This window comes from Brevibacillus sp. NRRL NRS-603, assembly GCF_003013445.1.
Classification (GTDB): domain Bacteria; phylum Bacillota; class Bacilli; order Brevibacillales; family Brevibacillaceae; genus Brevibacillus; species Brevibacillus formosus.
In genome coordinates, this window is the sequence record NZ_PXZN01000027.1 from 1 (window position 1) to 45,486 (window position 45,486).

The 45,486-nt window shown below is 48.7% G+C and carries 40 protein-coding genes and 1 pseudogene; 7 read left to right on the forward strand and 34 right to left on the reverse strand.

Annotated elements, in window-relative coordinates:
* Positions 1 to 117: 117 nt before the first annotated feature.
* From C7R94_RS20825 to coxB, 4 genes are all read right to left on the reverse strand, one after another.
* Positions 118 to 435, reverse strand: a complete 318-nt coding sequence (locus C7R94_RS20825; RefSeq protein ID WP_047073332.1) for a cytochrome C oxidase subunit IV family protein — start codon at positions 433 to 435, stop codon at positions 118 to 120.
* Positions 436 to 438: 3 nt separating this feature from the next.
* Positions 439 to 1,065, reverse strand: a complete 627-nt coding sequence (locus tag C7R94_RS20830) for a cytochrome c oxidase subunit 3 (protein WP_047073333.1) — start codon at positions 1,063 to 1,065, stop codon at positions 439 to 441.
* Positions 1,065 to 2,909, reverse strand: coding sequence for a cytochrome c oxidase subunit I (gene ctaD, locus C7R94_RS20835; protein ID WP_047073335.1), 1,845 nt, complete (start codon positions 2,907 to 2,909; stop codon positions 1,065 to 1,067). The genes C7R94_RS20830 and ctaD overlap by 1 nt, the downstream gene beginning before the upstream one ends.
* A gap of 71 nt (positions 2,910 to 2,980) precedes the next feature.
* Entirely contained in the window at positions 2,981 to 4,009 is a 1,029-nt protein-coding gene (gene coxB / locus C7R94_RS20840; RefSeq protein WP_106784287.1) for a cytochrome c oxidase subunit II, read from the reverse strand.
* 336 nt (positions 4,010 to 4,345) lie between these two features.
* Between coxB and C7R94_RS20845 the strand changes: the two genes are divergently transcribed.
* Positions 4,346 to 5,182, forward strand: a complete 837-nt coding sequence (locus tag C7R94_RS20845) for an oxidoreductase (RefSeq protein WP_106784289.1) — start codon at positions 4,346 to 4,348, stop codon at positions 5,180 to 5,182.
* Between the two features lie 52 nt (positions 5,183 to 5,234).
* Here C7R94_RS20845 and C7R94_RS20850 read toward each other — a convergent pair whose 3' ends face one another.
* From C7R94_RS20850 to C7R94_RS20875, 6 genes are all read right to left on the reverse strand, one after another.
* Positions 5,235 to 5,585, reverse strand: a complete 351-nt coding sequence (locus C7R94_RS20850; protein WP_106784292.1) for a DUF2512 family protein — start codon at positions 5,583 to 5,585, stop codon at positions 5,235 to 5,237.
* Between the two features lie 47 nt (positions 5,586 to 5,632).
* Positions 5,633 to 5,860 (reverse strand): hypothetical protein, encoded by a 228-nt coding sequence (locus tag C7R94_RS20855; RefSeq protein WP_106784294.1) that lies wholly within the window; start codon positions 5,858 to 5,860, stop codon positions 5,633 to 5,635.
* 28 nt (positions 5,861 to 5,888) lie between these two features.
* On the reverse strand, positions 5,889 to 7,070 hold the full coding sequence (locus C7R94_RS20860) for a Ger(x)C family spore germination protein (protein WP_106784297.1): 1,182 nt from the start codon (positions 7,068 to 7,070) through the stop codon (positions 5,889 to 5,891).
* Positions 7,071 to 7,105: 35 nt separating this feature from the next.
* Positions 7,106 to 8,614 (reverse strand): spore germination protein, encoded by a 1,509-nt coding sequence (locus C7R94_RS20865; protein WP_106784300.1) that lies wholly within the window; start codon positions 8,612 to 8,614, stop codon positions 7,106 to 7,108.
* A gap of 141 nt (positions 8,615 to 8,755) precedes the next feature.
* Positions 8,756 to 9,400 carry a SurA N-terminal domain-containing protein gene (locus C7R94_RS20870; RefSeq protein WP_106784302.1) on the reverse strand — a complete coding sequence of 215 codons (645 nt, stop codon included), beginning with the start codon at positions 9,398 to 9,400 and terminating at the stop codon, positions 8,756 to 8,758.
* A 109-nt stretch (positions 9,401 to 9,509) separates the two neighbouring features.
* Entirely contained in the window at positions 9,510 to 9,929 is a 420-nt protein-coding gene (locus C7R94_RS20875; RefSeq protein ID WP_047073346.1) for a hypothetical protein, read from the reverse strand.
* Positions 9,930 to 10,147: 218 nt separating this feature from the next.
* On the opposite strand from C7R94_RS20875, the gene C7R94_RS20880 reads away from it, so the two are divergent.
* Both C7R94_RS20880 and C7R94_RS20885 read left to right on the forward strand, forming a co-directional pair.
* Positions 10,148 to 10,891, forward strand: a complete 744-nt coding sequence (locus C7R94_RS20880) for an ABC transporter ATP-binding protein (protein ID WP_106784304.1) — start codon at positions 10,148 to 10,150, stop codon at positions 10,889 to 10,891.
* Positions 10,888 to 12,027, forward strand: a complete 1,140-nt coding sequence (locus C7R94_RS20885; RefSeq protein ID WP_106784306.1) for an ABC transporter permease — start codon at positions 10,888 to 10,890, stop codon at positions 12,025 to 12,027. Before C7R94_RS20880 ends, C7R94_RS20885 begins: the two co-directional genes overlap by 4 nt.
* 320 nt (positions 12,028 to 12,347) lie before the next feature.
* Here C7R94_RS20885 and C7R94_RS20895 read toward each other — a convergent pair whose 3' ends face one another.
* Positions 12,348 to 14,072, reverse strand: a complete 1,725-nt coding sequence (locus C7R94_RS20895) for a methyl-accepting chemotaxis protein (RefSeq protein ID WP_106784309.1) — start codon at positions 14,070 to 14,072, stop codon at positions 12,348 to 12,350.
* 113 nt (positions 14,073 to 14,185) lie between these two features.
* The gene (locus tag C7R94_RS20900; RefSeq protein ID WP_106784311.1) at positions 14,186 to 14,950 is read right to left on the reverse strand and encodes a class I SAM-dependent methyltransferase; all 765 of its coding nucleotides are present in this window, start codon (positions 14,948 to 14,950) and stop codon (positions 14,186 to 14,188) included.
* 183 nt (positions 14,951 to 15,133) lie between these two features.
* Between C7R94_RS20900 and C7R94_RS20905 the strand changes: the two genes are divergently transcribed.
* A complete protein-coding gene (locus C7R94_RS20905) occupies positions 15,134 to 17,263 on the forward strand; it encodes a multicopper oxidase family protein (RefSeq protein ID WP_106784313.1) in 2,130 nt (709 codons plus the stop codon).
* Between the two features lie 59 nt (positions 17,264 to 17,322).
* Here the strand turns inward: C7R94_RS20905 and C7R94_RS20910 are convergent, their stop codons facing one another.
* The 9 genes from C7R94_RS20910 to C7R94_RS20950 all read right to left on the reverse strand — a co-directional run bounded on the left by C7R94_RS20910 (position 17,323) and on the right by C7R94_RS20950 (position 30,974).
* Entirely contained in the window at positions 17,323 to 20,166 is a 2,844-nt protein-coding gene (locus C7R94_RS20910) for a VWA domain-containing protein (RefSeq protein WP_106784316.1), read from the reverse strand.
* Positions 20,156 to 22,030: a vWA domain-containing protein gene (locus C7R94_RS20915; protein ID WP_106784318.1), complete on the reverse strand. Its 1,875-nt coding sequence runs from the start codon at positions 22,028 to 22,030 to the stop codon at positions 20,156 to 20,158. The genes C7R94_RS20910 and C7R94_RS20915 overlap by 11 nt, the downstream gene beginning before the upstream one ends.
* Positions 22,031 to 22,046: 16 nt before the next feature.
* Positions 22,047 to 22,928, reverse strand: coding sequence for a DUF58 domain-containing protein (locus tag C7R94_RS20920; RefSeq protein ID WP_106784321.1), 882 nt, complete (start codon positions 22,926 to 22,928; stop codon positions 22,047 to 22,049).
* Positions 22,925 to 23,908 carry an AAA family ATPase gene (locus tag C7R94_RS20925; protein ID WP_106784323.1) on the reverse strand — a complete coding sequence of 328 codons (984 nt, stop codon included), beginning with the start codon at positions 23,906 to 23,908 and terminating at the stop codon, positions 22,925 to 22,927. Before C7R94_RS20925 ends, C7R94_RS20920 begins: the two co-directional genes overlap by 4 nt.
* A gap of 30 nt (positions 23,909 to 23,938) precedes the next feature.
* On the reverse strand, positions 23,939 to 25,666 hold the full coding sequence (locus C7R94_RS20930) for a coiled-coil domain-containing protein (protein WP_106784325.1): 1,728 nt from the start codon (positions 25,664 to 25,666) through the stop codon (positions 23,939 to 23,941).
* Between the two features lie 3 nt (positions 25,667 to 25,669).
* Entirely contained in the window at positions 25,670 to 26,530 is an 861-nt protein-coding gene (locus C7R94_RS20935; protein WP_106784328.1) for an ABC transporter permease, read from the reverse strand.
* Positions 26,527 to 27,453 carry an ABC transporter ATP-binding protein gene (locus C7R94_RS20940; RefSeq protein WP_047073364.1) on the reverse strand — a complete coding sequence of 309 codons (927 nt, stop codon included), beginning with the start codon at positions 27,451 to 27,453 and terminating at the stop codon, positions 26,527 to 26,529. The genes C7R94_RS20935 and C7R94_RS20940 overlap by 4 nt, the downstream gene beginning before the upstream one ends.
* Positions 27,450 to 29,825, reverse strand: a complete 2,376-nt coding sequence (locus C7R94_RS20945; RefSeq protein ID WP_233220625.1) for a DUF7408 domain-containing protein — start codon at positions 29,823 to 29,825, stop codon at positions 27,450 to 27,452. The genes C7R94_RS20940 and C7R94_RS20945 overlap by 4 nt, the downstream gene beginning before the upstream one ends.
* Before the next feature lie 183 nt (positions 29,826 to 30,008).
* The gene (locus C7R94_RS20950; RefSeq protein ID WP_106784334.1) at positions 30,009 to 30,974 is read right to left on the reverse strand and encodes a proline dehydrogenase family protein; all 966 of its coding nucleotides are present in this window, start codon (positions 30,972 to 30,974) and stop codon (positions 30,009 to 30,011) included.
* A gap of 127 nt (positions 30,975 to 31,101) precedes the next feature.
* On the opposite strand from C7R94_RS20950, the gene pdxR (C7R94_RS20955) reads away from it, so the two are divergent.
* Positions 31,102 to 32,550 (forward strand): MocR-like pyridoxine biosynthesis transcription factor PdxR, encoded by a 1,449-nt coding sequence (pdxR, locus tag C7R94_RS20955; protein WP_106784336.1) that lies wholly within the window; start codon positions 31,102 to 31,104, stop codon positions 32,548 to 32,550.
* Between the two features lie 111 nt (positions 32,551 to 32,661).
* Here the strand turns inward: pdxR (C7R94_RS20955) and C7R94_RS30355 are convergent, their stop codons facing one another.
* From C7R94_RS30355 to pdxR (C7R94_RS21000), 9 genes are all read right to left on the reverse strand, one after another.
* Positions 32,662 to 32,856 carry a hypothetical protein gene (locus tag C7R94_RS30355; RefSeq protein WP_197244904.1) on the reverse strand — a complete coding sequence of 65 codons (195 nt, stop codon included), beginning with the start codon at positions 32,854 to 32,856 and terminating at the stop codon, positions 32,662 to 32,664.
* A gap of 247 nt (positions 32,857 to 33,103) precedes the next feature.
* A complete protein-coding gene (locus C7R94_RS20965) occupies positions 33,104 to 33,658 on the reverse strand; it encodes a glycerol-3-phosphate responsive antiterminator (RefSeq protein ID WP_047073371.1) in 555 nt (184 codons plus the stop codon).
* 13 nt (positions 33,659 to 33,671) lie between these two features.
* Positions 33,672 to 35,342, reverse strand: a complete 1,671-nt coding sequence (locus C7R94_RS20970) for a glycerol-3-phosphate dehydrogenase/oxidase (protein ID WP_047073372.1) — start codon at positions 35,340 to 35,342, stop codon at positions 33,672 to 33,674.
* A gap of 147 nt (positions 35,343 to 35,489) precedes the next feature.
* Positions 35,490 to 36,989 (reverse strand): glycerol kinase GlpK, encoded by a 1,500-nt coding sequence (gene glpK / locus C7R94_RS20975; protein WP_106784338.1) that lies wholly within the window; start codon positions 36,987 to 36,989, stop codon positions 35,490 to 35,492.
* Between the two features lie 53 nt (positions 36,990 to 37,042).
* Positions 37,043 to 37,873 carry an MIP/aquaporin family protein gene (locus tag C7R94_RS20980; protein WP_047073374.1) on the reverse strand — a complete coding sequence of 277 codons (831 nt, stop codon included), beginning with the start codon at positions 37,871 to 37,873 and terminating at the stop codon, positions 37,043 to 37,045.
* A gap of 216 nt (positions 37,874 to 38,089) precedes the next feature.
* Positions 38,090 to 38,512: a YvaD family protein gene (locus tag C7R94_RS20985; protein ID WP_047073375.1), complete on the reverse strand. Its 423-nt coding sequence runs from the start codon at positions 38,510 to 38,512 to the stop codon at positions 38,090 to 38,092.
* Positions 38,509 to 38,871: a DMT family transporter gene (locus C7R94_RS20990; protein ID WP_106784340.1), complete on the reverse strand. Its 363-nt coding sequence runs from the start codon at positions 38,869 to 38,871 to the stop codon at positions 38,509 to 38,511. The genes C7R94_RS20985 and C7R94_RS20990 overlap by 4 nt, the downstream gene beginning before the upstream one ends.
* Before the next feature lie 14 nt (positions 38,872 to 38,885).
* Positions 38,886 to 39,455, reverse strand: a complete 570-nt coding sequence (locus C7R94_RS20995) for a TetR/AcrR family transcriptional regulator (RefSeq protein WP_106784343.1) — start codon at positions 39,453 to 39,455, stop codon at positions 38,886 to 38,888.
* Between the two features lie 90 nt (positions 39,456 to 39,545).
* The gene (gene pdxR / locus C7R94_RS21000; protein ID WP_106784346.1) at positions 39,546 to 40,961 is read right to left on the reverse strand and encodes a MocR-like pyridoxine biosynthesis transcription factor PdxR; all 1,416 of its coding nucleotides are present in this window, start codon (positions 40,959 to 40,961) and stop codon (positions 39,546 to 39,548) included.
* A gap of 117 nt (positions 40,962 to 41,078) precedes the next feature.
* Between pdxR (C7R94_RS21000) and C7R94_RS21005 the strand changes: the two genes are divergently transcribed.
* Positions 41,079 to 41,657 carry a GNAT family N-acetyltransferase gene (locus tag C7R94_RS21005; protein ID WP_106784349.1) on the forward strand — a complete coding sequence of 193 codons (579 nt, stop codon included), beginning with the start codon at positions 41,079 to 41,081 and terminating at the stop codon, positions 41,655 to 41,657.
* 180 nt (positions 41,658 to 41,837) lie between these two features.
* Positions 41,838 to 43,115, forward strand: a complete 1,278-nt coding sequence (locus C7R94_RS21010) for an erythromycin esterase family protein (protein ID WP_106784352.1) — start codon at positions 41,838 to 41,840, stop codon at positions 43,113 to 43,115.
* 73 nt (positions 43,116 to 43,188) lie between these two features.
* Here the strand turns inward: C7R94_RS21010 and C7R94_RS21015 are convergent, their stop codons facing one another.
* The 4 genes and pseudogenes from C7R94_RS21015 to C7R94_RS21030 form a co-directional block, all read right to left on the reverse strand.
* The gene (locus C7R94_RS21015) at positions 43,189 to 43,611 is read right to left on the reverse strand and encodes an SRPBCC family protein (protein WP_106784355.1); all 423 of its coding nucleotides are present in this window, start codon (positions 43,609 to 43,611) and stop codon (positions 43,189 to 43,191) included.
* A complete protein-coding gene (locus C7R94_RS21020) occupies positions 43,608 to 43,937 on the reverse strand; it encodes an ArsR/SmtB family transcription factor (RefSeq protein ID WP_047073384.1) in 330 nt (109 codons plus the stop codon). The genes C7R94_RS21015 and C7R94_RS21020 overlap by 4 nt, the downstream gene beginning before the upstream one ends.
* Positions 43,938 to 44,003: 66 nt before the next feature.
* Positions 44,004 to 44,425: pseudogene (locus tag C7R94_RS21025) on the reverse strand (DoxX family protein).
* Between the two features lie 239 nt (positions 44,426 to 44,664).
* Positions 44,665 to 45,333, reverse strand: coding sequence for an MBL fold metallo-hydrolase (locus C7R94_RS21030; protein WP_106784357.1), 669 nt, complete (start codon positions 45,331 to 45,333; stop codon positions 44,665 to 44,667).
* Between the last annotated feature and the right edge of the window lie 153 nt (positions 45,334 to 45,486).

Here is a 45,486-nt window from a genome sequence, read left to right on the forward strand (position 1 = left end):
AGGCCGAAGCGTAGACTGGAAATTCGCTTCTTCCCCTCCCCAACAGCCACTCAATAAAACAAAATCACAAAAAAAGAGGACAGACCCAATGTCTGTCCTCTCGCATCGCTCCACTTCCTAGATCCACACCCAGAAAATAAAGACGATGATCGCCATCATAATCACAAACAATCCTGCAAAAATACTGATCCGTGCAAACTCATGACCTTTTTGATCCATATGCATCCAGACATACAGCTGGAAGAACGCTTGAACAAAGGCCAGTGCTACGATGAATGGTACGGTAAAACCTGATGGAATTGCTTCATACGCCACTGCAATGAATGCCAGTGCGGTCAATACGAGAGATCCGATGAAAGCAACAATGTGTCTTTTCGGACCATCGTGTTTGACTTTCGGTTTGCGTACCTCTTCATTATGAGCTTGTGCTCCCATAGATTATCCCACCTTTCCACCGATCATACCCATGAGATATACCACGGTAAAGATGAATACCCATACAACGTCGATAAAGTGCCAGTACAGACTTGCCAGGTAGAACTTCGGTGCAGTTACTACCGTCAGGCCCTTTTTCGTTGCAGACAGTTGCAAAAGGATGATCCAGCAAATCCCGAACGCTACGTGAGCTCCGTGGAATCCAACCAATGTATAGAAGGCAGATGAAAATGCACTTGTTGACATTTTCAAGCCTTCATTCACATAGTGTACAAACTCGTAAATCTCCAAAGCAAGGAAGCCGAGACCGAGTATTACTGTGATAGTCAGCCATAGCTGAATCTTCTTGAGGTCTTTTTTGTGCAGAGCCAGTGTAGCCATAACACTTGTCATCGAGCTGGTAAGCAAGAGAAGTGTCGCCACTGCAACGAGATTCATGTCAAACAACGCTTGGGACGTTGGTCCACCATTTGCTTGATCACGAAGAGCGATAAATGTTGCAAACAAGGAACCGAAGAGAACTGTCTCTCCACCGAGGAAGAGCCAGAAGCCAAGAACCTTATTCTTACCTTCAAGGGTGGCTTTTTCCGGTTCGTCAGGCAATACTGCATGTGCATGATGGTTAGCCATTAAGCCTTTACCCCTTTCTCTTCGAGTTCATCTTCATGAATGTGATAACCTGGATCGTCTTTCACTGAACGGGTGAACATGCAGGCCAGTGTAGCGAGTATTCCAATGACTACAACCACATAGTTGTGGTAGATAAAACCATAGCCTGCCACGAACAATCCGAGAGACATCAGGAATGGCAAGAACGATGGCGATGGCATGTGAATGTCGCCAATAGGCTCCGCAGGCGTCATGCCTTTGTTACCAGCCATTTTCTCAACCCACAACGCATCCAAACCGCGAACGAGAGGCGTTTGAACGAAGTTGTACTCCGGCGGCGGCGAAGGAATCGCCCATTCGAGTGAACGTCCATCCCATGGATCTGCAGGAGCGCGTTTGGAGCTTTTCGCTGCAACGAATACGTTGATTACGAATAGGATGGTACCGATCGTCATACCAAATGCACCAATCGTACTGATAAAGTTCCCCATATCCAGGTTCTGATCTTTGAGGTATGTAAAGACGCGACGCGGCATCCCCATCAGCCCCAGGAAGTGTTGCGGGAAGAAGGTAAGGTGGAAACCAATGAAGAACGTCCAGAAGTTCCATTTACCAATGGTTTCGTTCAGCATTTTACCGAACATTTTCGGCCACCAGTAGTAAAGACCGGAGAAGAGACCGAATACGAGACCCCCTACGATTACGTAGTGGAAGTGAGCAACTACAAAATAACTGTCATGGTATTGGTAGTCAGCCGGCGGAACCGCAAGCATAACCCCTGTCATACCACCGATTGTAAACGTTGGGATAAATCCTACTGCAAACAGGTTTGCGGTAGGGAAGCGGATTTGACCGCCCCACATGGTCAACAGCCAGTTAAAGATTTTGATACCTGTAGGAACAGCAATCAACATGGTTGCAAGTCCAAACAGCGTGTTGGCAATTGCGCCCAAACCTGTTGTGAACATGTGGTGAGCCCACACCATGAAGCCCAAGAAACCGATCAGCGCAGTTGCAAATACCATGGAGCTGTAACCGAACAGGCGCTTTCTTGAGAATGTAGAAACTACTTCAGAAATGATACCGAATGCCGGGAGAATCAAAATGTATACTTCGGGGTGACCGAAGATCCAGAACAAGTGCTCCCAGATAACAACGTTACCACCTGCGTCAGGGTTGAAAAAGTTTCCGCCGAACAAGCGGTCAAACATCAACAGAACCAAACCAACCGTAATCGCAGGGAATGCGAAGAGGATCAAACCGGATGTAATAAAGGACGCCCAGGTGAACATTGGCATACGCATGAATGTCATACCTGGAGCACGCATGTTGATGATGGTAACCAGGAAGTTAATACCACCAATCAGCGTTCCGAGACCGGCAATTTGCAAACCAAGTACGTAGAAGTCTACGCCTCTTCCACTGTATTGATTCAAAGCCAAAGTTGTATACGATGTCCAACCAGCATCAGGTGCGCCACCCAAGAACCAGCTAGTGTTCAGTAGCACTCCCCCGAAGAAAAATAGCCAGAATCCGAGTGCGTTAACAAACGGGAATGCTACGTCGCGTGCACCGATTTGAAGGGGAACAATCGCGTTCATCAAAGCAAAAATGATCGGCATAACCGCCAAGAAAATCATCGTGGTGCCGTGCATCGTAATTAATTCGTTAAAAGTCTTGGCACCAACGAATTCAATCTCTGGGTACATCAACTGCAAACGAATCAGCAGGGCTTCCAAACCACCGGCCAAGAAGAAAATTCCACCAGCAATCAGATAAAGGATCGCAATCTTCTTATGGTCCACTGTCGTAAGATAATCCCACAGCCCCGAACGATTTGGTGCATGAGAAGCATGTGCAGACACGGGTTTACCTCCTTTTTAAGCGTCACTGCCTATGACGATTGTCAATGCAATAAGTTTTATGAGGTTTTACTTTACTTTTTCTCGCTTACGCTCAATGTCTCCATGTACTCTACAAGCGCTTTCACTTGGTTGTCATCGAGGTTGAGGTTAGGCATTTTGTTGCCCGGCTTGATTTTTTGCGGATCTTTCAGCCAATCTGCAATGTTTTTAGGCGTATGAGCTTTGATACCTGCTACGCGTTCGCGATCTGCAAAGTTAGTCAGGTTTGGCCCCATCTTACCGCCTTTTCCTGCCACAGCGTGACATCCCAAACAGCTCTTATCGAAGATTTGTTGACCTTCTGCAGCCAGTGGAGAAGTTGCCGTTACAGGTTCTTTTGCCTGAACGCCCTTCATGCGAGCTACCCAAGTGTCAAAATCTGCTTGTTCCATTACTTCTACCTTGAAGTCCATCAAGGCATGGGACGCTCCACAGAGCTCCGCACATTTACCGTAGTAAATGCCTGCTTTGTCTGCTTGCAGCCACATTTTGTTTTCTTGCCCTGGGTTCGTATCGATTTTGCCGCCCAATGCAGGAATCCAGAATGCGTGCTTAACATCAGACGCTGATAATACGAATTGGACCTTTTTACCAACTGGCAATACCAAGTCTTGTGCAGTTGCTACTCCAAGATCAGGATACTCGAATTCCCACCAGAATTGGTGAGCGGTAACCTTTACTTGAACTGCTTCCTCTTTTGGGTACTCCTTGTGCAGTGCAAAACCGGTAGTAACAGTCGGAATCGCCATGATGATAAGGAGTAAGAAAGGAATTACCGTCCAAAGAATTTCAAGTGCATGATTTCCTTCGACCTGCTTAGGAATGCCTTGCTGTCCGGGACGCTTACGATAACGGATAAGGACGTACGTAAAGATCGCCATTACGACAATGAAGACGCCGATCATGATAGCGGAGGACAGCTTCATCAGGTCAAACTGCATAGCAGCTACCGGACCAGAGGGCTTGAGCGCTGAGAGCTCATCTTTGCCACACCCGGTTAACACTAGCGCCAGCAGAGCAAACAGGGAAAACTGACGCCAATACTGTTGCCAACCCTTCATACCAATGAACCCCTCTTTCTTCGTGTTGGTAACGTTCTAGCCACGCCTACAACTAGAAGTTTTCGTACTTTTCTATCTGCTTGAAGAAATCGCATACAATACCATTCACAACTATAATACCCAAACGTGAAAAGTATTAGCAGTCATTCCAGAAACAAACAGGAAAGTAAGGGGCAGTGTTGCACACTTCTACCCAAGCGTGGTAACCATTTAAGTATACATAAATTTTCCTTAATACAAAGGCTATTTGTTATGATTTTGTTAACAAATTTATGAACAATTTTGTGAACATTGTAGTTAAATACTGTCAAACCATCCATTTAAAAGGAGAATTTCATGCAAAAAAGACCAATTGCACTAGTCACTGGTACCTCAAGTGGCTTTGGTAAGCACGCATCAGTCGCTTTAGTCAAGGCTGGTTTTCAGGTAATTGCTGCTATGCGTGATCTAGCAAAAAGAGACCCTCTTGACAAATTGGCAAGCTTGCTTATAGATCCTGACCATCTGGAAATCATTTCCCTCGATGTTACGAATCCGGAACAAATTCAGGATGCGATCACCTCCATTATTGCAAAGCATGGGCGCATTGATCTGTTGGTGAACAATGCCGGCTACGCGTTGGGCGGCTTTGCCGAGGAAGTCACTTCGGAGGAATGGCGCAAGCAGTTTGATGTAAATGTGTTCGGACTGATCGACGTCACTCGGGCAGTCTTGCCTTATATGCGGCAGCAACAAGCTGGACGAATTATTAACGTAAGCAGCATCAGTGGGCGATTTGGTTTCCCTGGTCTATCACCGTATGCTGCATCCAAGCATGCAGTCGAGGGCTTCAGTGAGTCGCTTCGCCTCGAAATGCTACCCTTTCAGGTCCAAGTCGTCCTTGTTGAGCCCGGCTCCTTTCGTACAGCAATCTGGGAGAAAGGAATGCAAGACCAACAGCTTAATGAAAACTCTCCTTACGCCTCCCAAATGAAGAAACTGATGCGTCACGTAGAAGCGATCATAGAAAAGGCACCTGCCCCTGACGCAGTCATCTCGACAATTGTCCATGCAGCCACCACTCCCAAGCCGCGATTCCGCTACCCGGTTGGCCGAGGAGTGGGACTTACGATCGCCGCAAAAAATTGGCTTCCGTGGTCATGGATTGAGCGAATCGTGACAAAGCGATCGTAATGATTTATCCATAAACAAAACACACCCCGTGGAGTGTGTTTGCAGTTAACAACTATACACTTTCCGTTCGTCCTGTGCGTATCAGCCAAACATGCTGGATATATTCTGCTACGCCAAAAAATATCGCAACAAAACCGGCCCCGATTGCAGCAATTTGAGCCGTCGGCAAAAACACAATGCTTCCATAAACGATCAAAAAGCTGATAATCAAGTCAAACATGGTCGTAAGCCAAAGACTCCCTGATACAAGGATCGCCCTATCCAAAAAATATCCGGCGACTGCCAAGACAAATCCGACTCCGACAGACTGATATAGATTAGCGAAATTCACTTCTGGAAAGAGAGCATCTGCCAAAACGACCAATAACGGACTAACGAGCAGCTTCATCAAAAGACCGTCCACGTCTATTTACTCTCCTTTACTGGGGGTGTACTCAGTATGCCCCTCGTTTACTTCAGCCATGTCATGACGCCCTCGTATACCGGCTTGTAAACCATTTCCATCCAATAAATAGGATTAGGGACAACGCCTTTTTCGGCTCCTGCGTACAAGCCAACACTGATGAAAAGCAACCCGAGAAAGACAGCAATCTCTTTGCGCTGCCGCTTTCGAATCAATCTGGGCAGCTCGTACGCACAAACCATTATAGATACAGCGATGACGGCAAATGTCGACATACAAACTCCCCCTGCCCCTGTTACACAATCACTTTTCTTCAAAGGCATTATTGATGGTTCCTAAACGTCTGATTTTCACATCGGCGATCACATGTACTGGCAGCTTGGTAAACTCCTTTTCCCAATTGCTCCCTATCTTCTTCCATACTTTCGGGTATTTTCGGTGGATCGCTTCTCCGAATCCATATATGTCTACGCCATGTTTCTTGGCATTCGAAATTGCTTTTGTCGCCAATGCTTCCAGTGATGTTTCTGCCTCTTTTTCCAGCTCCTTGATCGTTCCCTTCTCTGTCAGATCGAGCTTGCATTGCACTTCGCCAATATCATTTTCCAAACCGATGTGAACGATGACTTCAGGCGCGCCATTTTTCATGGTAGCCTCGATTTTCGCGTTAGCGTGCATGACTTCCAACGTCAAGAGTCCTCCCCCCTTGCAAGGCATACTTCCGACCGTGCTTTTTACTTTGCCTGTAATGTAACTATAGGCTTTGCTGTCCGCTTCACTCAGCCAGTTGATCAACTTGTCTCCCCGGAAAGCAGCCAATGTTGTATATTGAAGCAGCACGGGCGAATCTATTTGCTCGACATTTTTTCGTTGGTCCCCCTCACTTGCAGGTCCTGTTAGTCGCACGCCTGTCAAAACCGCTTGTTTCCCTTTGCTGGTAAAGTCAGTAATCAATTGATCCATCGTAACTGCTGCGGTAGGCGCCCATACTTTGGAGGATGTCTCCAAAGAAGCAAACATTTCTGTAGAAGGAATTTGCTCAAGCGGTGTGATCACTCTCAGGATGTTGCGTGCCGTTGTTCCTCTAGCGATGGCAATATAAAAGTCAGTCCGAAACTCATGGTCACGCGAGACAAAATCGACGACAGGAGCGATCCCCTCTCTCGCAACCGCCTCACCAAATATGAGCATTCGCGTATGCGCCATATAAATTTTCCGAGGAGAAATCGTGGTCATTTTCCTCACAGCCTCCAAAATCGTCGGCGCGTTCATCGTAAAGAGAGTAACAGGCGAACGTCCTGGCTTCCCCTTGTTGGCCGCGACCTCTGCAGGGTCTACTACTTGAACCGATACTTGATAGCCTCCTTGCACTTTATCAATACCGATCCCGACCGCAATCGCCAAATCGTTCAGTTCTTTTCGATCCCAACAACCAGCTAGGATAACAACAAGTACGATGCAGAGAAGAACTTTTATCCCTTTCACTGGTGCCCACTCCTTTACATGCTGTGGAAAGCCTCTTACTTCTGCGGCGGCAATGGCTTTATCCCTTTAGATTGGCGGCGCAAATTGTTTTTGGTGATCGATTCAGGGCGTTTGTCCAAGGCCCAGCGAGGCAAGCGAAAGATCGTGTCTCTTTGCTCGTTCAAGGAAAACGGAGCAAACGATTCCATATACGGTACGCCAAACGAGCGTAAACTGCATAAATGCAGCACTAACGCAAGGATCCCTACAATAATTCCGTATATGCCAAAAGAAGCAGCCAGAACCATCAGTGGAAAGCGAAGAATCCTCACGGTAATCGACATGTTGCTCGCTGGGAAAATAAAGCTGGAGATTGCGGTAATCGAGACCACAATAACCATCGCTGCCGAAACAATCCCCGCCTCCACCGCTGCTTGTCCGATGACCAGTGTTCCCACGATAGAAATGGCTTGACCTACTGCACGTGGCATCCGAATTCCAGCCTCTCGCAATATCTCAAAAGCCACTTCCATCATGATCGCCTCAATAAAGGCTGGAAAGGGCACTCCTTCTCGCTGTGCTGCCAAGCTGATTAAAAGCTGTGTCGGGAGCATCTCTTGGTGGAAGGTCGTAATGGCGATATAGAGAGAGGGAGCGAGCAACGCTATAAAAAAACAAGCGAATCGCAGCATGCGAATCAACGTACTAAAATCAAAGCGCTGATAGTAGTCCTCCGCTGAATGGAAAAACTCAACAAAAAGTGAGGGCACGGTCAAAACAAAAGGAGTCCCATCTACAAGAATCGCTACGCGCCCCTCTAATAGATTTGCGGCGACCACATCCGGGCGCTCCGAGTTAGAGATGGTGGGGAAAGGTGTGTAGGCTTCGTCCTGGATCAGCTCCTCAATCATTCCGCTTTCCAAGATGCCATCGATGCTGATTCGATCCAGTCTGTTACGTACTTCTTCTACAACACCTTCTTCTACAATCCCTTTTATATAAACAATCGCGACTTCTGTCTTGGTTTCCTCGCCGATTCTGCTGATTTCCATCCTTAGCTTTTCACTGGAAATCCGTCTACGCAGCAGCGTAATATTCGTGCGAAGTGTCTCCGTGAAGCTTTCCCGTGGACCACGAATAACGGTTTGCGATGACGGCTCGGTGACTCCTCTATCCTTCCACTCCTGCAAACCGACATGAATTGCTTGCGAGCAGCCATCCACGAGAATGATCACACAGCCAGACAGCAATGCTGTAAACAATGTGGGAAAATCGTATAAATCCCCCATATCCCCTACGGTCAGGACGGATTCTTTTAAAAAGGGAACGAACTCGTCTTCGCGTATCCCTTCCCATTCCTTCAAGCGTATTTTATATAAGAGACTATCGATTAATACGGCTTGCACCATATACGAATCAACCATGCCATCCGCATACAAGACAGCTGCCCGAACAGGCTCTAGGGTATTTAGGACTACCTCTCGAATCACAATGTCATTGCTGTAACCGAGCGATTCTTTAATATAGTGAACGTTGTCGTCTAAGCTGCAACCAATCTGAGTCATTCGGATTGCTCCTCACATCGGCAATATGAACACAGTTTCTCCGATTGCCCCCATTGCTAAACAAAACGGTCATGATCGTTTTCACAAAAAAAGACCTCGCACTCTTCGTAAGAGGACAAGGTCTTTGGTATAAGTTCTACACTATGGAGCAGGTGTTTGTGCATCACCTGGCACTGCTGCATCGTCAAAGGAAGGGTCGTGCCATTCTACTTTGTGTTTATCCTGAAGCGTATTTAACCAGGTACCGTAATTCTGACTGCGATTTTGGTCGGTCAGCATCATCTTGATCTGATCTTTGACTTTATCAAACTCAGGTGTCGGTGACCCCAGCTGTGCTTTATTTGTATCGTAGTAGGTTTTGATTTGCTCCTCGGTAACCGGGAATGCTTTATCCAACAACTTATCCCGTGTCATGAGCACGTTCAACTTATCCCGTAGCTGGGCCTCGGTCATTCCCATACTCTTCAAGTAGTTTTGGAATGCCTCAGGTGAACCTACCTGTTGTTTCATCGAATCAATCTCTTTATTCATATCTTCTTGCGTCACCGCGACGTTTTGCGTCTTGGCTTCCTGCTTGATTAACGTTTCCGCAACGAGTTCATGTATCGTTTGTTTTCCGTACGTTTTCTTCATTTCACCGTAAAGCTGATTTTGCGTAATGGAGGTATCGCCAGCCGTTACCAATACAGGGTCATTGCCTTTTGCCCACGATTGATAAAAACCTAAAACAGCTAACCCCGTTAATAATATGGCAACCGAAAGCATGGAAAGATCAAACTTCTTCACTTGGATATCCTCTCTTTCTATAATCTGCCCTCCAAGTATAGAAAGAAGTTATGGTAGAAAAATGGAAAGCGTATTACACAACTTTTCCACATTCTAAACATATTATGCACTACATAAAAAATCGGGTAAAAAAAGAGGAGAGAACGGAGGCGATGACAGGACCTAAAACTGCCCAAACCTGTAAAAATCGTTCTTGCTTCCTGTCTTTTTCTACTTCCATAGACTGAGCGAGTGCTTCCTTGTCCCGATTTTCGTTAGACAGTAATTGCAAGATAATATCTTTGTCTTTTTCCGTCTTCTCTGCTTTCGTTTCTAACTCAGTCTGTAGCTTGTTCAAAACTTGCAGTACATCATAACGCACATCCTCCATGCGTCCCAATCGATGTTCAATTCGTTCCAACCACTTCGTGACGACTATCATTTGTCCCTCAAGCTGATCAATTCGTTCGTCGAATTTGTCTAATTTCATATAGATACGTTGTATATGCTGATCTATATCTTTCTGATTTTCATACGGTCCCGCTGTCATAGATTCCACCTCCCCCGTCCGTCCCTTATACTCCTTGTTTATGTAGCGGAGAGGAGCATTGCTTGTACGGTTATCCTACTTTGTTCAGTCTCGTGTAAAAAAAGGCGGCAAACAAATGTATTTCCAAATCCTGAATTCAGCTAAAATAGATGGAAGACTATCTAGCATTTCTCTCAAATAAACGGGGACATGACCGTTTATTCATAAAGGAGGATACCATGACAACCTTGTTGGAGGTAAAAGGGGTAACGGGTGGGTACTCTTACAACCACGCTGTAATCAAAGACGTCTCCTTTCACATACGCGAAAAAGAAATTGTGGCGCTAATCGGGCTGAATGGAGCAGGCAAAAGCACGACAATCAAGCATATTTTAGGACTCTTGGAACCAATCGCAGGCGAAATCAGCATTGCGGGGAAGACCTTTCAATCAGATCCCGAAAACTATCGTTTGTCTTACGGGTATATCCCTGAGTCTCCCATTTATTACGAAGAGCTTACGCTGTGGGAGCATATCGAGTTAATGGCCATGAGCCACGGGCTGGACCAGGAAGTTTTTCATGAACGGGCACATCCTCTCTTAAAAGAATTCCGCATGGAGGAAATGAAGGACCGATTTCCCCAGAAGTTTTCCAAAGGGATGCGCCAAAAGCTCATGATCATGATGGCGTTGCTCGTACAACCTCCTCTGTACATCGTGGATGAACCGATCCTGGGTCTGGACCCTCTGGGGATTCGCTCTCTTCTCACGTGGTTGAACCGTTGCAAGGAGCAAGGGGCTGGCATTTTGATGTCCACGCATATTTTGGCGACCGCCGAGAAGCATTGTGACCGATTCATCATTTTGCACAAAGGTGAGATTAGAGCCCAAGGAACGCTTGAGGAGCTTCGGCATAAGACAGGGCTCCCAGATAGCTCCTTGGACGACATATACTTGCATATCGTAGAGGATGACGGCCAGTGAAAATAGACGTAGATCAATTATTTCGCAAACGGTTCCATGCCTTTTCGGTAGAATTCATTCGGTATGCCCAGTACATGGCGAATGGCGGTTTGGCGTTCGTTGGAATTTTTTTGATGGGGTTGCTCGCCTTCTACTACCGCAGCATCATCGCGATGATTCCACCCTGGTTCCCTTTGCCGTATGCCATGGCCCTCGTGATTGCTTTTGTCGTGGTGAGAAGCCCCCTGCGCACGTTTTTGCTGGAAGCGGATTTGCTTTTTTTGACTCCGCATGAAGTAAGACTGGATCGCTATTTCCGCAAGGCGCTCGTTTACAATTTTGCCATTCAGAGCATGGTGGTGTTTATCGTCCTGCTCCTGCTCATGCCTATGTATACAGGGGTCGTAGGCGCTCAAGGCGTGCAGCTGTGGGTTTATTGGGGCATTCCCCTGCTCTTGAAGGGCTGGAATATTTACAGCAATTGGACGTTCTTGCGTTTGCCAGATCAGAAGAAGTTCGGATTCTATACACTCGCTCGATTTGTCTTTTCTTACATCCTCCTCGCTTGGGTATTAAGTGAAGGACAATTCTTACGCGTAGGCCCTATTCCATTTGGTGTTCTGATCTGTGCTGCGCTCTTGATCTGGCTCCATTCGCGAATGCTGACCTATAAGAAAAAACATTTCCTGCAATGGTATCGCCTGCTGGCCATCGAGAGTGGCTTGCGTCACCGGTTTTATCAGTTAGTGAACAACTTCAGGGATGTCCCTGCCATGCAGCACCAGGTGAAGTCACGCTCGTGGCTCATTGCCCTGACGAAGCTGCTGCCTTACCGTCAATCAACAGCAGGACAACATTTGTTTACCAAAAAATTCATTCGCTCTGGTGACTTTGCGGGCATTTATTTCAGAATCCTCCTGCTGTCAGGCTTCGTCGTTTTCATATTGCCCGGTCCCTATGCAAAAATCATTGCAGGCCTGCTCTTTCTCTTCATGACAGCCAGCCAGATCGGCAGCCTCTGGCGCCACCAGCAAAAGCGCAACGGGTATTCGATCTTTCCGATTCGGGATGGTCAGTTGAAACAGGCTTTTAGCTGGCTGCGTATGGTGCTATTGGGCGTGCACGGTGTAGTTCTAGTGCTTATTGGAATTTTGTAGTGTAAGCTTGCCGTTACATAAAAAGTCGCGTGGAAGAAGCGCATTTCCAGTCCAAGCGCCTCTGGAGCCCGACCCAGCTCTGGAATAAATAGCGGGGAATTTAAGCTTCACTTATGGAATACCTCATTGAAACTTCTACGTTTGAAGCGCTCCCGCTATTTATTCCGGAGCGGACAGTCTTCACCCCTTGCGGGGCGGAGGCCGAAGCGTAGACTGGAAATGCGCTTCTTCCCTCCACTACAGCTACAAAAAAACAGCTCTTCTTGGCAACATCCTGCCAGTAGAAGAGCTGTTTTTTAATTATTGATAAAGTAATTCATCTACAGTCGGAACATATCCACCTTGCTGCGCAGCTCCTGAATACTGTCTGTCACCTGCTCCGTTTCAGATACGAACTGATCAACGTTTCCACTGACCTCATGCATCGTAGCTGATACTTCTTCGGTGGCTGCTGCTGTTTGTTCCGAGATGGCAGTAACCGTCAACACGGATTCATTCACCTTGTTCTGACCTTGCTTCATCGTCTCTACACTTGCCATAACATTCGCAAGCGAAGTCTTCAAGGTATGCGTCATGTCAGACAGTGCCGTAATACCTTGCGTGACGGAATCCAAGCGCTCTGTACCCGCATTGTAGCGATCCAGCGTCGCATTTGTCTTTTCCGTAGCTTGTCTTACCTGATCTTGAATGTCTTTGATGCTCTCCTGAATGACGTGGGTTGCCGCACCCGTCTGTTCAGCCAGCTTGCGAACTTCTCCCGCTACCACTGCGAAGCCTCTGCCCGCTTCGCCAGCACGCGCACTCTCGATGGCTGCATTCAACGCCAACAGATTGGTTTGTCCGGCGATTTGCTGAATCGTTTCAATCACGTCGTTAATTCGGCTGGATTTTTCTTCGAGAATCGCCATTGTATTTTGCACTTCATGAAATTGTTTGTTCGTCTCTGTTCCATCTGCCAAAAACTCTTGCAATACTTTGTAGCTGCTCTCTCCGATATCAGACACGCGATTGGATACTGCATCCATCTCGTCAATCGCTGTATTCAATTCGGACAGCTCGCTCAAGAATTCTTGAACCGTCTGCACCGTCATCTCCATCGCAGTTGCAGTCTGCTCATTCCCTTGCGCAATCTCTTGGCTGGTGACCACAATATTTTTGTTTTGCTCGCGGACAGAATTGGCACCTTCCCGAATGGAATTCGCCATGCTGTCGATACGCTCCGTTGTCTCTTTTACTCCGCCAATGATTTGACGAAGCTGTGCCGTCATCTTACCAAAAGCAACGACAATTCGGCCAATCTCGTCTTTTTTGTTGGAAACAGAAATCTCTGTCGACGTGAGATCACCGGAAGCAATACGCATAGACGCCTCTTGTACAACTTGCAGTGGACGCAGCATCTTTTTGATCAAGAAGAACACAGCAACCAAAGCAATAATCGTTAAGACGATCATAGAGATAATGATGCGTGGCATGGTTTCATCCAAAACCTGATCATTAATCAGCTCCACTTTGTCTGCCGCGGTATCTACACCCAGCACAGCAATCACTTGACCAGATGAATCTTCAATCGGTGCGAATGCACTCAGGTAGTCCCCGTACACAGGGTCTTTCACAATTGGCGTACTGTTCGATCCGCCTGCCAGAACAGGAACAATATCAGCCATGCCGGTAGAAGTCGTCTCTTGACCGATTGCAGACGCCCCCTCTGCTCCTTTCTCCGTTCCATCCACCATAATCTTTACCTTTTCACCGTCTGTATGAAGAATATAAACATAAAGGGCACCTGTTTTTTGGGTGTACTCAAGCAACAAATTTCGGATCGACCAGTAGTCGTCAGATTCTTGTGGCTGAGATATAAATTTCGCTATCTTCTCTGAATCAAGCCCTTGGGAGATATGCAATGCTGTGTTTATGCTTGAGCGAGAGAGTGTCTTTTCAACAGTGGTTACGCTGTTTTCGTAAATCATGATAATATTGATTGCCATCATGACGGCAATGATCACCGCTACAAGAGCAACGACCCGTGTTGCCAAGCTCTTACTCATCCTGTTTCACTTCTCCTTCGCCGGTTACAATATGTGAATAAAAAAAGCACCCAAAAAGGGTGCTTTTCCTAAACACTCCCTACCAGTCTTATCGACAATCGGTAGTGATTTAATTAGGACTTTTGTTGGGCAATCATGAGGAATCGATGGGTAGGTATATCGATGTACCCGACCGCTTCGATTTTCTGATGCAGATCGAGCAAGGCATCGGCATACTTTTCTAAAGTAAAGTCGCGAATCTGCCATTCGATAGCCTTTAGGTAGTAAACAATAGCACCTATGTCGTAGAAACGGGAAAAGCTCATTTCCTCTCTTTGCTCCACAATCGTAAGACCGGCTTCCTCCAGTTCGTTCACTGCATAGGCCAAATTCCAGTGCAAGTAATCTGGCGGAATGGGAGCGCCCAGCAATCGGTTCAGGTCGAGATTGTCTTGGCCACCTACTTGCTGAGTAACAAATATGCCCCCTGGCTTCAACAGACGCTTCATTTCAGAAGGCAAATAAGCTTCATGGCGATTGATAATCAAGTCGAGTGATTGATCCTCAAATGGCAATATTTCTTCCCCATCTACCGGAAACACACGAACACCCAAGGGCTCCAGATTGGCTTTTGCCACCGCCACATTCGGCTCATAGCCTTCTGTCGCATACGTCTGCGGAGGGAACGGCGCAAGCTTAGAAAACAGTTCTCCACCACCTGTTCCCATTTCCAGCATAGAGTGAATCCCTTGCATGTTCTTTTTCACGATATTTACGTAGTTCCAGCCAAGTGGTGCATCCTGCATCCTGCCTGTCGCAGTCAATCTGGCAAAATCCCACCCAGCGAATGGTGCCTCCACTTCCTCCTGAAAGCTTTTGATCCAATCCTTATTTTCCATTTCTGTTCTCCTCTCGTTTATACCAGTCTGTTCACTTCCAAGGCAGACGAGGCAGGAGGAGCCCGTCCTACCCAATATACTTCTCCGACTTAAGGCGGAGGGAAAATACTGCCCCGGTACGTTTGGTCCTCAGCCGTTTCTCTATATCATTAGTATCGAACAGGTAAACAGGAGGAACTGAACATGGCTGATTTTGAAGTGCTTGCCGGGATTCACCAAGGATTGTTTCTGGTCCTTCTCATCGTCATGCTGGTCCCGACAATTATGGCAAACCAGCTCGTTTTCCGTCCGACGAAACGGGCTTTTATAAACAGTGCTCGCATCACTTTATGTTTTTCATGGTCGGCCCTTTTTGTATTTGCGGGGCATTTGGTGATGACGTGGGTTTTGTTTGAATCCTTTGGCTGGCTTTACATAAAGGATAAACTGCTAGGCTTTTTGCCTTTTATTTTTGTTCCATTGCTCTGCTGCCTGCTCTCTACTTTTCCACGACTGTGGGAGTTGGCCGGGAAAGGGGGCAGAGAGTCAAGGCAGTCAGAAGTAGATACGGATTACACCAGAATTTTGTTACAAGAGAAAAATCTTACACCTGTAAAAGTAAACTCCCCGGACCTAGACGACACGTTAGATCCAGAGTGGCGAGGAGACGCATCTTGCCCCGAATTGATCGTTCCGCTGCAAGCTACCGTCTTGGGCTGTCTGATTGCACTCTTCCTTCAAATCTTTTTTCCTGCTGTTACGTTGGAACCGTCCATCTTGTTTCTCGCTTGGGGTGTATTATTAGCCGGGGTCTCCCTGCTTTGGATTCAGCAATCGTGGCAGCATCAATACCACTCCACTGCGGAAAACTGGGCAAAGCCGCGCCGTCTGCTCCACTTTATCCGTTTTGCTGCGTTTGTCCTGATGACTGCTTTACTTGCGGCGATTTGGGGAAATCAAGCGATGATAGCGAGCCGCCTTCCCGATCATCCATCTTTGGGAGGTCAGAATCAGGACGATCACGCTCTCCCCGATTTCGTTTTCCCTGTAAAGGCAAGTGCCCATTCGATGCCTTCCACAGGGAAATCTAGAAGTATCGATGTATCAACAAAACCAAAACAAGGAAGCCCTGATCGAGTGTTCTCGCTGAACGCACAGAAAACAACCATCCGTCTAGCATCAGGCAAAACCGTAGAAGCATGGACCTTGAATGGAAAATATCCCGGACCTGAGCTCCGTATGAAGCAAGGTGAGCTCGTCGAAATCACTCTTCTGAACAAGGATATATCGGAAGGAATAGACATCCACTGGCATGGCATGCAGACTCCCGCTAGCGATGATCGCATTACCAAAGGAGAAACATCTGTTTTTCGTTTTCACGCAGAACAAACAGGAACGTATTGGTATCATTCTCATCAGCAAATTCCTGAGCAGGCAGTGAACGGGTTATTCGGTGCCCTTGTGATCGAGGCAGCCGATACTACGACTACAGACGTACCCATCCGCGACATCGCCATGATTCATCACAATGACGAAAAAGCAGGCGCGACGTTAAACGGCTCAGATACGCGAAAAATCGAAACAGTTGCTCCTGGCACAACGGTTCGCCTTCGCTTTATAAACGCCGAAAATGCTCCTGTTGCCTATTTGCTGCAAGGAACTCCTTTTCAGGTAGTAGCGATTGACGGAACCGAGGTAAACGAACCGAATTTGATTGCCAATCAAGCCTTGCAGCCGGGGGCAGGCGGTCGATACGACATTCAGTTTACAATGCCGAATCGTCCCGTGCTATTTGCTCCAGCTGCAAACCAGCATGACAAAGGGCTGCTTTTAAGTCCAGACGGGTCCACAGATTCTGTGCCCTCCTTAAACGCAGAGCTTTCCGTCTTTGACCCTGCACGTTACGGCAGTCCGACTGCCCTTCCTTTTGATCTCTCTTCCCAGTTTGATCGGGAATATCAACTGCTCATTGATGGTCAGTACGGGTTTTATAACGGTAAATTCGAGCGGTTGTCGACTGTAAATGGCGACTGGCTTCCTGATACACGGATGATGCTTGAAGAAGGCGATCTCATAAAGCTGACCTTCGTCAACCGCAGCTTTCAGGATCAATCGCTGTATTTGCACGGCCATCACATGCTCATCTTGAGCCGGGACGGCAAAAAAGTTACAGGAAGTCCATGGTGGACCGACACTCTCCAGGTAGCGCCAGGTGAAACCTATGAAGTTGCTTTCCGCGCGAATAATCCTGGTGTATCAATGGAAGAGACCCTTCCTAAGGATGAAACTGCTTTTGGTATAGCCATTCCACTCGTGTATGAAGAGCATCTCTAAAAAGAAAACAGCCGTCCATAGCGATTTTTTCGCCAGACTGCTGTTTTCTTTTTTATCTATTACTGAGACTTTTTCCGGTTCTTGGCCGCCAATAGTCTGTTTAGCGTTTCGTCAGGCTGTGCTTGCTTCTCTTTCTGCTCTTTTGCCTGCTCGTTCTTGATTGCTGCTGGCTTCACCTGGTTTCCAGCCGTCCCTATCGGATGAATGAGGGGAGCAGATACGACTTTCTGGTCATCTGTCCGCTCTTCGCGTGTCCGTCTTGTCACCGAGCGCTTCTCGCCGAGGCGAGACAATACTGCCTGTTGTTCAGAATCGGCGGACGTGGACTTGCGCAATCTCCACAGACTCGATAGCCTTACCCACCATTGATCCGGCAACTGGAGACGGCGAACGGCGATATCGATCGGCAGCAGCAAAGCAGCCAACATCAGTAACCACTCATTGATTGACTGTGTGTCCCATTTATCAGGAAGAGTGCCGCCAAAAGCTTCTTCCGGTTTGGTGATCTGATTCCCTCCACCGGCACTTAGCCACTCTTGAAGTTCTTTCTCACCATCGGCATGTATTCCGTATTCGGGTGAATAAGAAACGGTCAATCCTGTCGTTTGGCTCGCCGTGACTCGGCCTTGATTTTTTTGTGAGATCTGAATCATGTAAGTGCCCGGATCAGCCGTCTCGAATTCACCCTCCATGACGCCTGGCGCAACCGGCTTAAGCTTGATGACCTCTCTCTTCATCTCTTGATTGAGAACGACTGCCTCCATCTCTTGAGGCATGCTTCTACCAGCTGGCATCGTAACCTTGACATTGCCTTTTGCGCCGTTCACGCTCGTAGTCGTCTTCCAAGCGCCTTCTGTAATTTGTGGGAAAGTCCATGCCACGATTTCGTTCCACAGACGGCTGTTTCCTCCCCAAGCCACCCAGTCCGGTGACCACTTCCCTTCCAGATCACTCGTCCACGCGACAGAACGCCCCAGACCGTACTGCCAACGGGTTAGAATCGGATCATCGTCAGCACTCATCAAGGAGGATTCAGCTGTTTGCTTCGGAGTCGTTGCTATATACGCACGCACCGGAGGCAAAGTCTGCTTCAGCGCAGGCCAAGCTCCCGCCCCTGTATAGCCTGGTACTTGGGGCTTCTCCACAATAAACGTGCGACTGGCTAACGCTGTTTCTTTACTGAAGATTTTCGGGATAGATTCGGCATCGTTTGCAAAGTAATATCTGCCTTTTCCTAACTCGGCAATCATCTCCAGCAGCGACCTATCCGAATCATCCCCCAGCGCCACTGTTGAAACGGTAATATTTTCAGCCGTCATTTGCTGTAGCAAGCCCTCGTAATCGTCGTCGAGTGCAGACTGCCCATCTGTGAGCAAAATAACGTGCTTGCGCTGTGTGTTCATCGCCTTTACACGTTCGTAGCCCAGCTGTAAGGCAGGGAAAATATCGGTTCCGCCATCCGCTTGGATTCTGCTGATCTGCTGCTGGATTTCATCCAGCTTCGTAACAGATTGTGGAGCTACGACATCCCATGGCGTGTCGTCAAATGCGATCACCCCTATGGAGTCCTGTGCATTCATCATAGTTGTCGCTCGAATCGCGGCTTCCCTAGCCAGTGCCATCTTATCCGCACCTCTGGCATCGGAGCTCATACTGCCCGACTTGTCAATAACCAGCTGCAGTCCGAGCGAAGGGAGCTGTTCCTTCCCTTTTAAATCCATGTGAACAGGTAATGCCTCTTCGATTGGTGTCTGAAACCAGCCACCCATACCGAAGCTATCTTTACCGCCTGTCATGATCAAACCAATGCCCAAATCACGTACAGCAGTCCGCATGCGTTCCATATCCGCATCAGTCATGCTGGTTGCGGGCACATCTGCCAGTACAATGGAGGCAAATTGCTTGTAGCCCTCAAGCTCCTTTGGCAGCAGTGCGAGATCGCGCAGCTCTACCTTGATATTGCCTGCTTCCAGCGCTTGAATGAGGTTGCTGGCGGCACCTGGATGCCCTTCGGCTACGAGGACAACTGGCGCCCCGGCTACCTGCGTGTAGGCTGTAGCTTGATTGTTCGCCGCTACGGTATCTTGCCGCGGCTCGATTTCCACGCGATAACGATGGAAACCCTGCTGCATGGCTTTTTGGGAAAAAACGAAGCGGTTGTTTCCCTTGCCGATCTGTACCGTTTGCTGGCCAGCCTCGCGATTGCCTTCATACAGGCGAAGAGTAGCCTCGGTCGCGATCGTACTCTCCACATCAACGCTGATACCGTATTCCTCGCCCGCGTACAGCCTTTGCGGCACCTGTACAGATGTAAGAACGACCTCATCCCCGTTTGGCTGCTGCAAGGACACAGCCTCTACAGCGATTCCTCGCTCCCTCGCCAGTCTCGTCTGCCGTGCCGCATCTCCGTTTGTTTCCAGACCATCTGTCAGCAAAACGACTTTTCCTCTGGCATTGGTAGGGATCATGGCAGACGCCAATCGGATTCCTTCTGCCAAGTTGGTTGCATTCCGGTTGACTTCCACGCCCAAGGGCTGTACCTCTTGGCGTATCGTCAACGGTTGATCGACCGCCGCCTCCGCACCTACTGCAATGACAGCGTACTTATCCGCTGCCTGCTTTTGACCGATCGCCTCTCGCAAAAAGGAGAGAACTCGCGGATCGTCCTTCATGGAAGCGGATCTATCTGCAACAAACACAATCGTTTTCGCCTGTATAGGTGTCAGCAGCTGTGTCCCTGCCAACGCCAAAACCAGAAGGAGGAACAAGAGCGAGCGAATCGTAGCAATCGTCACCTTTCTGCCGATTGGCATTTGCTTTTGATGTCGCCACCAGCTGATGATGACGTACGCAACAGGAAGCAATAGCAACAGGAATAGTGGCTGTATAAAGTTAATACCCACGCTGATACACCCTCCATTCCACCAATAACACCAAGAGAGCAAACGCCGCCAACCAATAGGTCAACTCCTTGGTTCCCAGTGCTCCTGTTGTGTCAGTCGCTGTCGCTTCCTCACTCTCCTTTTGCTCTTCGGCATTCTTCCGGGCAACACTCAAAGACTTTGGTGTAATATTCGATTCTTCCTCGTTCATTTGGACAGTAAAATACGTACTTTTTGTGCCTGTATCTACCCCTTCGTCAAGGCGATACAATCCGGTCAGCTCTGGCAGCTGCATCGTTTTGGACGTGGCGTCCTCTGTAAGAGCCTGCTGGTGTCCATTCGGATACGTCAAGGTACGTGTTGTCGCTCCCGGTGAGAGTGGGATGGTCAAGACCTCTCCCGGATGTGCCGTGGGGATTGGGGCTGTTTGACCAGGTGATAGCCAGTTGACGACATTTTGCATGAAAATCGGAAAAGCAGGACGCAACGGAAAGTCCGATGCATGCAAATCAAATCCAATGATGACCATTCGTCGACCGTCTATAATCCCGGCTCTGACCAGATCGACATCGCCTGCGCGTACCAATGGCTTCATACCAGGCATCTCGTCCAATACGTATCCTTTGGCGACGTGCACATCCCGCCAATCTACGTGCTTGAGCAGCGGGTCATCAGGGGAAACTGGCCTTGGCTGTTGATCCAGTTCTTTTTCTCCAGCGAGCGGCAACCACTTTGTTTTCTTGTTCGGAGCAATCAATAAAATGTTCCCTTTTGGCAGCTCGTCTGGCACGACTCCGTCAAAAACCCACAGGTCACGCGCAGCCGCCGCTGCATCCGGTGCCTGCTGAATCGTTTCCACCTCGAGACTTCCTACTGTCTGCAATACTTGATGGAGGAAGCGATTGCCCTCTGGCGAATACAACGCTGCTTTTCCTTTCCCTGTAGCGAATGGAACACTCCACATGACATTATCCTGGGAAAGTCCGTCCTGCTCCGGTTCGATGACTGCGCGATAGACGCGAGACACCGCCAGCTTCTGAAACGAAAATGTCTGGGAGCTGCCTGCCCCCACCGCAAAAGAATCGGTATCCAGCAGATTGTCTTGCTCATCAAAAATCGTGACTTTTCCTTTCGAGGGCATACTGCCATGATTGTCCACCCGTAGCAGTCCCTCTACCCCTTTTTCCGTAGGCTGGGTCACAAAAACACCGATTGACGTATTCTCGCGGGTGCTCCCCATCTGCATGAACTGAAAGCTTCCAGAAAAGGCAGGGACTGAGCCACCATCCAGCTTGCGTTCCCCGCTTCCGTCCCCCATCCAAACCACTCCACTGCCTGGTTCATTCTCTGCAATGGCTCCTGCCAAAGACAAGGCTGCGATTTGATCGGATGTCCCGGAAAAAGGCGCAAGCTTTTCGATGGCTTGCAAGAGCGGCTCTTTGTCTGCACTTTTGGAAACCAAAACATTCGGCTCACGCCCTGCCTCAATGAGGGTCATCGTCTGTCCGCTTCCCAGCTTCTCTATAAGTGCTTTTGCCTGTGAAATTGCTCGTTCCAGCCGCGTTTCGTTCCCTTCCTTCGCCATCATGCTCCCTGATGTATCCACGACCAAAATCGTATGGTCGGATGTGATTCCCTCAGTGGGCACAGCCGGCCGTATCAAAGCCAGCACGAGCAAGCAAGCAACGAGCAATTGCAGCAGCAACAACAGGTTGCGCCGCAGCCTTTCCCACGGTTTCACCGCTTCCCAGTTTTGCATCGTGCGCTGCCACAGGAGCGTACTTGGTATGACACGATCCTCTACTTTTCGCTTGAGCAGGTAGAGGACGATGATGGCCGGGATAATCAGCGCAAACCACAAGTTTCCCAAACCCATCCACTGCATGTTGTCTCTCTCCTCTCTAGCGAATCAAGCCGGCCTGACGAAAGACATGGAAGACAATCGATTCCAGGGATTGTTCCGCCTCTACAGACACGAAGGCGATTCCTCTTCCATAAGCAAACGCGGACAGTTCTTGTTGATAATCTCGCAAGCTCTTGTGGTACTCTTCCATCAAAAGGCTGGTCAAGGATACTTCTTTTGCCTGCCCGGTCTCTGAATCGATCAACCGCAGCTCTCCCGCATACTCGGGCGCAAGCTCTTCTTTGGAAAGCACCTGGACCAGCGTGACCTCTTGTTTGGCCGCCTGCAAATACGCAATGCCCTCCGTATAGCCTGACTCGAACAAAAAGTCCGACAGCACGATAGATATGCCAGCTTTGCCGCTGACAGCCCCGGGCTGGCGCATTGCCGTTTGCATATTACCTGCTCCCCCTTCTTGCAGGGAAGACAGGAAGCTGAGCAAGCGATGCGCCTGGCTCTTTCCTTGCAGCCCGGTAAGTGCTGCCGTAATGCGGCTGTCAAATGCATAGACCGACACATGATCGAGGTGGCACAGGGACAAATAGCCAAGAGCCGCGGCAATCTCGACAGCACGAGCCATTTTGTTCGGTTGCCCGTAGCTCATCGAACGACTGCAATCGATATATAAGTTCACATGAAGCTCTGTTTCATCCAAGTATTTTTTCAAAAACAGCTTGCCTGAACGGGCATACGCATTCCAATCGAGCTGCCGCAAATCATCGCCGGGAACATACGCCCGAAAGTCTGCGAACTCCATGGAGCTGCCCAGCTGTCTCGCCCTTCGCTTTCCTGCCTGGCTGCCGCTGACCGCTTTGCGACTAGCCATCTGCATTCGCTCCAGTCTGGCGAGCCATGACGGATCAAGCAGGTGTTGATTCATACCTTCTGTGTCCCCAGTTCGTCCAAAATATCCGTAATGACGCGGTCTGGTCGGATACCGTTTGCCTCTCCTTCAAAATTGAGGAAAATGCGGTGACGCAGCGCTGGCAGAGCAACTGCTGTCACGTCCTCGTACGCCAGATTGTATCGCCCAGCCAATAATGCACGTACCTTTGCCAAGGAGACAATCGCCTGCACGCCACGCGGACCCGCACCGTTTCGCACATATTTGTTCACCGAAGCAATCGCCAAATCCCCCGGATGCGTCGCTAAAAGCAGCTTCACGGCGTAATCCAGTACCGCATCGGCAACCAGGACTTCACGTGCTGCCTGCTGAATCTCAGCAATTTGCTCGGCTGAAGCCACTTTTTCCACGGTGATCACTTGGCTCGTAGTCGTTTGCCGCACGATCATTTTCAGTTCTTCTTCTGTCGGGTATGGTACATCTATCTTCAATAAAAAGCGGTCCATTTGTGCTTCTGGCAACGGGTATGTCCCTTCCTGCTCCAGCGGGTTCTGTGTCGCGAGAACGAAGAACGGCTCTGGCAGTGGACGAGTCACTCCTCCAGCTGAAACGGTTCGCTCCTGCATGGCCTCCAACAGGGCGCTTTGCGTCTTTGGCGTTGCCCGGTTGATTTCGTCAGCCAGCACGACATGAGCGAAGATCGGCCCATGCTGGAATTGGAAGGACTGTTGTCCCTTCTCGTCCACCAATAGGATGTTCGTTCCAGTAATGTCTGTCGGCATCAGGTCCGGTGTGAACTGAATCCGCTGAAACGACAGCTCAAAGGCTTGGGAAAGTGTCCGAACAAGCAGCGTTTTGCCCAATCCGGGTACGCCTTCCAAAAGCGCATGTCCTCCTGCAAACACGGCCCACAGAAGTTGCTCGACCACATCTTTTTGCCCTACCAATACCTTTCCAATTTCTTGCCTGACAAGCTCTACTCGCTGCAAGCAATCCTCTAGCGTTTGCTGCGCCATCGCCGTGTCTCCTTCCTGTTGTTGAATGATCTAAGGCTCTATTTTGCTGAAATAATCCTTCACAATCTGTTGATAATCGCCGGGAATACTGCCTTTTTCCATACTCTCGCGGGCAAATTGCTCATACTGGCCGTACACTTCCTCGTACGGCAGCGTTCCACCGGAGGAAACTTGTGTGTTTCCGCTTTGCTGCGACTGGGATGGGCCTGAACCGAGTGAGCCTCCGACTGTATCAACAGATCCGTTTTCTCCACCTATGCGCTCTGCCGGGACGGTAACGAGCTCGTGTTTGCCTTTTCCTAACCCGGCCCCGCCGCCTTGACCGCTTCCTTGACCGCCAGAGCCATTACCATTGCCGCTTCCATTGCCATTTCCATTTCCGTTACCGTTACCGTTGCCATTTCCTTGCCCCGAACCATTGTTTCCATTCCCAGGCTGGCTTGCCGGGTTCGCCCCTTGATTCGGATTGGCACCTGCTCCCGGTGTAGCTGCAGTTGGCTGATTCCCGGGTGCCCCAGATGCTGGAGTCGCCTGGCCCGTTGCTGCCGTTCCTGTCCCAGCTCCACTCGCTCCAGCATTTCCTGCTTGTGTGCCGGCACTGGCAAGCGTCATTTGCGACTGATTGAGCGAAGCAGCCGCATGTATAGCTGCGAGCATGGCTTGCTGAGATTGCTGGATGCCCGTCATGGCTTGCATCAAGCTGTTCTCGAGCTCAGTCATCGCTTGAGGCACTTGTCCTTGGGCTGTTTGTTGAGCTGCCTCCGCCAGTTGTTTGGCGATATCCTCCAGCTCCTTTGAGTCAGCAGACTCTGCCTCTTTTTTCAATTGCTCTGCTGCACTTGCAAGTTCACGAGCGATCTCTTCCCGCTCTTTTTGCGGCATGCTTTCCATGGCTTTTGCCATTTGTGCCAGAGCCTCGGTCATCGCTTGTCGATCTTTCGCTTCCATCGCGCCAGCCAGGGCTTGTGTCCCTTCTTGATTACCCAAGCTGCGCTGGAGTGCTTGCAGCGCTTTTTCTTTGCGCTGCTCCGCATCTCTGACCTTCTCCAATTGTTTTTCCGCAGCGCGCAATGCATTTTGACGTTCTGCCGGGTCGTCTGCTTTTGCCAAAGCCTTTTTTGCCTGCTCCAGCATTTCCTCCAGCTGCTTTTTCTGCGCGTCCGTTAAGCCTGTATTCTTTTTCACGTCCTGCTTGATTGCCTCTACTTCTTCCTCGACCTGCGCGATGGCTTTCTTTTCCTCTGCAATCTGGGCCAGTCGCAAGTCTTGAGGATTCGGCCAAAGAAACAGTACCAGACAAACCAATAGCAAGCTGCTGGTGACATACACCTTTTTTTGGACCAGCGACCAGATGCGGAGGCTCTCTACGATTTGCGGCAAATTTTTACGCAGATGCTGTAGGGCGTCTTCCCTCTGCATACCTGCTACCATTGACTGATTCTCTTGATTCTCCCATGCTGTGACGACTCGCTGGGCCAAACCATTACCGTCTGCCACTTGCGCACATTGGAGCCAGGTAGGGCGCATCCAAAGCGCACGCACCAGACCTGTGATGACAACAAGCACTGGGAGCACAACCGCGATCCAATGGTAAAACGGAATCGGCCAGATGCGGGCAAGGAGGAGGAGCATCAAACTCGCCCCCATTCCCCACAATCCATAGACAGTTAACTGCTGTATCCATACACGCAATCCCAATTGCTTTCGAATGGGTGCAAGCAGTGACTTCAGCTCGTCGTTCGCTCTAGAGGTAAACATGGCTTATTGCTCCTCTTTTGCTTTGCGAAATCTCGGTTTCACTGGCTGAATGAGATAGATGGAGAGTAACAGGCAGAATAGTGTAATAATCCCGAAAAACAAGCAGTAAACCGCGTACGGGTCCACATTCCCAATCCTGATCTGCGGCCCTTCTTCAAAAATGTTCAACATCGCAAACAACGGGTTAAAATTATGCAGGAGATGTGGCCAGTCCGGCATAGGCATGGATGACATGCTACCAGACCGGCGCTGGTACCGAATGAACTCTTTGATAATTTCCGCCAGTATGCTCGACCCGATCGCAAATCCGAACACCACCGCATAAGTGACAACCGTAGCGATACCAGTCCGTTTGATCAGCGTAGACATGAGCACACCAATGCTGCCGATGCCGAACATCGTGATGACGTAAAAGCCAAACACCTTGATCACTTGTGCAGGTGAAATTCCTCCATACAAAAAGACGATGGCATAGAGCGGGATGGTCGCAATGACCAGGAAGGTCATGAAGCTGAGTGACGCCAGCCATTTGCCTAAAATCAACCGTGTTGCGCTGACATTCGTGGTCAACAGCACACTCAACGTCTGGCGTTCTCGTTCACCGGAAATCACACCTGCTGTCAGTCCCGGCACTACGAAGCTGATCATCCCGAGCTGAAACACAGACAGCATCATGAACAGCTCGCGTGTATCATTCGGGTTGTAGTAGCTGCCGCCGTTTGTCATAAAGAAGATAATCGTGAGCGTCATTGCACCCAAAACGAGTAAATATAACAGGATGATCCACGGTGACCGATTGGTCCGCATCCGCATTTTCCATTCATTGAACAAGACAGGGTTGCGAAATCGTCTCAAGTCGCTCATGAGCCCACCCCTTTCGTAATTTCCAGGAAGATTTCTTCCAAATCACCTACTGCCTCATTAAACGCGGCAACAGGATAGCCTGACACCGCGAGCTCCCGCAGCAGCTCAACCTGTTCTTCGTCATTGCCTGAAAAGCCAGCAACGACCCAGTTCCCTTCACGTGTCACCCTGGTAATAACGGGCATCTCACGAAGGCGCGTCATTGCTTCCTCAACCCGATCTAACAGGCGAATGCGCAATACTCGCTGTTCTTGCATTTTCGAGTAAATCTCATCGACTCGTCCGAAGGCAACCAGATTGCCTTCCTCCACAATCCCGATGACGTCGCACATCTCCGCCAGCTCAGGCAATATGTGCGAGCTAATGATAATCGTCTTGCCCATATCCCGCAGTTCCTTCAAAATCTCCCGCAGCTCAATGCGTGCACGCGGGTCCAAGCCAGAAGCCGGTTCGTCCAAAATGAGCACTTCCGGATTGTGAACCAGCGAGCGTGCCAGTCCGAGGCGTTGCTTCATCCCCCGCGACAACGAGTCGACGTAGGCATCTCGCTTGTGGGTAAGATTCACCAGCTCTAATAACTGCGGAATGATTTGTTTTCGTTCAGCTGCCGGAATATCGTAGTTCGCACCGTAAAAATCAAGGTACTCTTCTGCTGTCAAATTGTCGTAGACACCAAAAAAGTCTGGCATGTAGCCGATCAGCTTGCGCACTTCCTTTGGATGCTTGGTCACTTCGTAGCCGCCTACGTATGCTTTCCCACTGGTCGGCTCCAATAAAGTCGCCAAAATAGACATCGTCGTCGATTTTCCTGCCCCGTTCGGACCGACGAAACCAAAAACGGTACCCTTGTCAATTTCGAGCGAAAGTCCTTTTAACGCTTCCATTTTGCCGTAGCGCTTGCGCAAATTTTGGATCTGGATCACTTTTTGCTCACCTTCCCTTCCACACTGACACTTGGAACCCCAATGTGGCGATCATCCTCAAACTGGTGGGCAAATTTGATGCGGACAATGCCGTCGCCCGAAACATAAGTAGTGGTCTTATCGCTTGTCATGACGTTGTTCATGAATGCTTTTTCAAATGGTTCGAAAGCTTTTGTCTTCCAGTTGTAAACCTCTTTTCCAAATGTCGTATTGTCCTCTGACCAGGTGTACAGATACAAATTGCTGATGGCAAGCTCCTGTCCTTCCTGATTCAAATTGATGTCAAAGGTAATATCACCAGCAGGGAGTCTAAAGCCATCTCCGAAGTCATCTACTGGAACTGAGCTGCCCGACATCGTCACATCAAATGATCCCGTCGGATAATAAATGTGTCCATCCTTGGATGGATTCACTTGCAGCGTCGAAGTGACCATCGCAATGCTGTTGTTCTCCGTATTTTCGTTTGGTACGACAGCCTCAGCAACTTGCGCATCGGTCCAGCCCACGAGTTTTACCACTTCAGACGGACCGCTACGTCTGTCCAGCATGTCCAGCATTTCCACGATGAGTTGCTCACGCGTTTCTCTTTCATAGCCATTCGATTGCATGTACTGCGGCAGCGCATGCCCCATATTCATCCGATGTTGATTCCGCCTTGCTTGTTGTTGAGGGGCAAACGGCAAGTTCACTTCGATACTGCTGCCAGCCGCCAACTGTGGAAACTCTTGTACCTGCATTCCTGTCGAGATCGTCACGTCTCTTAGCGAGTACTTCGTATGGTTCGTCACGGTTCCTTTCAGTGCGCCGTTTTCATACGACAGGTTCGATTCTATTTTTCCTACGTCCGATAAGGATTGCTCCGTCGCAACCTTGCGCATCGACCAAAATTCTACATCACGGAAATCAATATGGGTCTGATCAGGCTGTATGGAAATCCACGTTCTCGGAATTTGATCGATATAGTCTCCTTCAGTGACGGGTTGGGTTATGCCCTCTCCCTTTATAGTCAATCGATAGTCGTCATTACTCGGTACGAATAATGCGGTTACGCTCACTGCATTCGCCTGTCCGTTGTTTTGCAGTTCAACATAACCTACCTGATGCAGCTTTACACCCACCCCCCGCTGGATGGCACCAATCGAGAAGATTCCGATTCCCGCCAGCACCGAAAGGGCAGGGACAATCACCCACATGTAGCTTTGCTTGCGGCCTCTCCGCAAAATATAGAAAAGAACTGGCCCGACAACCAGGGCATAAATTCCGAAAAATACTGCGAACCAGCCAACCTCCGGAATTTTCAAGGATGGGACGCGATCAGCAGCATCGTGAAGCGGCCATACGTTGTCGATCATGCTCCTATTTGAAGTGTTGATGAAAGAACCAAAAGCCTTTACTAATGTATCTGCCCAAAAGCGACTGTTTCCAGCCCAACTGGCTACTGGTTCGGCCGCCAAATCATAAGCGACATACAACACTTTTCCGGCTCCCACGTTATGTACGGCCATCAGCGGAATATTTCCTTCGCTGTACAGAACTTTTCCTGCCTTCACTGTCCCATTGCTTACAGTAAAGGGGGATGTCAGTGCAATCGGGTTGGTCTTATCCGCTTTTAGACTGGAAAGTGTCTGTACGCTCGACACTCCAGTCACTTCTACTGGCGACAAATCACTCAAAACGCCTCCGGCTTTCTTGTACTGCGCTCCTCCGGCTAAAATCATCATCCCGCCAGAATTCGTCCAATCCCGAATCGCTTTAATCTGCTGTTCATTCAATGAATCCAAAGCAAAATTGTTGATCACGAGCATATTAAGCATCTGTAGCTGTGTACCTGTCACTGGCATATTGTCTGCCTTCATCGTCAAGAGCTGGACTGGGTTATGAATGGAGCCTTTCGGCAGTACACCAAGGAAATTAGCTGTGTCGGGATTTTCTGCCAGCACGCCAATCATCAATGTATCTTCGCTGTATGAAACACCTGTTACCGGAGTTTGCGCAATGATCTTATTATTTTGCATCAAAGCTACAAAAGAACGGCTATCCAGCTCTGATCCAGGAACGAGAATGGTTACCTGCTTGGTCACTCCGCTTGCAATCGAAACCGGCTGATAATTGGCAACTTCGAAGCGACTGTCTCCCCGTTCCCCCGTGGCGACATAAAGATCTCCTTCGATATCCGCCCCTCCATTTCTCACCGTGACCACAACGGGAACCATCCCCATCTCCCTGTACTTTCCTTCAATTCCGACTGTTACTCCCAGCTGAATGCTTCCCTCTGCCAAGGCTGTCCCCGTTAATCCTAAAGGAACACCTGCTACCAACAGGAGGAACGCACAGAAGGCCAGGAGCCATCGCTTACACTGCGCCGTTTTCATTCGTTCAAAACCTCCACGGACCATTCTTTTATCTTCCTATCTTTTCTACTCATACAATTATTGACGTTATTTCCATACAAATAGCTACATTTTTTTCAAAATGAAGTCGACTGGTCACTAAGTACAGAGTGAAAAATAGAAAAAACGTCAGGATTATGCTCTGACGTTTTTTTCGTAATCCTGCTATGACATGCCATACCCTACATCCTGAAGTCTCGCCGGATCAAACATATCGGCTATTGCCTGATGCACATGAGGCGGGTGCTCTGCCAATCGATGACACAAATACAAGTACCACTCTGTCCCATACGTGAGGTACAAGCGCACCGGAACCCCCTTTTCTCGCAAAGCATGAGCCAGTTCAGGGCGAACCCCGTATAACAACTCAACCTCTACATTCGGTCGATGCAAATAGTCTCGACGGGCTAGCTCGTCTACAATCGCTTGGTCGTGCGTGGCGAGTGAGCATTCTCGCCCGGCTTGCACACACATGTTTGCCAGCTCCAGATATCGTTCGTTCAACTCCACTGAACGCGCCAATGCGATTTCCTGGGGTTCCTTGAATGCGCCTTTGACCAAACGAATTTTTCCTGGGAGTTCTAGCACCCTTTTCACATCATCCAACGAGCGGTGCAAATGCGCTTGAATCGTAATGCCCACATTTTCATGTCGCTGTGCCAAGCGCTCATACATGCTGATGATCGCCTCTGTTTTTGTCGATTCCTCCATACTGATCATCAAATACTGGCCACTATGACTCGCCCGCTCCGCCAACTCGTCTACGTGGGCAAACGCCATCTCTAGATCCAGTAACAAGCCGAGATGGGACAGATCAAATGAAATCCCGACTGATGTATGTAGTTGGGAGCAATCCGCAGTTAGCGCCAGAAATTCCCGCTGCGCTTCATGAACAACCTGCAAATCCAGCGTATTTTCACCAATGTGTTCAACGGATAGACGGTAGCCCATTTTTTCCAAGCGTTGGGCTATTTTCATTGCATCCGCACGCGTTTCGCCAGTCACATAACGTTTGGCAGCAGTCAAAAGCAATGGATATAACAAGGGCGATGTTCTGACCACTTCCTTGATCCGTTCATCACGGGCGATTGTACGTAAAATCTCTGCGGTTCTTCTCATTTCTGGCGTCATCTTTCTCTCTCCTTTGGCAATGGCATACCTCTTCTCTTCCTTCACCCTACCATGGTACGCTTGTGTGGATTAGGTCCAGTTTCCCACTATTTTGAGAGGACCAGTTACATAAGGAGGCTCACACGCCTTGCTCTGGATGACCATTGACCGAGAGAAACCCATTCCGTTAATCAGACAAATCTACTCTGAATTGCGCACAAAGATTTTGAGCGGAGAACTGACAGCTGGCTTCAAGCTTCCTTCTACCCGCAAAGTAGCCAGCGAACTGCACCTCTCTCGCAATGTAGTGTTAGAGGCGTACGAGCAGCTATTAGCCGAGGGCTACATCGAGAGCAGACGTGGCTCTGGGTATTTTATTGCTTCGGGTATTTATTTGGAACAGCACGCTCGGGTGACAGATACTGGGTTGCCAAAAGTGGATCAGCCCTTCAACGAAGCCGAGAGCAAGCTGATCGATTTTCGTTCCGGTATTCCTGCTCTGGAGTACTTTCCTCGCAGCCTCTGGGGCAAAACCGTCCAGCGCGTCTGTCAGGAAGCGCCGCTGTCAGTATTTGGCTATAATCGTCCCGAGGGACGCACGGAGCTGCGCACGATTTTGTGTCGCTATTTGTATCGAACGCGCGGCGTTCAATGCGAACCCGAGCAAATCATTATGACATCCGGGGCTACTCAGGCGCTCACCCTGATTGCCAACGTGCTTCTGCGCCCTGATAGTCACGTCGTCATCGAGGACCCGATCACCCACGATATCCAAAGTATTTTCACCAGGACAGGGGCTCGTTTACTGCCTGTTCCGACAGATGCCTACGGGATGGATATGGATCAGCTACCGTCATTATCTGCCCATCGCCCCCGCTTCGTATTTGTCACTCCTTCTCATCAGTTCCCGCTCGGCGGCACCATGCCCATCCAGCGAAGACTTCAACTCATTCGTTATGCACGGGAAGCTGACTGCTACATTGTCGAGGATGATTACGACAGCGAGTTTCGCTACGATACCGCTCCCATCAGCTCCATTCAGGGGCTTGCCTCGGAGCGTGTTATCTACATCGGTTCCTTTAGCAAAATTCTTTCTCCCTGTCTACGCCAGGGATACCTCGTCCTCCCAAAAGCATTGGTAGCTTCCTATCAGCAAGCGAAATGGCTATCCGATTTGCACGCTCCTTCGATTGATCAGCTTGCCCTAGGGGTTTTTATCGAGGAGGGGCACCTAGAGAAATACGTGAATCGCGCAAAAAAGCTGTACAAAAAACGCCGACAATGCTTGATTGATGCTCTTCAGCTGGCTTTTGGAGATCGTATGCGTATTTGGGGGGAGGCTGCTGGTCTGCATATCGTAGCTGCTTTTCCAACGGTTCGCTTCACACCTGACGTCCTGACTGCACTGGAGCAAGCCGGAGTGCGTGTCTACCCAGTTGAGGAACACACCATTGTCAAAGACAAGCATACGGATAAAATCATTCTCGGATACGGCAATACCAATGAGACACAGATCAAAGAAGGGGTCGAGAGGATCAGGGCTGTTTTAACAAATATTGCGCTGGAGAAAACAAAACAAGCACAGTCATATCTTTAGAGCGAGAATCCCTGCATCTCTTGATTCACCGTGTTTTCCACCGTTTCAAAAAAAAGAGCCAAATCTCGATTGATCCACAAGATTTGGCTCAAGACTATTACGCTTCCGCTTCTATCTATTGAAAAAAAGAGGATAATTAGCGCCAGCCACCACAGCATCTAGGATGGCAATGCCGACAGAAATCTGGACATCTGCGTCTACGATCTCGATCCCAGTCACGCCCACGATCCCAATCTCGTCCTCGATCCCAGTCTCGACCACGACCCCAATCATCTCTTTGCCATGGATAATAGGAAGACTGCCCATACGATGACTGCCATTGCCCGCTTGGATAATTCACGTAACCGCCTTCTTTCCTCTTATTTTTTGTTGACTATATGTGTATATGCACGGTGACGTTTATCCGCATAGACTAATGACCTCCATACCAAATAAAAGGGTATCTACCTATGTTCTCTATCATCGTCATTTACCTATTTTCTTTACGGACAAACACCAAAAAACCGGTATTCCTACGAATAGGAATAACCGGCTTTTTACAACCCTGATGCCCTTATGATTTCGTCCACAGTTCTCTGCGAGAAGTGGTTACAGAAGTTGCACCCGCTTGAATGGCGCGATCTACGTCATCCATTGTGCGAATAAATCCTCCAGCGATAACTGGAATTTTGGTTCGTACAGTGATTTCTTCGATCAGGTGGGGAATGATTCCTGGCAAAACCTCGACGTAATCCGGCTTGGTTCTCTCCAGCTGAGTAAGGCTGCTATCTAATGCCATCGTATCAATGAGAAAAAGTCGTTGGATGGAAATGAGTCCTTTTTTCTTGGCAGCAAGAATAGCACTGTTCCGTGTGGTGATGATACCTTCGGGCTGTGCTTCTTGCGCAAGAAACTCCATCGCATATTCATCCGACTTCAAGCCGTCAATGAGATCAGCATGGATCAGCAGTTTTTTCCCGAACGCTCTTGCCCGTTTTCCCAGTGGCTTTACTTGCGCTACATGAGCATTCAGCAAAATAATGCGCTCGTAGGAGCTTTCCATGAGTTCATCAAATTCTTTTAACGTCCGGGCTGCAGGAAGTATGACTTGATTGATCTGGTTTGCCAATCACGAATCACCCCTATTGAAATGTTTTCGCAAGATGATATTCCTCTTCAAACGCTTTTATTTCATGTTCTTTCCTCTCATCCGACCATTGCAGCTCATGCGCGAGCTCTTCTCCAACCAATCGATACACAGGCTCCAGTGTATCTCTCTCGAAGAATAGTCTGCCACTGCGACGAATCAGAAAATCGCTCATGGTCATGACCATTTCTTCCTCTACAGCGTAGCGCAGTTCTGCTTTCAACAGTGCTTCGATTGGAGACACATTTTGAGCATTTTGTGACAAAAGCTCCTGGCACATCGTTACGATTTTCTCACTGTTGCTTCCATATTTCCCGACGAGAACACGGATTTGTTCCTCGGTGATTCCCCATTGGCGAAGCCGCTCTGCCTGTGCTTTTACAAATACAGGAATCTTGGCTGCGGAGTCAAATTTCCCGCCGGAGAGGACGATTTTATCTGTCTGACAAGCTCCAAATGCTCTGCCCTCTTCTTCGGTCAACTGCTTGACCACCACATCGACAATACGCTCGGCCATCTTGCGGAAGCCCGTCAATTTTCCACCAGCGATCGTAATCAGCCCGCTTTTGGAATAAAAAATCTCGTCCTTGCGTGACAATTCGGATGGGGACTTGCCATCTTCATGAATCAGCGGTCTGAGTCCTGCCCAGCTGGAGCTGACATCCTGTTCCGTCAGTTTCACAGATGGGAACATCTCGTTCGCGGCATTCAACACATACTCCATGTCTTCTCTCGTCACCGTTGGCCGCTCCAGCACACCTTTGTAATTCGTGTCAGTTGTACCGATATACGTACTGTTATTCCGCGGAATGGCAAACAACATGCGCCCATCGGATACATCGAAATAAACGGCCTGCTTCAATGGAAGTCTGTTATATGGTACGACCAGATGGACACCTTTTGTCAGGTGGAGGCGCTTGCCGTACAGGGAGTGGTCTTTTTCTCGTAGCTGATCCACCCAAGGACCTGCTGCGTTGACGATTTTTTTGGCATGGAGGGAGTACTCCGTACCCGTGAGCAAATCCTTCGCGCTAATTCCGATGACCTTGCCGTTTTCATAAATAAAGCCAGTGGCTTCGGTATAGTTCACGCAGAGGGCTCCGTGCGAGCTTGCTGTTTTCATGACCTCAACGGTAAGCCTTGCATCATCTGTCCGGTATTCGAAATAGAGCCCGCCGCCCTTGAGAATATCACGGCGCAAAAGCGGTTCTGCCTCCACGGTTTTCTGTTTGTTCAGCATGATGCGTCGTTCTTTTCTTTCGACTCCAGCCAACACATCGTAAACATATAAACCAATAGAGGTTGCCAGCTTGCCATAGGTACCGTTTTTCACGATTGGCAAAATCATTTTTTCAGGGATGACGATATGTGGCGCATTGCGATACAAAATGGCTCGCTCTCTGCCTACTTCCCGCACCAGTTGCACATCGCCCTGCTTCAAATAGCGCAATCCTCCGTGAACCAGCTTCGTAGAGCGACTGCTGGTGCCCGCAGCGAAGTCCTGTTTTTCCACGAGTCCAACGGTAAGTCCTCTCGCGGCTGCATCGAGGGCAATACCTGCTCCCGTCACCCCACCGCCAATTACCAAAAGATCGAGTTGTTTGTTTGCCATTTTATCCAGACAAGCCTGGCGTTGACTTGATGATAATGCATGTTGATCGTTCATCGTTCTTCTCATCCTTTCTAAAAGAAAAAGACAGCCAATATCCAAAAGAAGCAATGCAATCTCATTGCCCTTCTGATACTGGCTGTCTCCGTAGTCTCCACAGCATGATTAACTTATCTCTAACTTTAGACCTCTTTTACGCAAAAATCAATGCCTAATCTTGTAACCCATCGTTGCCGTTACAGCTTGCTTCCAACCTGCGTACAGCTCTTGGCGCACTTCCTCCGCCATATCCGGTGAGAAGGAGCGCTCCACCACTTTGTTATTCACGATATCTTCCTTGCTGCCCCAATACCCGACGGCAAGCCCTGCCAGGTAAGCTGCTCCCAGCGCGGTCGTTTCATTGACACGCGGACGCTCTACCTCTGAATTCAGGATATCGGACTGGAACTGCATCAAAAAGTTGTTCGCCACGGCTCCCCCGTCTACCGCCAGCTTTTGCAGCCGGATGCCGGAATCAGCCTCCATCGCTTCAAGCACATCCCTTGTCTGATAAGCCAGAGACTCCAGCGCTGCCCGAATCAAATGATCTTCCGTCGTTCCACGGGTCAAACCGAAAATCGCGCCTCTAGCTTCCATATCCCAATACGGCGCTCCCAAGCCAACAAAGGCCGGAACCATATAGACACCCTCTGTACTGTCAACAGCGAGTGCGTGCTTTTCCGAATCCGATGATTTTTCGATCACCTTGAGTCCGTCACGCAGCCATTGAATCGCCGCACCAGCTACAAAAATACTGCCTTCCAGGGCATACTCTACCTTGCCATCCACGCCCCAGGCAATGGTCGTCAGCAACCCGTTTTTGGATGCAACTGCCTTTTCTCCGGTATTCATTAGCATGAAGCAGCCTGTTCCGTATGTGTTTTTGGCCTGCCCTTCCGCAAAGCACGCCTGCCCAAACAGCGCAGCCTGCTGGTCTCCGGCAATCCCGGCAATCGGAATCTGGAATTCGAAGAGCTTCTCGTCTGTGTAGCCGTACAATTCGCTGGAAGGACGGACAGCTGGCAGCATGCTTTTCGGAATTTGCAGCATATACAACAGCTCGTCGTCCCACTCCAGGGAATGAATATTAAACATCAACGTGCGTGAAGCATTGGAATAGTCGGTCACATGCACAAGACCATTGGTCAGCTTCCAAATCAGCCACGTATCAATGGTTCCAAACAAGAGGTCGCCTTTCTCTGCTCTTTCCCGTGCTCCCTCCACATGATCGAGCAGCCATTTTACCTTTGTGCCGGAAAAGTAGGCGTCAATCAACAGTCCTGTCTTTTCGCGAACGGTTTGCTCATAGCCTTGCTCTTTCAACTGGTTGCAAATATCGATGGACTGTCTGCTTTGCCATACAATCGCATTGTGGATGGGCTTACCCGTGTGCTTATCCCATACCACGGTTGTTTCCCGCTGATTGGTAATCCCGATTCCTGCGATTTCTTCCGGTTTCACATGATTCTCCAGTAAAACCGCTTTCAAAACTTCCAGCTGTGATTCCCAGATTTCCTCGGCATTGTGCTCCACCCAACCCGGCTTCGGATAGATTTGCGTGAATTCCTTCTGGGCAACACCGATAATGGCACCTGATTTATCGAATAAAATAGCGCGAGAGCTCGTGGTTCCCTGATCGAGGGAAAGCATATATTTATTTTCCATGATAATATTCCTCCTTCACTCATATGGAATCGCCTTCATTATTTCCTGTATGTCTAGGAACGTGCACTTTCGGATGCGAGTCGCTCCTTGCTGCCGATTGATTTTTTCGTTGTCATGCCGACCACGATGGCAATCACCATGAAAGCCGCTAATGCTATTACACCTGTCAGTGAATGGTCTGTAAACGTCCATTTGTAAAAAAATGCTCCACTTACAGCTCCAATGATAGGTCCAACAACAGGAATCCATGCGTAGCGCCAGTTGGACTTTCCTTTGCCGTGGATGGGCAAGAGGGCATGGGCGAGGCGGGGTCCGAGGTCACGGGCTGGATTGATCGCATATCCAGTAGTACCACCAAGAGACAAACCAATTGCTACGATCAGGAAGCCGACGATAAACGGATTGAGTCCTTCTGCAAATTTATTCGCTCCGATCGCCAGTAGACCGAGCACCAAGAAAAACGTACCTAAAATTTCGCTGAAGAGATTTGCGATTGTATGGGGAATCGCGGGACCTGTTGCAAATACCCCCAATTTGGCTCCGGCATCATCCGTCTCACGCCAATGCGGGTAATAAAAGATCCAGACAAACGTCGCGCCCATAAATGCCCCAATCAGTTGAGCCGCTATATAGCCCGGCACATGCTCCCACGGAAATTGACCGATGCTGGCCAGTGCAATCGTAAGTGCCGGATTCAAATGCGCTCCGCTAATGCTTCCTACCGCATACGCTCCGCACGCAACTCCCAGCCCCCAGCCCAGCGTAATCACAATCCAACCGCCGTTTTGGGAATACGCCTTTTTCAAGTTCTGTCCGGCGCAAACACCTGCCCCCAAAATGATCAAGATCATTGTCCCGATCAGTTCCCCTACATAAATAGACATGCCCCATCCTCCCCCTTTTTGGAAAAATTGTAAAATCACTTCCGTAAAGCGCTTACAATTTGCCAACTCCTTTGTGGTTTGTCTAGAGAGAAAATAAAAAAGCTAATACTCGCAACCTGAGAGCGAATGCCCTCATTTTGCAAATATTAGCTGATCTCCCAATCTCCACAGCACTATTAACTTAAGACCTACTATATAGCCACTGCTCAAAATTTGTCAAGAATTCCTTTCCTTCACTTTTGCCAGTTCTCGCATCAAGCCAGGCAAAAAGAATAACGGATAAATCAGCAGGTACAGGTTCGGAATCCACCAAGACCAATCAAAATCTGCCTTGAACGCCCAAAAAGCGATTGCCTGCAACCCCGAACAGGACGTCAAAATGAGCGACAGCATGGCGAGCGGTTTCCAGATGTGCCGTCCTCTGCGATAGGCGTACAGACTGGCAAAGCCCGTGATGGAAATGAAGATATCCAATGGAAAAAAGGACAGGTTCCATGCGAGCAAATTGGGGTCGTAGTAATCCTGATACAAGTATTCCACAGGGAGAAGCTCCAAAAATGTAATGAACCAGTATGCGACAAAAGCCACATCGGTGACCCAGAAGAAAACGAGCATAGCTCTCACATTTTTCTCACTCATTTCGCCTCAGCTACTCCTGTATCTTTAGAAGATTGCGCGTGAGAGGAGTCTCCCAGATTCAACAGCACACAGCCCACGATGATCAGTCCGACAGCAATTACTTTTTTGACAGTGAAGGCATCCTTGAAGACCACCACACCAATGACCGCGATGATCGCCGTGCCGAGACCAGACCAAATAGCATAGGCAGTCCCGACCTCCATTTCCTTGAGCGCCAGGCTCAGCGACGAGAAGCACAAAATATAAAAGATAAACATCATCACACTGGGGACAGGCTTGCTCAGCCCGTCAGACAGCTTCATCGATGTTGTTCCAGCCACCTCTAGCAAAATGGCCATTAATAGATAGACCCAACTCATTATGTTCCTCCTACTTACTTGTTTGAAGACGATGAATCAACGATGCCGCCTAGTAAAATATCGATGACCGCGTCCAGTGCATCGCCAATCGTCACATGATGCTGGTTCGCCAACTGCTGATCAATTAGCTGGTTGAGCGTCCCGGTATACATCTGAATCAAGATCGGAAGCTGGATACGACGAAACACTCCCTCCTCTACCCCTTGCTCCAGAATGATCCGAACATGCTCCCACTCCTGTTGATTGAACTCGTCGATCAGCTTCCATTGCTCGGGATAGTAGCGCTTCAGCTCGTACCACACGCGCAGGTCCGTTCGTGAGAAGTTGTTCGGGACGAGTGCGAGGAGCTGTCGCATCTTCTCTACCAAATCGATGTCAGGATCATGCAAAATCCGATCTTCCGCTTTACGCAAATCCTCAATGTTTTCTTCAATGACTTTAGTGATCAAAGCCTCTTTCGATGGAAAGCTCGCATACAACGTCTTGGTGCTAACACCTGCGCGCCGAGCTAAATCAGACATGGTAAAACGGACGCCCTTGGTCTCAATCTCATGATAAGCGCATTGTAGGATTCGCTCCTGCATGTTCTTGCCCCCTCTAGAAAACGAGGAAAATATTTTATTTTTCATATTTTCCAAAACGTACTCTTATCATAAAGGCGTACTCATAGCTTGTCAACAACCGCCAAACCACGCTTGGCTCAGCGCCTCGATACCAGGATCGATTTTTTCCAATGGAATGCCCGCGAAGCCTAGGAAAAACTCTTTTGGCAGGGGATTGGGTGGCACCAGCCAAGTAAACGATGCGGACGAGGCTCTCACACCTGCCTGAATCGCTAGCTTTTTCAACTCCTCCTCGCTTCGCTCACTGTTCACCCGAAGCAGGACATGAAAACCCGCATCGGCTCCGATAACAGTCGCCCTTTCGCCAAAATGCTTGTGCACAGCCAGCAGCAACGCATCGTGCTTTTTACGGTACAGCTTGCGCATTTTGCGGACATGCTTTTCAAAGTATCCTTTTTCCATAAAGGCTTCCATCGTCCGCTGATGCAGTCGGGATGAGGATGGTTCCAGCAGTGTCTCCCGCAGCAGGCTGTAGTACGTATCCAGCAGAGATTCTGGCAAAACCATGTACCAAATGCCTAGTGCAGGTGCCAATACCTGCGCAAAGCTCCCCATATAAATGACATTCGCATGCGGGAGCAAGCCTTGCATAGATGGAATCGGTCTGCCATGGTAACGAAACTCTCCGTCGTAATCGTCTTCGATGATGTACCCTCCCACACTTTTGGCCCATTCGAGCAATTGCAGTCGCTTGGATATAGGCATGATCATCCCACGTGGGTATTGATGAGCCGAAGAAACGGCAGCCAACCGAACCTCTGACTCGTATAGCTCACTGACGCTAATTCCATCCTCTGCCAGTGAGATCGGCACCACGTCATAGCCGTGCTGGCGAAACGTATTGGCAAACAGCAAATACCCCGGATTTTCTACGCCGATGCGTTGGAACTGCGACTTTACCATCAAACAGATCAGGGACAGCAAGCCAAACTGGTCCGACCCAATCACCACTTGATTCGGTGAACAAGCGACGCCCCTGTACCTGCGCAGGTAATCAGCGATTTGGCTCCTGAGTCCAGCCTCGCCTTGTGGATCGCCATAAAAAAGATTCTCCTGCTCCTCTATGTGAAGTGTCTCATTGTACAAACGCCGCCAAATCACGGTTGGAAATAACGAAAAATCATTGCGGGAGAGATGAAAGTCATAGACGTACTCCCGCTCGTCACGCAGCATAGGCCGCTGGATGGTTTGTATGCTCGCACCCGGCTTTACCTCTGGATCAGGCAATTTCTCCACATAGTATCCACTGCGCGGTTTGCTCTGGATAAAACCTTCTGCCAGCAGCTGCTGATACGCCATTTCCACAGGTGTTGTGCTTAAGCCCAGCAGGTCAGCCAGCTTGCGAACAGACGGCAGCTTGCTACTCACCGCCAAGCGTCCTGCGACGATCTCCTTTTTCAAATAAGCATAAAGCTGTACGTATTGCGGCTCGTTGTCGTTTTCCTGCCAGTTTGGGGTCAAGAGCATCTCGATTTCCCCCTCCATCTGTCCTTTTCATTTTCGTAAAACTGCACATTTTCAAGTATACACTTGCTCGTTATCCTAAAAAGAAAGAAGTTTTGCACGAACAGGAGGACAACGACTATGTCTGTGACACAACAAGAGAACACAAATGCAGCGGTTCGCTTTTTGGAAGGAGAACGTGTCTTTTTGCGACCGATTGGCACAGAAGATACCGAATTATACTTCCGCTCCTTGTTCAACAAGGAAACGCGTATGTTGACTGGTACCCAAAAGCATTTCACGCGTGAGCAAATCCACCTGTACATCGCGAACAAAGGCCCGGACTCTTCCAGTGTCCTCTTATTGATCTGCCTGTGCGAAAATGATCAGGTGATTGGCGACGTTCAAATTGGCGATATCGATTCGAAAAATCGCAGCGCCTTCATTCGAATTTCTATTGATCAAAATGCCTATCAAGGCAAAGGCTACGGAAGCGAAGCTCTTCTGCTGATGCTCGATTATGGTTTTGGCATCCTCAATCTGCATCGCATCGAGCTAAACGTATTCGCCTTTAACGAACGCGCCATCCACACGTATGAAAAGCTCGGCTTCCAGCGGGAAGGCGTACAGCGACAAGCGCTTTATTACAACCATGCCTATCACGACTCCATTCTCATGTCCATGCTGGCAGATGAGTATCGGGCGAAGTATTTGAAATAGCAAATGGAAAACGCACCGGGGATAAGGATAATCCAACCCAGGTGTGTTTTTGCATTTCAGCAGGGACTCCACAAAAAAGAATTCACTGTAGGTAAATACGATCCATAAGGAGTATAATTGTCTAAATGGTAGGAAAATCCATCTATTTCCCAGTAATCCCTTCAAGAAAGAGAGATTGATATGAAAAGAAAACTCCTGATCACCCTAAGCTTGTTCATCGTGCTGAGTGTATTGACGGGTTTCCAATCTGCATCAGCCAACACCTTGCAACAGTCATTACAATCTAACCTTGTCCCTGTTTCAAAAATGGAGCTTCCTGCAAAAACCATCATCGGGTTTGGAGAAGCTACGCATGGCAACAAGCAATTCACTACGCTGAAGTTAGATATTTTTAAACATCTGGTCGAAAAACAAGGCTATCGCGTATTTGCCATCGAAGGAGATTTTGGCGGTGGACAAAAGGTCAATGAATACATTTTAGGCGGAAGTGGAACTGCGCAGGATGCCGCAAAAGCCATCGGGTTTACGATTTACCATACAGAAGAAATGGCGGCCCTTCTCTCTTGGATGCGCTCCTTTAATGAGCAGCGAGATGCCAAAGATCAAATTCATTTTTATGGCTTTGACATGCAACGCTATGACCATAACAAAAACGGGCTATTCTCCTATTTGAAAAAAGTTGATCCAGCGTACGCAACCAAGTACGAGAAGCTGCTTACGAATCTGAATGATCAGACGGTGTATGATCAAAAGATCGCCCTCGTACAGGAAGCGCTCACCCACATAAAAAGCTTGATGGAACAGATGAAACAAAACCAATCCGTCTACATCGCGAAAAGCTCTGAGAAAGAATATGAGCTGGCTATCGCCTTCGCAGAATCAATCAAGCAAAACGCTACACTGCGCGGAACAAACACAAACTATGGCAACACTCGTGATCGCTATATGGCTGACAAAGTGATGTGGATTTTATCGTTTGAAAAGAAACATTACGGTCGCAATAACCTGTTCATCACCGGACACAATGGACACATTGAAAAGACCTCCACTTCCGCAGGAATGACAACCTGCATGGGGGCACATCTCGCAAAAGCCCTAGGGGACCAATATTACGCAATCGGAAGTGAATTCTATGAAAGCACCTTCCTTGCAAAAGACGCCACTACCAATGAGCGCAAAGCGTTTGCTGTAAAAAATAGTGGCAAAGATCGGCTAGCTGTTCTGTTTGCACAGACAAACATGGCAGATGGATTCCTTGATTTTGCCAAGACAAAGCATCATCAGGATTTTTACACCTATCTGAATAAAGGGCAGTCTATCAGTGCAATTGGTGATGTCTTTAGTGGATGGTATGGAAAAATGGAGAAGATGTATACGTTGCAGATGGTGCCGGCAAAAGCTTTTGACGCGATCATCTTCGTGCGAACGGCTACTCCTTCGGTTATGATAACGGATTAACGGGTGGACATTTTCCTGGTAAAAAAGTTACGGCAGCCATTGAAACTGGCTGCCGTTTTTTGAGGGTATGCGATTATTGCTCCAATACCTTTTCAAGCTCGCCGCACCAATTGCTCCAGCCATACTTGGCTCCCCCCAGTGCTTGAGCATTTGAGATTCCGGTTTGTTCGAGATGAAGGTTAACCTTTCCGTTTCCTAAATCCTGCAACGTCCAGGTGACAGTGTGCTTTTCTCCTCCACTGCACCACGTATAGGACAACCGGTGTGGTTCTTCTACGATAAGCACTTCGCCTTCAACAATTCCATCCCAATATTCGGTCGGCTGAGTGCGAAACTGAAAGTGGTGTCCGATGACGGGCTTAAAATCATTTTCCATCGCTTGCCCGGTATGGACGTTGACCATCCACTTGGTAAGCTTGTTTGCATCGGTTAAAGCGGACCAGAGCTTCTCCATCGATGTCTTGTACTGAAAATCCAGGGATAATGTTAAACTCATTCTTCTTCCTCCTCTAAAAATTGGTTCAAGCGCAGCATATTCGTACTCCAGAACTTCGTGTAGAAAGCCAACCAATCTTGAATTTCTCTAAGTGGAGCGGCGTTTAGCCTAAATCGCGTTTCTCTGCCGACTTTTCGGTCAAGTACCAGTCCGGCCTCTTTAAGGATTGTCAAATGCTTGGATACCGCTGTGCGCCCCATTTGAAACTGTGCCGTTAATTCATGAAGCGGCATCTCCTCTGCCTCTGCTAACAGGCGAATCAGTTGACGCCTGGTTGGATCTGCAATCGCATCAAACACATCCCGTAACGGGTTGTTCTCGCTCACAACACTCCCTCCAAAATCTGATTTTCTGTAGTGTAGTGGGGATAGCCGTTAATTTCTGCAACCTCCCTAAAGTTTGCGGCTCATCGGACGTAGCGCCCACGAGGCGATATTTAGTGCAGCATATGAAAGCGGAAGGATTATGTAAAACCCGTACGCTCCATAATCGTTCGCAAGCGCATGAGATAAAGCCGCACCAGTCATTAAAAAGAAGATACCAGCTGAACCCATTCTTTAAGACGAGGAAAACCTGGGATGATGAGAGCAATGGCTCCAAGCACTTTCCATATCCCGAGAATGGTCAAAATGTATAGCGGGTAACCAAGATTCGTCACTAACTCGATGTTTCCCCCAAATTGCATCAGCTGTCCAATACCACTTAGCATAATAGCTACTGCGAGTAGTAATGTGACTGACCAATAGGCCATCATTTTTCCTCGGGGATTGGTTTCTGCTTTCGCGATTGTTTCCACACCGTTAATTTGACCCATATGTTTCCCCCTCATAATGGTTTCAAATGAAACTTAATTCAAATTCCAAACTTTCCAAATGACTAACTGCTGATTGGACACCAAATAGTGTCACTTTGATAATACGACACCATTTGGTGTCCTGTCAACAACGTTCTTTACCAAAGCCAGTGTATTTGTCCCCTAACTGCATGCTAAAAAGCCCCGGCGCGTTCATGCCGGAGCTTGGTGATTGTCACTCGATTCTGGATAACTGCCTGTTAACGTAACCCTTGACTAAGTTCTACGATCCTATCCTTCACATTTCCAGTGCTAAGTCCCCCGTGGTAACAAACCACAGATGCAATGTCGAGGTCTACATACTTTTTCAACGAGAGTCTAGCTGCATTCATATCTGGTGTGGTCGGGGCATGAATGCCTTCGAGCACACCATTTACACTGTACATCGAATCTCCGGCAATGAGGGTCTTGCTTTGCTTTACATACAGGCTGATATGACCGGGAGTATGACCAGGGGTATGGATGACGCGAATCCCGCCGCAAAACGGCAGTTCTTGACCGTCACTCACGGTATGGTCCACTTTGCCTTTCGGAGGATTCTCAAGGTCTCCGTCTTTTAAAAGTGGGAATTCCCCCTGAATATACGGCTTATCCAGTTCGTGTGCATAAACGTGAACCTGACCTCCGCACTCCTGCAAAATCTCTGGAAGACTACCGATATGATCCACATCCTGATGCGTCAAAATCACAGCTTTTAGTTTGTTGAACGGTACCCCTGCCTTTTCCATGGCCACGCGTAAATCTTCCATTTGTCCTGGGAATCCGGTGTCTATTAAAACAGCCATGTCTTCATCCCACAAAAGAATCGGATGAATGATATTCCCTTGAAAATCCAGATGAAGCATTTCGACTCCCTTTGAAATCTCCATTAATCAGCCCTCCGTAAAATCAAATTTTTACGTAAGGTTATATTATTGTGTTGGTTTCGTTGTTGTCAACCATTTTATAAAAAAAGCCATTCCTTAAAGGAATGGCTTCTTCATTCATTATTCATTCAAAACCGGATCTGCATGATCAGTTGC

Coding starts and splice junctions, on each gene's coding strand:
- C7R94_RS20920 (WP_106784321.1), bottom strand. CDS start 22,928: ATGAATCAACACCTGCTTGATCCGTCATGGCTCGCCAGACTGGAGCGA.
- C7R94_RS20985 (WP_047073375.1), bottom strand. CDS start 38,512: ATGAGTGAGAAAAATGTGAGAGCTATGCTCGTTTTCTTCTGGGTCACC.
- C7R94_RS20950 (WP_106784334.1), bottom strand. CDS start 30,974: ATGACGCCAGAAATGAGAAGAACCGCAGAGATTTTACGTACAATCGCC.
- C7R94_RS21005 (WP_106784349.1), top strand. CDS start 41,079: ATGTCTGTGACACAACAAGAGAACACAAATGCAGCGGTTCGCTTTTTG.
- C7R94_RS20925 (WP_106784323.1), bottom strand. CDS start 23,908: ATGGCGCAGCAAACGCTAGAGGATTGCTTGCAGCGAGTAGAGCTTGTC.
- C7R94_RS20970 (WP_047073372.1), bottom strand. CDS start 35,342: ATGAACGATCAACATGCATTATCATCAAGTCAACGCCAGGCTTGTCTG.
- C7R94_RS20900 (WP_106784311.1), bottom strand. CDS start 14,950: ATGGAAAATAAGGATTGGATCAAAAGCTTTCAGGAGGAAGTGGAGGCA.
- glpK (WP_106784338.1), bottom strand. CDS start 36,989: ATGGAAAATAAATATATGCTTTCCCTCGATCAGGGAACCACGAGCTCT.
- C7R94_RS20995 (WP_106784343.1), bottom strand. CDS start 39,455: ATGCAGGAGCGAATCCTACAATGCGCTTATCATGAGATTGAGACCAAG.
- C7R94_RS20845 (WP_106784289.1), top strand. CDS start 4,346: ATGCAAAAAAGACCAATTGCACTAGTCACTGGTACCTCAAGTGGCTTT.
- C7R94_RS20915 (WP_106784318.1), bottom strand. CDS start 22,030: ATGCAGTGGATGGGTTTGGGAAACTTGTGGTTTGCGCTGATTATCCCG.
- C7R94_RS20875 (WP_047073346.1), bottom strand. CDS start 9,929: ATGACAGCGGGACCGTATGAAAATCAGAAAGATATAGATCAGCATATA.
- C7R94_RS30355 (WP_197244904.1), bottom strand. CDS start 32,856: ATGGGCAGTCTTCCTATTATCCATGGCAAAGAGATGATTGGGGTCGTG.
- C7R94_RS20990 (WP_106784340.1), bottom strand. CDS start 38,871: ATGAGTTGGGTCTATCTATTAATGGCCATTTTGCTAGAGGTGGCTGGA.
- C7R94_RS20855 (WP_106784294.1), bottom strand. CDS start 5,860: ATGTCGACATTTGCCGTCATCGCTGTATCTATAATGGTTTGTGCGTAC.
- coxB (WP_106784287.1), bottom strand. CDS start 4,009: ATGAAGGGTTGGCAACAGTATTGGCGTCAGTTTTCCCTGTTTGCTCTG.
- C7R94_RS21010 (WP_106784352.1), top strand. CDS start 41,838: ATGAAAAGAAAACTCCTGATCACCCTAAGCTTGTTCATCGTGCTGAGT.
- C7R94_RS21015 (WP_106784355.1), bottom strand. CDS start 43,611: ATGAGTTTAACATTATCCCTGGATTTTCAGTACAAGACATCGATGGAG.
- C7R94_RS20905 (WP_106784313.1), top strand. CDS start 15,134: ATGGCTGATTTTGAAGTGCTTGCCGGGATTCACCAAGGATTGTTTCTG.
- C7R94_RS20930 (WP_106784325.1), bottom strand. CDS start 25,666: ATGTTTACCTCTAGAGCGAACGACGAGCTGAAGTCACTGCTTGCACCC.
- C7R94_RS20980 (WP_047073374.1), bottom strand. CDS start 37,873: ATGTCTATTTATGTAGGGGAACTGATCGGGACAATGATCTTGATCATT.
- C7R94_RS20895 (WP_106784309.1), bottom strand. CDS start 14,072: ATGAGTAAGAGCTTGGCAACACGGGTCGTTGCTCTTGTAGCGGTGATC.
- C7R94_RS20825 (WP_047073332.1), bottom strand. CDS start 435: ATGGGAGCACAAGCTCATAATGAAGAGGTACGCAAACCGAAAGTCAAA.
- pdxR (WP_106784346.1), bottom strand. CDS start 40,961: ATGCTCTTGACCCCAAACTGGCAGGAAAACGACAACGAGCCGCAATAC.
- C7R94_RS20945 (WP_233220625.1), bottom strand. CDS start 29,825: ATGAAAACGGCGCAGTGTAAGCGATGGCTCCTGGCCTTCTGTGCGTTC.
- C7R94_RS20935 (WP_106784328.1), bottom strand. CDS start 26,530: ATGAGCGACTTGAGACGATTTCGCAACCCTGTCTTGTTCAATGAATGG.
- C7R94_RS20880 (WP_106784304.1), top strand. CDS start 10,148: ATGACAACCTTGTTGGAGGTAAAAGGGGTAACGGGTGGGTACTCTTAC.
- C7R94_RS20830 (WP_047073333.1), bottom strand. CDS start 1,065: ATGGCTAACCATCATGCACATGCAGTATTGCCTGACGAACCGGAAAAA.
- C7R94_RS21030 (WP_106784357.1), bottom strand. CDS start 45,333: ATGGAGATTTCAAAGGGAGTCGAAATGCTTCATCTGGATTTTCAAGGG.
- C7R94_RS20865 (WP_106784300.1), bottom strand. CDS start 8,614: ATGACTCAGATTGGTTGCAGCTTAGACGACAACGTTCACTATATTAAA.